The organism is Enterobacter sp. PL_is511, assembly GCF_055816065.1.
The window spans coordinates 229,423-287,093 of sequence record NZ_JBVPGP010000021.1 but is presented as its reverse complement, the minus strand read 5'-3'; the positions used below and the strand labels follow the sequence as shown (position 1 = coordinate 287,093).

Annotated in this window: 51 protein-coding genes (2 of these 51 only partly in view); 29 read left to right on the top strand and 22 right to left on the bottom strand. The window is 55.7% G+C overall.

Features of this window, described 5'->3' with window-relative positions; genetic code table 11:
• On the top strand, positions 1–192 hold the 3' portion of the coding sequence (locus tag AC0TN7_RS10695; RefSeq protein ID WP_148768817.1) for a zinc ribbon domain-containing protein. The gene continues 30 nt to the left of window position 1, outside the view; 192 of the gene's 222 nt are visible here — the last part of the coding sequence; its start codon lies beyond the left edge, outside the window; the stop codon is at positions 190–192.
• Here the strand turns inward: AC0TN7_RS10695 and AC0TN7_RS10690 are convergent.
• The 3 genes from AC0TN7_RS10690 to xseA are packed head-to-tail and all read right to left on the bottom strand — an operon-like array spanning position 189 to position 2,991.
• Positions 189–539 carry a protealysin inhibitor emfourin gene (locus AC0TN7_RS10690; protein ID WP_021241848.1) on the bottom strand — a complete coding sequence of 117 codons (351 nt, stop codon included), beginning with the start codon at positions 537–539 and terminating at the stop codon, positions 189–191. The genes AC0TN7_RS10695 and AC0TN7_RS10690 overlap by 4 nt on opposite strands.
• Entirely contained in the window at positions 540–1,559 is a 1,020-nt protein-coding gene (locus tag AC0TN7_RS10685) for a M4 family metallopeptidase (RefSeq protein WP_473702143.1), read from the bottom strand.
• A gap of 58 nt (positions 1,560–1,617) precedes the next feature.
• Positions 1,618–2,991: an exodeoxyribonuclease VII large subunit gene (gene xseA / locus AC0TN7_RS10680; RefSeq protein ID WP_473702142.1), complete on the bottom strand. Its 1,374-nt coding sequence runs from the start codon at positions 2,989–2,991 to the stop codon at positions 1,618–1,620.
• A 159-nt stretch (positions 2,992–3,150) separates the two neighbouring features.
• On the opposite strand from xseA, the gene guaB reads away from it, so the two are divergent.
• Positions 3,151–4,617: an IMP dehydrogenase gene (gene guaB / locus AC0TN7_RS10675; protein ID WP_008502128.1), complete on the top strand. Its 1,467-nt coding sequence runs from the start codon at positions 3,151–3,153 to the stop codon at positions 4,615–4,617.
• Between the two features lie 67 nt (positions 4,618–4,684).
• Positions 4,685–6,262, top strand: a complete 1,578-nt coding sequence (gene guaA, locus AC0TN7_RS10670; RefSeq protein WP_473702141.1) for a glutamine-hydrolyzing GMP synthase — start codon at positions 4,685–4,687, stop codon at positions 6,260–6,262.
• Positions 6,263–6,408: 146 nt separating this feature from the next.
• Here the strand turns inward: guaA and AC0TN7_RS10665 are convergent, their stop codons facing one another.
• Positions 6,409–6,627: a DUF7661 family protein gene (locus AC0TN7_RS10665; RefSeq protein ID WP_024908662.1), complete on the bottom strand. Its 219-nt coding sequence runs from the start codon at positions 6,625–6,627 to the stop codon at positions 6,409–6,411.
• Positions 6,628–6,867: 240 nt separating this feature from the next.
• On the opposite strand from AC0TN7_RS10665, the gene AC0TN7_RS10660 reads away from it, so the two are divergent.
• The 3 genes from AC0TN7_RS10660 to AC0TN7_RS10650 all read left to right on the top strand — a co-directional run bounded on the left by AC0TN7_RS10660 (position 6,868) and on the right by AC0TN7_RS10650 (position 11,956).
• Positions 6,868–7,521 carry a LysE family translocator gene (locus tag AC0TN7_RS10660; RefSeq protein WP_090420182.1) on the top strand — a complete coding sequence of 218 codons (654 nt, stop codon included), beginning with the start codon at positions 6,868–6,870 and terminating at the stop codon, positions 7,519–7,521.
• A 191-nt stretch (positions 7,522–7,712) separates the two neighbouring features.
• Positions 7,713–7,949 carry a hypothetical protein gene (locus AC0TN7_RS10655; protein ID WP_165556505.1) on the top strand — a complete coding sequence of 79 codons (237 nt, stop codon included), beginning with the start codon at positions 7,713–7,715 and terminating at the stop codon, positions 7,947–7,949.
• Positions 7,950–8,323: 374 nt separating this feature from the next.
• A complete protein-coding gene (locus tag AC0TN7_RS10650) occupies positions 8,324–11,956 on the top strand; it encodes a YobI family P-loop NTPase (RefSeq protein ID WP_473702140.1) in 3,633 nt (1,210 codons plus the stop codon).
• Positions 11,957–12,244: 288 nt separating this feature from the next.
• Here AC0TN7_RS10650 and AC0TN7_RS10645 read toward each other — a convergent pair whose 3' ends face one another.
• Positions 12,245–13,024 carry a hypothetical protein gene (locus tag AC0TN7_RS10645; protein ID WP_252072049.1) on the bottom strand — a complete coding sequence of 260 codons (780 nt, stop codon included), beginning with the start codon at positions 13,022–13,024 and terminating at the stop codon, positions 12,245–12,247.
• Between the two features lie 249 nt (positions 13,025–13,273).
• Between AC0TN7_RS10645 and AC0TN7_RS10640 the strand changes: the two genes are divergently transcribed.
• The gene (locus AC0TN7_RS10640; RefSeq protein WP_473702139.1) at positions 13,274–13,876 is read left to right on the top strand and encodes a tyrosine-type recombinase/integrase; all 603 of its coding nucleotides are present in this window, start codon (positions 13,274–13,276) and stop codon (positions 13,874–13,876) included.
• A 109-nt stretch (positions 13,877–13,985) separates the two neighbouring features.
• Here AC0TN7_RS10640 and AC0TN7_RS10635 read toward each other — a convergent pair whose 3' ends face one another.
• Positions 13,986–14,675 carry a Shedu anti-phage system protein SduA domain-containing protein gene (locus tag AC0TN7_RS10635; protein ID WP_063618450.1) on the bottom strand — a complete coding sequence of 230 codons (690 nt, stop codon included), beginning with the start codon at positions 14,673–14,675 and terminating at the stop codon, positions 13,986–13,988.
• A complete protein-coding gene (locus AC0TN7_RS10630) occupies positions 14,672–14,962 on the bottom strand; it encodes a type II toxin-antitoxin system RelE family toxin (protein WP_127913805.1) in 291 nt (96 codons plus the stop codon). The genes AC0TN7_RS10635 and AC0TN7_RS10630 overlap by 4 nt, the downstream gene beginning before the upstream one ends.
• A 415-nt stretch (positions 14,963–15,377) precedes the next feature.
• Here AC0TN7_RS10630 and AC0TN7_RS10625 point away from each other — a divergent pair, with 415 nt between their 5' ends.
• From AC0TN7_RS10625 to AC0TN7_RS10615, 3 genes are all read left to right on the top strand, one after another.
• Positions 15,378–15,740 carry a YcgJ family protein gene (locus AC0TN7_RS10625; protein ID WP_473702138.1) on the top strand — a complete coding sequence of 121 codons (363 nt, stop codon included), beginning with the start codon at positions 15,378–15,380 and terminating at the stop codon, positions 15,738–15,740.
• A gap of 217 nt (positions 15,741–15,957) precedes the next feature.
• Complete coding sequence (locus AC0TN7_RS10620) at positions 15,958–17,154, top strand: NAD(P)/FAD-dependent oxidoreductase (protein ID WP_473702137.1); 1,197 nt, start codon at positions 15,958–15,960, stop codon at positions 17,152–17,154.
• Entirely contained in the window at positions 17,154–17,534 is a 381-nt protein-coding gene (locus AC0TN7_RS10615) for a DUF1641 domain-containing protein (RefSeq protein WP_473702136.1), read from the top strand. Before AC0TN7_RS10620 ends, AC0TN7_RS10615 begins: the two co-directional genes overlap by 1 nt.
• Before the next feature lie 71 nt (positions 17,535–17,605).
• On the opposite strand, the gene AC0TN7_RS10610 is transcribed toward AC0TN7_RS10615, so the two are convergent.
• Positions 17,606–18,439 (bottom strand): MurR/RpiR family transcriptional regulator, encoded by an 834-nt coding sequence (locus tag AC0TN7_RS10610; protein WP_024908667.1) that lies wholly within the window; start codon positions 18,437–18,439, stop codon positions 17,606–17,608.
• Between the two features lie 292 nt (positions 18,440–18,731).
• On the opposite strand from AC0TN7_RS10610, the gene AC0TN7_RS10605 reads away from it, so the two are divergent.
• The 10 genes from AC0TN7_RS10605 (at position 18,732) to iolB (ending at position 31,855) form a co-directional block, all read left to right on the top strand.
• Positions 18,732–20,237, top strand: coding sequence for a CoA-acylating methylmalonate-semialdehyde dehydrogenase (locus AC0TN7_RS10605; RefSeq protein ID WP_234084892.1), 1,506 nt, complete (start codon positions 18,732–18,734; stop codon positions 20,235–20,237).
• An 11-nt stretch (positions 20,238–20,248) separates the two neighbouring features.
• Entirely contained in the window at positions 20,249–22,174 is a 1,926-nt protein-coding gene (iolD, locus tag AC0TN7_RS10600; RefSeq protein WP_473702135.1) for a 3D-(3,5/4)-trihydroxycyclohexane-1,2-dione acylhydrolase (decyclizing), read from the top strand.
• 302 nt (positions 22,175–22,476) lie between these two features.
• Positions 22,477–23,463, top strand: a complete 987-nt coding sequence (gene iolG / locus AC0TN7_RS10595; RefSeq protein WP_061714650.1) for an inositol 2-dehydrogenase — start codon at positions 22,477–22,479, stop codon at positions 23,461–23,463.
• A 31-nt stretch (positions 23,464–23,494) separates the two neighbouring features.
• Positions 23,495–24,424: a sugar ABC transporter substrate-binding protein gene (locus tag AC0TN7_RS10590; RefSeq protein WP_008502118.1), complete on the top strand. Its 930-nt coding sequence runs from the start codon at positions 23,495–23,497 to the stop codon at positions 24,422–24,424.
• A gap of 48 nt (positions 24,425–24,472) precedes the next feature.
• A complete protein-coding gene (locus AC0TN7_RS10585; RefSeq protein ID WP_025912800.1) occupies positions 24,473–26,020 on the top strand; it encodes a sugar ABC transporter ATP-binding protein in 1,548 nt (515 codons plus the stop codon).
• An 11-nt stretch (positions 26,021–26,031) separates the two neighbouring features.
• Positions 26,032–27,060, top strand: a complete 1,029-nt coding sequence (locus AC0TN7_RS10580; RefSeq protein ID WP_008502116.1) for an ABC transporter permease — start codon at positions 26,032–26,034, stop codon at positions 27,058–27,060.
• Between the two features lie 8 nt (positions 27,061–27,068).
• The gene (locus tag AC0TN7_RS10575) at positions 27,069–28,202 is read left to right on the top strand and encodes a Gfo/Idh/MocA family protein (RefSeq protein ID WP_032646810.1); all 1,134 of its coding nucleotides are present in this window, start codon (positions 27,069–27,071) and stop codon (positions 28,200–28,202) included.
• A 12-nt stretch (positions 28,203–28,214) separates the two neighbouring features.
• The gene (locus AC0TN7_RS10570) at positions 28,215–30,119 is read left to right on the top strand and encodes a bifunctional 5-dehydro-2-deoxygluconokinase/5-dehydro-2-deoxyphosphogluconate aldolase (protein ID WP_463727053.1); all 1,905 of its coding nucleotides are present in this window, start codon (positions 28,215–28,217) and stop codon (positions 30,117–30,119) included.
• 11 nt (positions 30,120–30,130) lie between these two features.
• Positions 30,131–31,021 (top strand): myo-inosose-2 dehydratase, encoded by an 891-nt coding sequence (gene iolE / locus AC0TN7_RS10565; protein WP_463727054.1) that lies wholly within the window; start codon positions 30,131–30,133, stop codon positions 31,019–31,021.
• Between the two features lie 9 nt (positions 31,022–31,030).
• On the top strand, positions 31,031–31,855 hold the full coding sequence (gene iolB / locus AC0TN7_RS10560) for a 5-deoxy-glucuronate isomerase (RefSeq protein WP_463727055.1): 825 nt from the start codon (positions 31,031–31,033) through the stop codon (positions 31,853–31,855).
• On the opposite strand, the gene AC0TN7_RS10555 is transcribed toward iolB, so the two are convergent.
• Complete coding sequence (locus AC0TN7_RS10555) at positions 31,821–33,035, bottom strand: MFS transporter (RefSeq protein ID WP_463727056.1); 1,215 nt, start codon at positions 33,033–33,035, stop codon at positions 31,821–31,823. The genes iolB and AC0TN7_RS10555 overlap by 35 nt on opposite strands.
• 116 nt (positions 33,036–33,151) lie before the next feature.
• Here AC0TN7_RS10555 and AC0TN7_RS10550 point away from each other — a divergent pair, with 116 nt between their 5' ends.
• On the top strand, positions 33,152–33,595 hold the full coding sequence (locus AC0TN7_RS10550; protein WP_032646804.1) for a winged helix-turn-helix transcriptional regulator: 444 nt from the start codon (positions 33,152–33,154) through the stop codon (positions 33,593–33,595).
• Positions 33,596–33,608: 13 nt separating this feature from the next.
• Here AC0TN7_RS10550 and AC0TN7_RS10545 read toward each other — a convergent pair whose 3' ends face one another.
• Genes AC0TN7_RS10545 through AC0TN7_RS10535 form a run of 3 tightly spaced genes read right to left on the bottom strand, consistent with a single transcriptional unit; the run spans position 33,609 to position 36,112 of the window.
• Entirely contained in the window at positions 33,609–34,352 is a 744-nt protein-coding gene (locus tag AC0TN7_RS10545) for an alpha/beta hydrolase (protein ID WP_048991295.1), read from the bottom strand.
• 11 nt (positions 34,353–34,363) lie between these two features.
• Complete coding sequence (locus tag AC0TN7_RS10540) at positions 34,364–34,831, bottom strand: DUF6130 family protein (protein WP_090420148.1); 468 nt, start codon at positions 34,829–34,831, stop codon at positions 34,364–34,366.
• Positions 34,832–34,882: 51 nt separating this feature from the next.
• Entirely contained in the window at positions 34,883–36,112 is a 1,230-nt protein-coding gene (locus tag AC0TN7_RS10535; RefSeq protein WP_473702134.1) for an MFS transporter, read from the bottom strand.
• A gap of 97 nt (positions 36,113–36,209) precedes the next feature.
• Between AC0TN7_RS10535 and AC0TN7_RS10530 the strand changes: the two genes are divergently transcribed.
• Positions 36,210–37,100 (top strand): LysR family transcriptional regulator, encoded by an 891-nt coding sequence (locus AC0TN7_RS10530; protein ID WP_473702133.1) that lies wholly within the window; start codon positions 36,210–36,212, stop codon positions 37,098–37,100.
• Here AC0TN7_RS10530 and AC0TN7_RS10525 read toward each other — a convergent pair.
• Positions 37,097–37,285, bottom strand: a complete 189-nt coding sequence (locus AC0TN7_RS10525; RefSeq protein WP_021241815.1) for a YfgG family protein — start codon at positions 37,283–37,285, stop codon at positions 37,097–37,099. The two genes, AC0TN7_RS10530 and AC0TN7_RS10525, sit on opposite strands and share 4 nt — an antisense overlap.
• Positions 37,286–37,636: 351 nt before the next feature.
• On the opposite strand from AC0TN7_RS10525, the gene AC0TN7_RS10520 reads away from it, so the two are divergent.
• Positions 37,637–39,877 carry an EAL domain-containing protein gene (locus AC0TN7_RS10520; protein WP_473702132.1) on the top strand — a complete coding sequence of 747 codons (2,241 nt, stop codon included), beginning with the start codon at positions 37,637–37,639 and terminating at the stop codon, positions 39,875–39,877.
• Between the two features lie 4 nt (positions 39,878–39,881).
• Here the strand turns inward: AC0TN7_RS10520 and ppx are convergent, their stop codons facing one another.
• From ppx to purM, 4 genes are all read right to left on the bottom strand, one after another.
• Positions 39,882–41,420 carry an exopolyphosphatase gene (gene ppx / locus AC0TN7_RS10515; protein ID WP_048991287.1) on the bottom strand — a complete coding sequence of 513 codons (1,539 nt, stop codon included), beginning with the start codon at positions 41,418–41,420 and terminating at the stop codon, positions 39,882–39,884.
• A 3-nt stretch (positions 41,421–41,423) separates the two neighbouring features.
• On the bottom strand, positions 41,424–43,484 hold the full coding sequence (gene ppk1, locus AC0TN7_RS10510; RefSeq protein ID WP_473702131.1) for a polyphosphate kinase 1: 2,061 nt from the start codon (positions 43,482–43,484) through the stop codon (positions 41,424–41,426).
• 207 nt (positions 43,485–43,691) lie between these two features.
• Complete coding sequence (gene purN, locus AC0TN7_RS10505) at positions 43,692–44,333, bottom strand: phosphoribosylglycinamide formyltransferase (protein ID WP_473702130.1); 642 nt, start codon at positions 44,331–44,333, stop codon at positions 43,692–43,694.
• A complete protein-coding gene (gene purM / locus AC0TN7_RS10500; RefSeq protein ID WP_473702129.1) occupies positions 44,330–45,367 on the bottom strand; it encodes a phosphoribosylformylglycinamidine cyclo-ligase in 1,038 nt (345 codons plus the stop codon). The genes purN and purM overlap by 4 nt, the downstream gene beginning before the upstream one ends.
• Before the next feature lie 266 nt (positions 45,368–45,633).
• On the opposite strand from purM, the gene AC0TN7_RS10495 reads away from it, so the two are divergent.
• The 4 genes from AC0TN7_RS10495 (at position 45,634) to AC0TN7_RS10480 (ending at position 50,079) form a co-directional block, all read left to right on the top strand.
• Positions 45,634–47,064, top strand: a complete 1,431-nt coding sequence (locus AC0TN7_RS10495) for a 6-phospho-beta-glucosidase (RefSeq protein WP_048991281.1) — start codon at positions 45,634–45,636, stop codon at positions 47,062–47,064.
• Between the two features lie 215 nt (positions 47,065–47,279).
• Entirely contained in the window at positions 47,280–47,906 is a 627-nt protein-coding gene (gene upp, locus AC0TN7_RS10490) for a uracil phosphoribosyltransferase (protein WP_008501641.1), read from the top strand.
• Between the two features lie 86 nt (positions 47,907–47,992).
• Positions 47,993–49,282, top strand: coding sequence for a uracil permease (uraA, locus tag AC0TN7_RS10485; protein ID WP_017692944.1), 1,290 nt, complete (start codon positions 47,993–47,995; stop codon positions 49,280–49,282).
• A 95-nt stretch (positions 49,283–49,377) separates the two neighbouring features.
• Complete coding sequence (locus AC0TN7_RS10480) at positions 49,378–50,079, top strand: DnaA inactivator Hda (protein WP_166792068.1); 702 nt, start codon at positions 49,378–49,380, stop codon at positions 50,077–50,079.
• An 88-nt stretch (positions 50,080–50,167) separates the two neighbouring features.
• On the opposite strand, the gene AC0TN7_RS10475 is transcribed toward AC0TN7_RS10480, so the two are convergent.
• The 3 genes from AC0TN7_RS10475 to celB are packed head-to-tail and all read right to left on the bottom strand — an operon-like array spanning position 50,168 to position 53,865.
• On the bottom strand, positions 50,168–51,586 hold the full coding sequence (locus AC0TN7_RS10475) for a leucyl aminopeptidase family protein (protein ID WP_473702157.1): 1,419 nt from the start codon (positions 51,584–51,586) through the stop codon (positions 50,168–50,170).
• The gene (locus tag AC0TN7_RS10470) at positions 51,586–52,542 is read right to left on the bottom strand and encodes a glycosylasparaginase (protein WP_024907561.1); all 957 of its coding nucleotides are present in this window, start codon (positions 52,540–52,542) and stop codon (positions 51,586–51,588) included. The genes AC0TN7_RS10475 and AC0TN7_RS10470 overlap by 1 nt, the downstream gene beginning before the upstream one ends.
• A 3-nt stretch (positions 52,543–52,545) precedes the next feature.
• Positions 52,546–53,865 (bottom strand): PTS cellobiose transporter subunit IIC, encoded by a 1,320-nt coding sequence (gene celB / locus AC0TN7_RS10465; RefSeq protein WP_024907562.1) that lies wholly within the window; start codon positions 53,863–53,865, stop codon positions 52,546–52,548.
• A gap of 146 nt (positions 53,866–54,011) precedes the next feature.
• Between celB and AC0TN7_RS10460 the strand changes: the two genes are divergently transcribed.
• Complete coding sequence (locus AC0TN7_RS10460; RefSeq protein WP_473702128.1) at positions 54,012–54,836, top strand: transposase family protein; 825 nt, start codon at positions 54,012–54,014, stop codon at positions 54,834–54,836.
• Here the strand turns inward: AC0TN7_RS10460 and arsC are convergent.
• Complete coding sequence (gene arsC, locus AC0TN7_RS10455; protein ID WP_473702127.1) at positions 54,833–55,189, bottom strand: arsenate reductase (glutaredoxin); 357 nt, start codon at positions 55,187–55,189, stop codon at positions 54,833–54,835. The genes AC0TN7_RS10460 and arsC overlap by 4 nt on opposite strands.
• An 18-nt stretch (positions 55,190–55,207) precedes the next feature.
• The gene (gene bepA / locus AC0TN7_RS10450) at positions 55,208–56,671 is read right to left on the bottom strand and encodes a beta-barrel assembly-enhancing protease (protein ID WP_473702126.1); all 1,464 of its coding nucleotides are present in this window, start codon (positions 56,669–56,671) and stop codon (positions 55,208–55,210) included.
• Between the two features lie 221 nt (positions 56,672–56,892).
• On the opposite strand from bepA, the gene AC0TN7_RS10445 reads away from it, so the two are divergent.
• Positions 56,893–57,671, top strand: the 5' portion of a protein-coding gene (locus AC0TN7_RS10445) for an AI-2E family transporter (RefSeq protein WP_061714661.1). 286 nt of this gene lie beyond the right edge of the window; only the first 779 of its 1,065 coding nucleotides appear in the window; its start codon is at positions 56,893–56,895; the stop codon falls past the right edge of the window.

Here is a 57,671-nt window from a genome sequence, read left to right as displayed (position 1 = left end):
CCGCTTGAGCCCGTGAACGGGGTGGCACACTGCGAGAGCTGTAATAAGGATATTGCGCTTGAAGCCCGCTGCCCGGAGTGTCATCAGCCACTCCAGGTCTTAAAAGCCTGCGGGGCGGTGGACTACTTCTGCCAGAACGGCCACGGTCTTATCTCTAAAAAACGCGTGGAGTTTGTTCGGGCCGAAGGTTAATCGCACACGCAGCCTTCGCCTTTCTTCCACAGCTCGACCAGCGACTCGGGCGCTTCCTGCTCCGGTACCAGCACGATGATATCGGCGTAGTGCGCCTGATTTTGCCCGGTCCAGATAATCTGGATGCGGAAATAGCGCTGGTCGCCGCTGCCGGGTGACGAGGCCTGTCCCGGCGGCTGACCGCGCGGAAAGGCCTGCTCCAGGATGCTCACCAGACGCTGGCGCTGGGCCTCATTGAGCGAGGAAAGCGCGATGGTGCGCTGGCCGCTCAGCTTAGGAATATAAGCGACGCCGCCTTCCCGGGCCAGCTCAACCACGGCGTCATCCGTCAGTTCCGGAACCTGCATTTACAACACTCCCACCTGTTCCCAGGCTTGTTTAATGGCCGCCCCAGCGTCGCCGCCGGAGCGTTTCTCTCCGTGCGCGATCGTCAGTTTTGCGAAGGCCTCAAAATCTGCATCCTGCGCCAGATTGCGATCGCAAACCGTGTCGTACCAGGCATAACCCGCTTTTTCCCAGGCGTAGCCGCCGATCGCCGTCGCGGCCAGATAAAATGCCCGGTTGGGGATGCCGGAGTTGAGATGAACGCCGCCGTTATCCTCGCGCGTTTTAATGAAATCTTTCATGTGCGCGGGCTGCGGGTCTTTGCCGAGCAGCGGATCGTTGTAGGCGGTGCCGGGTTCAGACATTGAGCGCAGCCCTTTACCGTTGATCCCTTTCGCCAGCAGCCCTTCACCAATCAGCCAGTCCGCTTTATCGGCGGTTTGCTTCAGATGGTACTGCTTCACCAGCGAGCCAAACACGTCCGACAGCGACTCATTCAGCGCGCCCGACTGCTCAAAATAGATAAGACCGGCTTCGGTCTCGGTCACGCCGTGGCTCAGCTCGTGCGCCACCACGTCGATGGCGATGGTAAAGCGGTTAAATATTTCCCCGTCGCCGTCGCCAAATACCATCTGCTGCCCATTCCAGAAGGCGTTCTGATATTCCCGACCGTAGTGAACGGTGCCGGTTAAAATAAGCCCTTTGTTATCGAGCGAATCGCGCTGATATTCCTTCCAGAAGAAATCATGGGTAATACCTAAATACTCGTAGGCTTCGTCTACCGCCACATCGCCGTTCGACGGCTGACCTTCATAACGCACCTGCGTACCCGGTAGCTCCTGAGTTTGCTTCGCGTCGTAGATATCCCGCTCCAGCTGTCCGGCTTTATTCACGTGCGGCGCGGCGGGTTTGCCCGGCATATGGGCCATCAGCGTCTGGACGTGGGTTAAGGTCTGGCGGGCACAGCGCTGCTGCGGTTCGGAACCGCTTTCGATAATACGACGAAGAATATACGGGGGAATCACGCTATAAAGATGGGACATGCTGCTCTCCTTATTAAAAAAGGGAATAGCAGCAGTATAGTCAGTAACCGGCGAAGAATTATCCGGTTTTACGCTGACGCGTCTTTTTCACCGGTTTTATTGATTTCACTTCGCTTTCTACCCAGCCGTCTGACAGACGCGTCTTCAGCACATCGCCGGTATTCACCTGTTTGGTTTGCTTCAGCACCTTGCCGTCCGTCGCCGTCGTCACGCTATAGCCGCGCGCCAGCGTGGAGAGAGGGCTGACCGCTTCAAGGTGGGTCACCGCATTGCCAAAGCGTTCGCGGGTGGTGCTCAGTCGCGCGTGGAGAGTTTCCGCCAGACGGTACTCCAGCTGCTGAATCCGCGTTTGCGCGCGATAAATTTTCGGCTGCGGGTTCTGCTGGTTCAGACGCTGCGTCACGCGCTGTTGGCGCGACACCGCGCGCTTGATCTGCGTGTCCATCGCCACGTTCATGCGCTGGCGCAGTCGCTCCAGTACGGTCTGCTGACGCGCCAGGCGCAGCTGCGGGTGCTGCTGCTGAAGACGGTGATGAAGCTGGGTAAAGCGCCGGGTTCGGTTGGCGAGGTAGTAGTCCATCGCCATCTCAAGACGCTGCTGGCCGCTCTGGATCTGACGCAGCAGTTCCAGCTGGTTGCGGCTGACCACCTCTGCCGCCGCGGACGGCGTCGGCGCGCGGAGATCCGCGACAAAATCGGCGATCGTCACGTCCGTTTCGTGGCCGACGGCGCTCACCACGGGGATAAGGCTGGCAAAGATTGCCCGCGCCACGCGCTCGTCGTTAAAGCTCCACAGATCTTCCAGCGAGCCACCGCCGCGCCCGACGATTAATACGTCGCACTCCTGACGGGCGTTTGCCAGCTCAATGGCGCGCACAATTTGGCCCGGCGCATCGTCACCCTGCACGGCGGTCGGGTAAATGATGACGGGCAGGGAAGGGTCGCGACGCTTGAGTACATGCAAAATATCGTGCAGTGCCGCACCGGTTTTCGAGGTGATGACACCTACGCAGTGGGCAGGCGAGGGCAGCTTCTTTTTGTACTGCTGATCGAACAGTCCCTCGGCAGAGAGCCTGGCTTTTAACTGCTCATACTTCTGCTGCAGCAGGCCTTCACCCGCAGGCTGCATGCTCTCGACGATAATCTGATAGTCGCCGCGCGGCTCATACAGGGTGATATTGGCACGCACCAGAACCTGCTGGCCGTGCTGAGGGCGGAACGTCACGCGGCGGTTGCTGTTGCGGAACATCGCGCAGCGCACCTGGGCGGTGTCGTCTTTTAAGGTAAAGTACCAGTGACCGGAGGAGGGCTGCGTGAAGTTAGAGATCTCACCGCTGATCCAGACCTGCCCCATTTCCTGCTCAAGCAGCAAACGCACCGTCTGATTCAGGCGGCTGACGGTATAAATTGAGGGGGATTGAGAGGATAACATGTGAGCGGGATCAAATTCTAAATCAGCAAGTTATTCAGTCGATAGTAACCTGCTGAGAGGTGAGCGCAAGCATTTTTTTTAAAAAAGTGTGGATGCAATCGGTTACGCTCTGTATAATGCCACGGCAATATTTAACCACCCAGGTCAGAGATATTGCCCATGCTACGTATCGCTAAAGAAGCACTGACGTTTGACGACGTCCTCCTCGTTCCCGCTCACTCCACCGTTCTGCCGAATACTGCCGATCTCAGCACGCAGTTGACGAAAACCATTCGCCTGAACATTCCTATGCTCTCTGCGGCAATGGACACCGTGACTGAAGCGCGCCTGGCTATTGCCCTGGCACAGGAAGGTGGCATTGGCTTTATTCACAAAAACATGTCTATCGAACGTCAGGCGGAAGAAGTTCGCCGCGTGAAGAAACATGAATCCGGCATCGTGTCCGATCCACAGACCGTTCTGCCAACCACCACCCTGCACGAAGTGAAGGCCCTGACCGAGCGTAACGGCTTCGCCGGTTACCCGGTGGTGACCGAAGAGAACGAACTGGTCGGTATTATTACCGGTCGTGACGTGCGTTTCGTGACTGACCTGAACCAGCCTGTCAGCGTCTACATGACGCCAAAAGAGCGTCTGGTCACCGTTCGCGAAGGTGAAACCCGCGACGTGGTGCTGGCAAAAATGCACGAAAAACGCGTTGAAAAAGCGCTGGTCGTCGACAGCAACTTCCACCTGCGCGGCATGATCACCGTTAAAGATTTCCAGAAAGCAGAACGTAAGCCTAACGCCTGTAAAGACGAGCATGGCCGTCTGCGCGTCGGTGCTGCGGTTGGCGCAGGTGCCGGCAACGAAGAGCGCGTTGACGCGCTGGTTGCTGCGGGCGTTGACGTCCTGCTGATTGACTCCTCTCACGGCCACTCCGAAGGCGTTCTGCAACGCATTCGTGATACCCGTGCTAAATATCCTGATCTGCAGATCATCGGCGGTAACGTAGCCACTGGCGCAGGCGCTCGCGCGCTGGCTGACGCCGGCTGCAGCGCGGTCAAAGTGGGTATCGGCCCTGGCTCTATCTGCACCACCCGTATCGTGACCGGCGTGGGCGTTCCACAGATCACCGCGGTGTCTGACGCGGTGGAAGCGCTGGAAGGCACCGGTATTCCGGTTATCGCTGACGGCGGTATCCGCTTCTCTGGCGACATCGCCAAAGCGATCGCCGCGGGCGCCGCTGCCGTGATGGTCGGCTCCATGCTGGCCGGTACCGAAGAATCCCCGGGTGAAATCGAACTCTACCAGGGCCGTTCTTACAAATCCTACCGCGGCATGGGCTCCCTGGGCGCGATGTCCAAAGGTTCCTCTGACCGTTACTTCCAGACCGATAACGCCGCTGACAAACTGGTGCCGGAAGGTATCGAAGGTCGCGTTGCCTATAAAGGCCGTCTGAAAGAGATCATTCACCAGCAGATGGGCGGCCTGCGCTCCTGTATGGGTCTGACCGGCTGTGGTACCATTGACCTGCTGCGTACTAAAGCGGAATTCGTACGCATCAGCGGTGCGGGTATCCAGGAGAGCCACGTTCACGACGTGACGATCACCAAAGAGTCCCCGAACTACCGTCTGGGCTCCTGATAAGTTTCCGCGCCCGGCTTCTGCCGGGCGCTCTGTTTTTGTTTCACTTGCCTCGGAATTAGCGTCAATGACGGAAAACATTCATAAACATCGCATTCTCATCCTGGACTTCGGTTCTCAGTATACTCAGCTGGTGGCGCGTCGCGTACGTGAACTGGGCGTTTACTGTGAGCTGTGGGCGTGGGATGTCACGGAAGCACAGATTCGCGAATTCAATCCAAGCGGCATCATCCTGTCCGGCGGCCCGGAAAGCACCACCGAAGAGAACAGCCCGCGCGCGCCGCAGTACGTGTTCGAAGCTGGCGTGCCGGTATTCGGCGTCTGCTACGGTATGCAGACCATGGCAATGCAGCTGGGCGGCCACGTAGAAGGCTCCAGCGAGCGCGAGTTCGGCTATGCGCAGGTAGAAGTGGTGACCGACAGCGCGCTGGTGCGCGGTATCGAAGACTCCCTGACCGCAGACGGCAAACCGCTGCTGGACGTGTGGATGAGCCACGGCGACAAAGTCACCGCTATCCCGTCTGACTTCGTGACCGTTGCCAGCACAGAGAGCTGCCCGTTTGCCATCATGGCGAACGAAGAAAAACGCTTCTACGGCGTGCAGTTCCACCCCGAAGTAACCCACACCCGTCAGGGTATGCGCATGCTGGAGCGCTTCGTGCGCGACATCTGCCAGTGTGAAGCGCTGTGGACCCCGGCAAAAATCATCGACGACGCCGTTGAGCGTATCCGCCAGCAGGTTGGCGATGACAAAGTGATCCTCGGCCTCTCCGGCGGCGTGGACTCCTCCGTGACCGCGATGCTGCTGCACCGCGCCATCGGCAAAAACCTGACCTGCGTCTTCGTGGACAACGGCCTGCTGCGCCTGAACGAAGCCCAGCAGGTTATGGACATGTTCGGCGACCACTTTGGTCTGAACATCGTTCACGTGGAAGGCGAGCAGCGCTTCCTGGACGCGCTGAAAGGCGAGAACGATCCGGAAGCGAAACGTAAGATCATCGGCCGCGTGTTCGTGGAAGTGTTCGACGAAGAAGCGCTGAAGCTGGACGACGTGAAGTGGCTGGCGCAGGGGACCATCTACCCTGACGTGATTGAATCTGCCGCATCCGCTACCGGTAAAGCACACGTCATCAAATCTCACCACAACGTGGGCGGCCTGCCGAAAGAGATGAAGATGGGTCTGGTTGAACCGCTGCGCGAGCTGTTCAAAGACGAAGTGCGTAAGATCGGTCTGGAACTGGGCCTGCCGTACGACATGCTCTACCGTCACCCGTTCCCGGGCCCGGGTCTGGGCGTGCGCGTGCTGGGCGAAGTGAAGAAAGAGTACTGCGACCTGCTGCGTCGCGCGGATGCTATCTTCATCGAAGAGCTGCACAAAGCTGACCTGTACAACAAGGTAAGCCAGGCGTTCACCGTGTTCCTGCCGGTTCGCTCCGTCGGCGTGATGGGCGATGGCCGCAAGTACGACTGGGTTGTTTCCCTGCGTGCGGTGGAAACCATCGACTTCATGACCGCGCACTGGGCGCACCTGCCGTATGACTTCTTAGGCCGCGTGTCTAACCGCATCATCAACGAAGTGAACGGTATTTCCCGCGTGGTGTATGACATCAGTGGTAAGCCACCGGCTACGATTGAGTGGGAATGATTTCCTAACAGGAAATGTCTGGTACTAACAGGTTCTAAATTATCTCTAAGCCCGCGGATTGCGGGCTTTTTTTTGGGCGGTGGCTGACAACACCATCTCAGGTGAGTGCCTGGAGCGGGCGCAACGTAATGCTATCCATTCAATCCTTATTCGATGCGTACCACATTTGGATGACGATCGGTTGCGGCTTCATGGAAAATGTCACCCAGCCAGTCGGCAATCTCGCCTTCAGTCATATCGTCTGGAATAGCGATGTCATAGAGTCGAGAAAACTTTCTCTCCGTCAGGTCAGCACGAAATACCAGCCACCGATCATGCTTACGTTGAACGCCAATATGCCGTCCAAAAACGTTATATATCAGCATATGCAATCTCCGATCATGCTAGTGAGTTACTGTATCTATGATACATACGTCAGATCAGGCCAGAGTGTAAATCGTACAAATATGAAAGGTCAGCGTTCGTACCTCGCTCACAGCGGACATCATGCTTCTGTATCTGCTCTGTCTGCTCTGTGCCTGCAGCAGACGCTGCAGTATATTCCACTTTCGGCTCGAATCGGACTGAGGTAACGTAGCAGAAATATTTATCCGGACTCAACCAAGATGCCTTCCATCGAAACGTTTATCACTTTTCTTCTCGCGCTGACGCTTCTGGAGATTTCTCCGGGGCCAGACATGATGCTAACTATCGCCAGAGGCGTCGGTCAGGGAAGACGTATTGCACTGTTTACGGTACTGGGTAATGTATTTGTAGCGGGTTTTGTGCAAGTTTCTTTTCTTGTCCTGGGGCTGGTAGCCGTTGTTCATGCCTGGCCGGTTGCACTAGATCTGTTAAGGTGGGCTGGTGCGGCTTATCTGATGTGGCTGGGCATAAAAATGATTGCGACTTCAGGCACAGATACGCGGCTGCGAAAAACGGCCAAAATTTCTGACTGGAGTGCCGTTAAGGAAGGCGCCCTGAACAGCCTGACTAACCCAAAATCCCTGCTGTTCATGTTTGCTTTTCTTCCTCAGTTTGTCGATCCTGCCGCGGGTCCTGTCTGGCTGCAATTGCTTGTTCTGGGTAGTATCCAGAAGCTGGCAGGAATTATTTCCCTGGGGTCAGTCGCGATGGCATCAGGGACATTTGGAAACTGGCTAAGTAAACACCCTGGCTTTATCAAATGGCAGGAACGATTTACAGGTGTTGTCATGATAGGCCTCGGTATCCGCATGTTGTTTGGCGGGTCTGGTGTCGTATCGAAATCTTCCAGTTAAGTTTTACCGAAAGGGTAAACCCAGTGTCCGCTCCGTGCCAAGAGCGGAAGTTGTTGAGTTATGACGAATTCAGTATTCTCCTTAGAATCGCTTATGTAGCGCAGTCTCTGGTGAAAAAATTATACCCTGACCAAATTGTTTTTGATCTCACTAACGCAAAATGTCTTTGTCTTTAAAAAAGGAATTCGTATATGTCTAAGATTAAGTTTGAACTGAGACGTGGAAGCGACGTGATACGTGATGGTATGTATCTGGAATTATCCATCAGCGGGACATCTCCATTACGGCAAGTTGCTGAAGTCTTCTACTCTGACATTACACATGAATTCTTTCTGACCTGCTACGAAGAGAAGATCCCTCTGGAAGCAGTGGAAAAATTGATTTCGGTGGCAAAAACATCTCTCCCGCCAGTGAGGTCAGAACAATAAACATCTACATAGCGCCAGTCTAAGCGCCACTTACATATCAGTGTCCGCTCTGTGCCAGGAGCGGAAGTTAGAAATTATCTGCGAACCGATAAGATGGCTGCCTAAGTCGTAGCGATTCAGCACTGTTTTTAGCGGCGCTAGATTGCAAAGTCATGCTTTGCTGACTTGCGATTGTGCTCTTTACGAGCAAAGCTTTCGGGTATAGCCAGTGCTAACTGTAGTGTAAAATTATAGGGATAGATGAAGAAAACAACGAGGCTTTAGCTAATCTTTGCCGTTGTGTCTGCTATGATATGGCGAAATTTTATCTGCATGATTTTGTTTGATTAACTCCGAAAGCCAGCTCTCTCGGTGAAGATTGGGAAGGGATATCAATGAGTGAAGATAGCTATAAATTTCAAAAGTTAACGCCGTTCAGCGATGTTGAGCTGGGTGTATATAAAAATGCGATAGATTTTGTTTTTGCCAATAACGATCTTAAAAATATTGCGATATCAGGGCAATATAGCGCAGGAAAAAGTAGTCTTGTCGAATCCTATAAGAAAAGTCATTCGAATATAAAGTTTGTTCATATCTCACTTGCTCATTTCAGAACGATTGAGGAAACTGAAACTAATGAACCAGGTAAAGATATAAATGAAACCGCGTTAGAAGGTAAAGTTCTTAACCAGTTAATTCACCAAATTAATGCTGATGATATTCCCCAGACACATTTTAAAGTAAAGAAAAAAATAAAAACTAACAGCATTGTGATAAATACCATCTTTACGGTGTTATTTCTCGCTATGATACTACATATCACTCTATTTAATAAGTGGGGGAAGTTTGTTTCACTTTTATCTGATGGTAATTTAAAGACACTACTTACATTATCAACTAAATACGATACGCTTTTAATTAGTGGGTTTATATGTACTATCCTATCTTGTGTTTTTATTTACAAATTAATAAAAACCCAAAAGAATCGTAATGTTCTTAAGAAAATAAATTTACAGGGTAATGAAATAGAGATTTTTGAAGAAAGTAATGAGTCTTATTTCGATAGATATTTAAATGAAGTATTGTACCTTTTCGAGAACGTTGATGCTGATGCTATTGTTTTTGAAGACATGGACCGTTTTAATAGTAATAACATCTTTGAACGTCTTCATGAGGTTAACAGACTGGTTAATATTCAACGGGACATAGCAGGGCACAAGAAATCGACGTTACGTTTTATTTACTTGCTTCGTGATGATATCTTCATTTCGAAGGATAGAACAAAATTCTTTGATTATATAATTCCAGTTATTCCTGTTGTTGATAGTTCTAACTCTTACGATCAGTTTATCTCACATTTTGAAGGTGGTGGTATTCTCAAGTTGTTCAATGAAAGATTTCTACAAGGGATGTCTTTATATATTGATGACATGAGAATATTGAAGAATATTTATAATGAATTTCAAGTTTATTATAATAAATTAAACACGACAGAGCTTGACTGTAATAAGATGCTGGCCATTATTGCCTATAAAAATATTTTTCCACGAGATTTTAGTGAGTTGCAACTTAATCAAGGTATGGTTTATTCCATATTTAGTGAAAAAGACAATCTTATTATTGAAGAAATAAAGAAAATAGAAAAAGATATTAGCGATAGAAAAAAAGAGATTGAGGCAATCAATGATGAAATTCTCAATTCTAGTCAGGAGGTTGATGCTATATACGATAAGGAATTATCTAGATATAACAACCATCCTCACTATAACCAGGCTGAGAAAGCTGATATAGAAAAGAGAAGAGCGGCTAGAAAAGAAAATGTTGAAAATAAATTCAATGGTAAAATAGAAGAAATTAATGAGCTTATATCAAGATCAAGAGAAAGTTTGGTTGACTCTAGAAATAAAAGGCTTAAAGAAGTAATAACTAGAGAGAACATTGATGAAATATTTAAACTCACCTATACCAATGAAATTGGAGAGGAAAGAGATTTTAATGAAATAAAAAGCAGTGAGTATTTTGACTTGCTTAAATACCTTATTCGTGATGGTTATATTGATGAAACCTATACCGACTATATGACCTATTTTTATGAAAATAGCTTGAGTCGAACTGATAAGATGTTTTTACGCAGCATTACCGATCAAAAAGGCAAAGAGTTCACTTATCAACTCAAGAACCCCAAACTGGTCGTTGCCCGCCTTCGAGAAGTGGATTTTGAACAGGAAGAGGCGCTTAATTTTGATTTATTAGCTTATCTTCTTCAAACGCCAGCCCAAGTAAACTTAATAAAACGTTTATTCAAACAACTAAAAAAAGATAGAAGAGTTGAGTTTATTCGTGGCTACTTTGAAACTGAGAGGGTTCAGCCTGTCTTTATTAATCGATTAAATACGCAGTGGCCTGAGTTTTTTTCTTATGCGCTGACAGAGAGTGAATTTTCTGCTGATTGGGTTAAACTCTACTCTATAGGCACGTTTTATTATTCTGCCAATAACGCCATCGAAGCCATTAATATTGATGATTGTCTGACTGATTACATCTCTGATTCGGTAGATTATTTAGCAATATCAGAACCGAAGGTTGACAAATTAATTAGTGGCTTTAAGTTGCTTAACGTCTCTTTTGTCAGTATTAAATTTGAAAACGCAAATAAAGTACTCTTTGATGCGGTTTACCAGCATTCACTTTATGATATTAATTTTGCCAACCTGACCTTAATGCTAAGTAAGGTTTACACGCTTGATAGTGAAGATGATATTCGTCATAAGAACTATACACTAGTGATGTCACAGCCTGATTCTCCCTTGGCTAGTTATGTTAATAACCATATTAGTGACTATCTAGATATGGTTTTATCTAGTTGTGATGGTTCAATCGTGGATGATGAAGTCATTGTTTTATCCGTTCTTAATAATGAGGGAATATCTGATGAACAAAAAGGCCAGTATATAAATGCTTTGAAAACTTTCGTGACATCTCTGAGTGAGGTTGAGAGCGAATCTTTATGGTCATCTTTGTTGGATAAAGATAGAATAGTGTGCTCTGAGGAAAATATTGTCTCCTATTTTGAACATGTTGATGGGCTGGATAAAACACTTATCGAATTCATCAATAGAACTGATACCGAGCTTGACTTTAAAAAAATTGACATTGAAAACGAGAAGAAAACAAAATTATTTAGATCGATTATTGTCTGTAATGATTTATCAAATGATAAATATGATGAATTAATTTGCTCGCTACATCGGATTTATAATACTTCCTTTGGCATTGCTAATATTACTGGTGATAAATTTAAAATATTAGTGGATAAGAAAATTATTCGCATGAGTATGAGTTCACTTGATTTCATACGAGATAATTATCCTGAACAAAATAACTACTACATTAAGAAAAACATCCAAACCTACGTTGAGTTAATGACAATAGAGAATTTTGTCTTAGATGAAGCCATATCGATACTTTCTTGGAAAGTTGATGATGATTTGAAAATTAAGCTACTTGAATTGATTAAAGTACCGCTGGCTATTTATAACAAAAACTACCCTCCGGTCGTTAATGATTGTATTTTAAGGAATAATTTTAAACCAGACGAACTATTAAATTTGACGTCATCCTATAAAACTTGGGGAACCTCTACTCAGTCACTCATTCTGAACCGAGCAATACAGGATATATCGACATTGATAGCAAACCCTGATGATGTTGCTGAGCTGTTACTAAAAGACCTGTTTGTCGCTGGGGACCTAAATATGCAGAATAAGATAGCATTGCTAATCGCTTTGTTGCCAAGTAAGGATTTGAGTAAGGCTCTCTGCAAAGAATATCTTGATCTGCTTGGTTTATCTGAGTTCAGTAAAATTTTGGGGCGAGGTAAGCCTAAAATTGAGGTTGATGAAACTAATCAAAGGTTATTAACAGCATTAAGAGATAACCACTTCTTCTCTGATTTTGAGGAAGATGATGAAAACCCCCCTTATTACAAAATAGTAAGGCGGAGTTCGATGTTTAGCTCAAATACATAGCATTATCTATTTTTTTTAAAGTTTGGGCACTTTTATAGTGCCCAATTATACGCTGAAACTTACGTAGCTAATCTGACCTGTTCACTGTTGACGAATACACTTAGGTGTTAGTGAGCCCCTCAGTATGTTGAGACAAATGCGAGCGTCCGCTCCTCGCTCACAGCGGATCTTCAGCTAAGTCAGATCGTTCGCTTCGTGCCAGAAGCGGATATTACCTAATACATTGGTAACCTTCTCAGATTAACACGTTCTACATAGTTAGCGTCGCATCTGATGAGTTATAATGTTTTAAAATATCCAACTGATAAATCCACCCGAATACTTCTCACTAATTTGGATTGCAAAAAGATCATGAAGACTTAGAAATAAATCATTATCTTCTTTAAAAATTAACTCCTCATATTCTGCCATTATCAAACTATGCTGCGTTGTTAGTTTAGATATGTTATCCATTTCACTGGCAAGCATGGATTTGTTTGCATTGGTGGATAGGTCCATAGCAATAAATTTCCGCATCAATGGCATTAGTTGATTAGGGTCTATGTTTTTTGTATTTTCCTTGGCTTTTTTTTGTCTTTCTGAATAGATAGTGTTAATCGTATTTGTATAATTTTTCGCTAAGCTCCTAAACTCTGGATATGAACCAGTAACTAATGCAAGTTCTTCGTACTTGAGGAATAAATCGGCCTTGCATTTTTTTACTGTCATTTCAAGCTCTTCAACTCCTTTTTTTAACTCTGCATTTGCTTTAATAATAGACATTGGGAGAGCTTCATAATGTTGGCCTAATTTTGAATCAGGAGTCATTGTCATATGTACTATTTCATTAGACATGAGCTGATAAGAACCAGATAACTCTCCATACTTTAGGAATAGTTCATTATGTGAAGATGAACAAGAACTTTGTAATTCCATCATTGGCCTGAAGTAATCCTTTATAAGTTCCTCCTGAAGACCTTGATCTTTTTTGTAACTCTCTAGAATCCCAGCAAAAAGAAATGACCCTAAAGATATAGAGATTATGGCAATTAGTAATTGACTAAGAAATGATTGTGCTCCATTACTCATGAATTATCCTTAAAACATAATACTGAAAAAAGTGGCGCCTGATAAGGGAAAACGACGGATCGGAAACAAACTTAACTGATGGGTTAGCCATAGTCCAGAACCTTATTTAAACACTTAGTATGACTGTATGCATCTTAGAAATTCGTGCCAGTAACATTTGAAGCCTCATAATTCATTTAAATCGAGGTCAGTTACTCGCTCATAAGGGACAACCATACTCAAATCTCCCACATTGCAGGAGATTTGAGTATGAACACGTCACCGTGGAACAAAGACCGTATCATAGGCCAAAAAAGACCACTTCAGATATCTCATATCTGGGGTATCCGAATCCGACTTGAACTGGAAGGTAAAACTCGCGATTTAGCTCTGTTCAACATGGCCCTGGACAGTAAGCTTCGAGGCTGTGATCTGGTCAAACTCAAAGTATCTGATGTTGCATATGGTAGCTCTGTTTCAAGCAGAGCAACGGTGTTGCAACAGAAAACCGATAGCCCTGTGCAATTTGAGATAACCAAAGGGACAAGAGAAGCTGTTGCTGCATTGATACAGCTTAGCAATTTGCACAGTAAAGACTTCTTGTTTCGGTCTAGGATCGGAACTAACCAGCACATTTCAACCCGGCAATACAACCGAATCTTTCATGGGTGGGTAGAAAAGCTTGGTCTCGAAGATTCGCTTTGCAGCACACATTCCATGAGAAGAACAAAACCTTACCTGATCTACAAGAAAACCAAGAATCTCCGGGTGATCCAACTTCTGTTGGGTCATAAGAAACTGGAAAGCACAGTCCGTTATCTGGGCATTGAAGTCGATGATGCGTTAGAGATTTCTGAATCGATTGAAGTCTAAGGTTGTCAGGGCTGCAACAGCAGCCCTGTGCCAAAAGCGGACATTACAAAAATAATTTCAAATATTGATAAGGCATCTAACAATGTTGGTTTTTTTATTGGTTTTATTCTCATTGGTTGTGTGTTGATGCCGCAACATTAGCTGCAACGGTATATGTTTCAAGCTCATACTTCCCTTCCTCAACTACTTGGTCAAAAGTTATACACCTAATCTTATAATCACCTGCTTTTAGATTTTTCGTTCTCCAAGTAAGACGTTCCTTTTGGGCGGAATCAAGATACTCATCACGCCCTATTACAAGGATGAATTCAGCTTCAAATCTATTCGCAGGCCCAAAATGAGCTCGAAAATCGTCAGTTTTCTCTGCATCGTGGAGTACACGTATCCAGTCAATTATTTGACTTGCACCATGCTCAAACCGTTCGGACCAGTCATAATAAGGCGCGCGCCCCATCAGTCCATTATATTGATCTGGCTTTCGTTCAACGAAAATGCTTCTCGGATTAGCATCCTCAATTTCAATAAAACAGAATTTCCTTCTTCTGGAATCGCAAACCGCAAAATCACAACGTAGCTTATCAAGGATCCAATATTCTGAAGCTATCAAGTCTGGTTTGTTTACCCCACAAAATGATGATGCAATTATAGAAACATGGTTAGGTGCTGCCTTTAAAGCAGGAGAAAGATGCTCATTTTCCTTTAATGAAATCCCTTCTCCTATTTTAAGTAAATCTATAAGGGCAGTGGATTCATTTGCTAATTCATTTGCATCAAATTTAAATTTGCTGAATCCTTTCATTTCCTTTCCTTACCGAATTTTGATAAAACATGTCTGGATACTATATCAATAAGTTCAATTTCATTTTTATCAGCTATTCTGAAAATCAAACGATAATCATTAGATATTCTAGTAATCCATAAATGGGTCTCTGAAAATCCGTTTAATTTTTCGGACTGTTCAAATATGGAACTTAGATTATCAGTCTCCAGTTTTTTCAATTTCTCAATAAAAAGATGTGATAATCGATTATCTAATAAGTCTATTTTTCTTTCAAACCTTGGGGTTGTGACAATGGTGTTTAACATTTTATTAGCCTAAAGTCATCGTTAAATAGAAATTGATGGAATAATATACAATGATGATAGCACGGATGCAAACCAACATCATATTCGCCCCCTTAATTCTCAACATATTTCCCAATATATGTAAGTTTTGGTGTATATCTCATGTCCACTCTTCGCTCAGAGCGGACCTAACCCGCCCCACAAACCCACTCCGTATACAGCATATTAGTTCAGCTCTTTAAAATCGCATGACTCACCGGGATAGGGCCCTTACAATTGCCTACGAGCTGAACTTTCGACGACGTTTCGGTCGACAAAAAGCCATACGGGGCGTTCCCTGCTGAAGCTTAAAACCCTCCAGGGTTTTTCACCCTCATGATGGTTCCACCGCGCCCGGCGTAAAGCCGACACTCATTAACCAACGGAGATTATCATCTTGAACAAATCAATACTCGCATGCTCTGTGGCCGCGCTGCTGGCCGTGTCCGCCATGTCCGCCCAGGCCAGGACCCCCGCCAGGCTCAAGTCGCCAGTATCGGGCGTGCTCTGCGACCGATATGTATGCGCCAATGACAAGGGATTATCCCGCGCGTTGACAGAGACCTATCTCGGTAAGAAGGCTGCTGCAAACGAGGTGTTCACGTCGAGCAATGTCGATCTGACTGAATTCACCTTTGCCAACGGTATTTTCTGCGATGTGAAGGATCGACTGTGCCGTGAAGATCGCTATTATGGCGCGAACGGACAGCGCTCCGGGGCGGTATCTAAAAAGTACACAACGCTGCTGTTTGGCGAATAATGGTGATGAAAAGAGACCACAGTAAAAGGCAACGTTCCGGAGATATAAGTTATATTTTGTAGTGTATATTATAAATGATGATCGGGTTGTCAAAATTAAATTTCTTATTAAGGGTTGTATTGCGGAATATTACTCTGTTACTACGCTTTAGCTGAGCGTAACAGTGAAGCGGTCTGGTTACGTGAATTCCCATTCACTACCATGAGCGAATAAAGGAATGAAAAACCGCATAATGATTGTCGGCGGCGGCACGGGAGGAACAATTGTCGCCAACCTGCTGGCCAGGAAATTACGACGTGAAATTGCCGCCGGTCAGGTAGAGCTGGTACTGATTTCCGAATCACCAGTGCACTACTACAAACCCGCCTTTATGTACGTCGCCTTTAACCTCTTCCATCATCATGAGCTGGCCCGGCCTGAACGGCAGTTACTGAGTCCTGAAATTCAATTTATTACAGACAGGATTGAATCTTTCGATTTTAAGCAGCGTCGGCTTTACGGTGCCAGTAAGCGACAATACGACTGGGACCTGCTGGTTATCGCAACCGGCTGCACGCCTTTTACACAAAAAATCCCCGGCCTTGCCGAAGCGGGCGATCATTTTTATCAATACGCGGCGGCCAGACAATTAGCGCATAAGCTCGCCACCATCAAAAAGGGGCGAATATTTATTACCGTCTCTTTTCCTGAAACGCCGAATGTTCCCCACCAGTGCGGCATTGCCCCTATTGAAACCACGCTGATGGTTGACGACTATCTGCGCCAGCGTGGGGTGCGTAATCAGGTTGAGATTGTTTATACCTATCCGACCGTCGCGCAGCTGCTGCGAAACTGTTTGTTCCTGCAGCGTCCGGTGGGGGAGGCGCTGGGCGATATTTTTGCTGCCAAAGGAATACAGCATCAGCGCGGTTTTACCTTAAGCCATGTCGATCCTGACAGCAAAATTGCCTATTCCGCCGAGGGCGATTCACAGAATTTCGACATCCTGATGGCAACGCCGCCCATCCGGGCAGTCGACGCGGTGCGTGATACCGGGCTTAGCGAGGTTCAGAACGGGGAAGGCTGGCTGCCGACGGATCACCAGACGCTCGGCGTCTACGGCTTAGAAGGCGTGTATGTGATCGGCGATACCGTTGACCTCCCGATCAGTAAAGCGGGAGGGTCGTGCCACAACCAGGCGCCCATCATTGCTGACAACATTGTGGCGGAGCTGTACGGCAGACCGCCCGGAAGCGGTAACCATTATGATGGACGGGTTCAGGCCGTCGCGCAGATGGGGCTCTGGGCCGGCATGCCGTTGGTATATGACTATCGCAATGACGTGACCCCCATGCCGGCGACAAAACTGGGCGGCATGCTGCGAAACGGTTTTAACCGTGGACTGTATTGGGGCGTCGTGAGGGGGATGTTCTGATGAGTGACCAGGAACAGTTACTAAAAAGCCTTGCCCCGCTTATGGCGGGCAATCGCCTGAATAATCTGGTTGATCTGCTCGCCGTCGTCGCAGACCTGCTGGACATGGCCGATAGCGCGATGGTCGAAAAACTGGCTGGCGTTTTTGAAGATGTCGTGACCGTCGGCTGGGAAGGGGGAACCGCGCTACGCATGGCGTGGGGAGAGCAAATTAACCGGGAAGGTGATATCTCGCTTCGGCAGGTGTTCACCATGCTTAACGACCCTGATACCCGCCGCGGCATTATGCTTTTACTGCGGGTGTTACAGATTACGGGGCAACGTCTGAATTCCCTCTCTTCCGTCAGTTATTCTGATTGCCCCGAGATAAGGAGTAGTTAATGTCTGGCTGATGCTTTTCAGGCGGTCGGGTATCGGCTATGCCTTACCCGGCCCACCAAACTGCACTGGGGCTATTTCTCCCCGCTCCCCAACCGATACGCCAGCGCCACCACCAGCGACTGCACCAGGCACAGCGTCGCCGACTGAGATCGAAACGCGTCCACCTGCGCCTCTTTCACCACAAAGCAGAGATCGCTGAACGTCGCCAGGGGGCTTATCTGGCTGTCCGTAATCACAATCTGCCGCGCGCCAACGCTGGCGGCGGTTTCGCTGACCATCACCGTCTCTTCCGCGTACGGCGAGAAGCTGATCGACACCACGATGTCGCGCGCCTTAATGCGGCTGATCTGCTCGCGCAGCATCCCGCCCATACCGTCGAGCAGGATAGGGCGACACTCCAGGTGGCTCAGGGCGTAGGTCAGATACGCGGCGACGCTAAAGGAGCGGCGCAGCCCGGCGATGTAGATGGTGTCGGCGTCGGCCAGCAGCTGTACCGCGCGCTCCAGCATCTCCGGCTCGGCGCGGGCGGCCAGCTGCTGCAGCGCCTGGGCGTTCGAGCGGGCGAACTCCTGCAGGATATCGAGCGGCGTTTCCGGCACGGCCTCGCTCTCCATTTCGCGGAACAACCGGGCGCGGTCGCTGTAGCTGGCGGTCTCCTCCACCAGGTTCATGCGAAACAGCTGTTTCATTTCGTTGAAGCCGGTGAAGTCAAAGGCGTTAGCAAAGCGGATCAGCGTCGAGGGCGGCACGTCGGCGCGCTCGGCAATGACGGCAACCGTATCAAACGCCACGCTGTTGGTGTTATCCAGCACGTAGCGGGAGACCTGCTGCAGCCTCTTGCTCAGGCTATCGTAGCGATCGCGGATTTGCTGCTGCAGTTCGTTCAGGCTGGTTGCTGTCGTCATCTTTTCCCCCAAATACAGTCTTATGATTCTAAACGCAAAACCGCGTCTTTTAAATGTCGGCCATCCATCTGGCAGCAAAAATGAAACAGAAGCTTCAGTCATTTCCTCGCCCGAAATTCCTTAATAGCGCACGCGGCGTCAGTGGTGATGGCTGTTAACATAAAAATCCATCCTTGATCACAATAATCATCATTTATTTTATTTCAACTTAAAATGGAATATTTGTTTCATATATAGTGTTCAGTACACAGTGTTCAGGTCACAGTCATGTATCAACAGCGAGAGGTTAAGGATGGAGACGGTAGCGAATTTTATTCACGGCGAATGTGTCACCGGTTCAGGCCAGCGCGTTCAGGCGATCTTCAACCCGGCCACCGGCGAGCAGATCCGCCAGGTGGTGATGAGTACGGCGCAGGAAACGGAGCAGGCGATCGCCGCCGCGCAGCAGGCGTTTCCGGCGTGGGCGCGTCATGCTCCGCTTAAGCGCGCGCGCGTGATGTTCCGCTTCAAGGCGCTGCTGGAAGAGAACATGGATCGCCTGGCCCGCCTCATCAGCGAAGAGCACGGCAAGGTCTTCTCCGACGCGGTGGGTGAACTGACCCGCGGCCTGGAAGTGGTGGAGTTTGCCTGCGGCATTCCGCATCTGCAAAAGGGCGAACACTCGGCGAACGTCGGGACCGGCGTCGACAGCCACTCGCTGATGCAGCCGCTCGGGGTCTGCGCGGGGATCACGCCGTTTAACTTCCCGGCGATGGTGCCGATGTGGATGTTCCCGATTGCGCTGGCGACCGGGAACACCTTTGTGCTGAAACCGTCGGAAAAAGACCCTTCTCTCGCGCTCGCGCTGGCGCAGCTGCTGAAAGAGGCCGGCCTGCCGGACGGCGTCTTCAACGTGGTGCAGGGCGATAAAGAGTCCGTTGACGTGCTCCTGACCGACCCTCGCGTGCAGGCGGTGAGCTTTGTCGGCTCCACGCCGATTGCGGAATACATTTACCAGACCGCCTCCGCCCACGGTAAACGCTGTCAGGCGCTGGGCGGGGCGAAAAACCACTGCATCCTGATGCCGGATGCGGACATGGAGATGGCGACCAACGCCATCATGGGCGCGGCCTACGGCGCGGCGGGGGAACGCTGCATGGCGCTCTCCGTGGTGCTGGCGGTAGGGGATAACACCGCCGATGACCTCTGCGCCCGGCTGGAAAAACAGATTGCCGCGCTGCGCGTCGGGCCGGGGCTCGACCAGACGCCGGAAAACGAAATGGGACCGCTTATCTCCTCCGCGCACCGCAGCAAGGTGCTGGGCTACATCGACAGTGGGGAAGCGCAGGGAGCCAAACTGCGCGTGGACGGCCGCGGCTTCAGCGTGAAGGGCCACGAGCAGGGCTATTTCGTCGGGCCGACGCTGTTCGATAACGTCACCCCGGAGATGACCATCTATAAAGAAGAAATTTTTGGTCCGGTGCTTTCTGTGGTGCGCGTAGCAGATTACGCCAGCGCGGTGGACCTGATTAACCGCCATGAATATGGTAATGGCTCGGCAATCTTCACCCGTGACGGCGGCTGCGCGCGTCGCTTCTGCGAAGAGGTGCAGGCGGGCATGGTGGGGGTCAACGTGCCAATCCCGGTGCCGATGGCATTCCACAGTTTCGGCGGCTGGAAGCGCTCCATCTTCGGGGCGCTCAACGTCCACGGCAACGACGGCGTGCGTTTCTACACCCGAATGAAAACCATCACCGCGCGCTGGCCGGAAATGCAGCAGGAGACAGGCGCTGCGTTCTCCATGCCGACGCTGGGCTGACAGGAGGCGTTATGCAAACCGAACGTATGACCATGGCCCAGGCACTGGTCCGGTTCCTGAATCAACAGTACGTCAGCGTGGACGGCAACGAAACGCCCTTCGTGGAGGGCGTCGCCACCATCTTTGGGCACGGCAACGTGCTGGGTATCGGCCAGGCGCTGGAGCAGGATCCCGGCCATCTGCAGGTGATGCAGGGCTGCAACGAGCAGGGCATCGCCCATATGGCGACGGGATTTGCCAAACAGCACCGTCGTCAGCGCATCTTTGCCGTCACCTCCTCCGTCGGGCCGGGCGCCGCCAATATGGTCACGGCGGCGGCAACCGCCACGGCGAACCGTATTCCGCTACTGCTGCTTCCGGGCGATATCTACGCCAGCCGCCAGCCGGACCCGGTGCTGCAGCAGATCGAGCAGTATCACGATCTCAGCATCAGCACCAACGACTGCTTCCGTCCGGTCTCCCGCTACTGGGACCGCATTAACCGTCCCGAGCAGCTGATGAGCGCGATGCTCAGCGCGATGCGAACGCTTACTGACCCGGCAGATACCGGTGCGGTGACGATTTGCCTGCCGCAGGACGTGCAGGGGGAAGCGTGGGATTACCCGCTGAGCTTCTTCGCGCGTCGCGTGTACCACATCGAGCGTCGTCCGCCCGATCCGCAGCGTCTGGCGCAGGCGCGGGCGCTGATCGCCTGCAAGCGTCGTCCGCTGGTGGTGTGCGGCGGCGGCGTGCGCTATTCCGGCGCGCATGAGGCGTTTCGCGACTTTGTCGAGACGCTGCGGCTGCCGTTTGCCGAAACCCAGGCCGGAAAGGGGGCGCTGGTGAGTGACCACCCACTTAACCTCGGTGGCGTAGGGGTGACGGGCGGGATGGCGGCCAACCAGCTCGCGCCGCAGGCTGACCTGGTGATTGGCATCGGCACGCGCCTGACCGACTTTACCACCGGCTCCAAGGCGCTCTTTTCCCATCCGGACGTCGAATTTCTGCTGCTGAACGTGGCCGAGTTTGACGCCCTGAAGCTGGACGCCACGGCGCTGATTGCCGATGCCCAAACCGGGCTCCAGGCATTGACCCACGCGCTCGGTGATTACCGCAGCGGCTGGGGAGAGGCGATCGCTGAGGCGAAGTCCGCCTGGCGCGACGAGTGCCGTCGCCTGTGGGATCGCCAGTGGCGTCCGGACGACGCGCCCGAAGTGGCGGGGCACCTGGACGCGCGGCTGGCGGAGTACGGCGAGACGCTCAACACCCGCCTGACCCAGACGCGGGTACTGGGGCTGATCAACCAGCATATTGAAGATAACGCCATCGTGGTGGGCGCGGCCGGTTCGCTGCCGGGGGATTTACAGCGCCTCTGGCAGGTCAAAACGCCGGACAGCTATCACCTGGAGTACGGCTACTCCTGCATGGGCTACGAGATTGCGGCAGCCATCGGCGCGAAGCTTGCCCGACCCGAGCAGCCGGTTTATGCCATGGTGGGGGATGGCTCCTACATGATGCTGCACTCCGAGCTGCAAACCGCGGTGCAGGAGGGGATTAAGATCACCGTTCTGCTGTTTGATAACGCCAGCTTCGGCTGCATTAACAACCTGCAGATGGGGCACGGCATGGGCAGCTTTGGCACGGAAAACCGCCATCGCAACCCGGAAACCGGACGGCTTGACGGACCGCTGGTGAAGGTCGATTTTGCGCAAAACGCGGAGAGCTATGGCTGCCGCGCGTGGCGGGTGCACGACGAGCAAAGCCTGCTGGCGGCGCTGGAAGCGTCACGCGCCCATCCGGGCCCGACGCTGCTGGACATCAAGGTGCTGCCGAAGACCATGACCCATGACTACGCCTCCTGGTGGCGAACCGGTGATGCGCAGGTGGCGGAATCGTCTGCCGTGCGTGAGGCCGCTGAGCAAACCCAGGCGCAGGTGAAAAAAGCCCGTCAGTATTGAGTTTTTCCGTCTTAACGAAATTTTCATTTCATTTTTATTTTTCCCCTCACCCCAGCCCTCTCCCCAAAGGGGAGAGGGAGAAAAGACCGCGCCGTACCGTCCCCTCTCCCCTTTGGGGAGAGGGTTAGGGTGAGGGGCACATCTCCCGTGATGTTGTGAGATTGATAACAAAATTTATCTCATTCATCTCAAAAGTGTTAACCCACACTCAAAAACATAATTTTCACTATTTATAAAAATGAAATAAATGTTTTATTTATAGAGTCGTTAGTTCACAGCATTCACCAACACCGGGAGCCGTTATGTTTAACATTGCTTTACTGGGCGCTGGCCGAATTGGCCAGGTACATGCAGCTAACATCGCCAGCCACGCCGCGACCACGCTCTGGTCCGTGGTTGACCCGAATCAGGAATTTGCCACCCGTCTCGCCGCGCAGTATCAGGCCCGCCAGCAGAGCCTGGAGGAGGCGATGACCGACCCTAACGTGCACGCGGTGCTGATCGCCTCCGCGACCGATACCCACGCCGATCTGATTGAAATGGCCGCCCGCCACGGCAAGGCCATCTTCTGCGAAAAGCCGGTCCACCTCGACCTCGCCCGCGTGCGCGACTGCCTGAAGGTGGTCAAAGAGTACGACGTGCCGCTGTTTATCGGCTTTAACCGCCGCTTTGACCCGCAGTTCCGCCGCGTGAAAACCGACGTGCAGGCCGGGCGCATCGGCAAGCCGGAATCGCTGCTGATCATCTCCCGCGACCCGTCTCCGCCGCCTGCGGAGTACGTGCGCGTTTCCGGCGGCATGTTCCGCGATATGACCATTCACGACTTTGACATGGCCCGCTTCATCATGGGCGAAGAGCCGGTGTCGGTGTATGCCCAGGGCAGCAACCTGGTCGATCCGGCGATTGGCGAGGCGGGCGACATCGATACCGCGTTTATCGTTCTGAAATACGCTTCCGGCGCGATGGCGACCATCGTCAACAGCCGCCGTTCATCTTACGGCTACGACCAGCGCCTGGAGCTGCACGGCTCCGAAGGACTGCTGTGCGCGGGCAACATCCTTGAAAACCAGGTGCAGCACTACGGCAAACAGGGCTGCACCAGCGCGCTGCCGGAACACTTCTTCCTGCAGCGCTACAAATCCGCTTACGCCGCGGAATGGGAACACTTTGTTGCGGTCCTGCGCGGCGAAGCGGTACCTGACTGCAGCGGCGATGATGGTGAACGTGCGCTGTACCTTGCGGATAAAGCGCTGGAGTCGCTGCGTACCCAGCGCGAGATCGTCCTCTAAACACAACAACCCTACACAGAGAGACATAATAATGAAAAAACTGATCGTAGCCGCCCTCATCGCCATGACGTCCGGGGCCGCCCTCGCCGAAAACGAGCAAATTGTTTTCAGTACGCCAAACCTGGCCATGCCGTTTGAAGTTCACATGCAGCGCACGGCGGTGAAAGCCGCAAAAGAGATGGGCGTGAAGCTTCAGGTGCTGGACGGGCAGGGCAGCTCGCCAAAACAGGTGGCTGACCTGGAAAACGCCATTACCCGCGGGGCGCAGGGCTTTATCGTCTCCCCGAACGACGTGAACGCGGTCTCCAGCGCGGTGGATGAAATTCAGGATGCGAAGCTGCCGGTCGTCACTCTTGACCGCTCCGTCGACAGCCAGAAAAAAGTGCCGCACTTCGGCGCCAACAACTACAAAGGCGGCCAGGCGATTGGCGACTTCGTCAAAACCAAATTCCCCGACGGGGCGGAGATCATTCTGCTGACCGGCCAGCCGGGCTCCTCCTCCAACATCGAACGCACTAAAGGGATCCGCGACAGCCTGAAGGCGGGCGGGGATAAGTACAAGATCGTCGCCGATCAGACCGGCAACTGGATGCGTTCTGAAGGGATGCGCATCGTGGAAAGCGTGCTGCCCTCTCTGCCGAAACGCCCGCAGGTAATCCTCTCCGCCAACGACGACATGGCGCTGGGGGCGATTGAAGCGCTGCAGAGCCAGGGCGTGAAGCCGGGCGAAATTCTGGTCACCGGCTTTGATGCGGTGCCGGAAGCGCTTGCCCGCGTGCGCGACGGCTGGCTGGCGGTGACGGCGGACCAGCGTCCGGGCTTTGCGGTGCAGACGGCGATGAGCCAGCTGGTGGCCAACGTGCGCGAGAAGAAAGCCATCACCGGTGCCGACTACCCGCCGACGCTGATCACCAAAGAGAACCTGCAGCAGGCTGAGCGTATCGGTGAGGCCGGTAACTAATATGTCCCGAGCCGCCTCTGGCGGCTCATCATGAGGAGGAGCAGACTGATGTCGCAACCCTTACTGAAAGTGACCGACCTGGCAAAAAGCTTTTCCGGCGTCTGGGCGTTAAGCAGCGCTCAGCTGACCGTCGGCGCGGGCGAGATCCACGCCCTGCTGGGGGAAAACGGGGCGGGTAAATCCACGCTGCTGAAGGCGCTCGCGGGGGCGCAGCCGCAAACCCGCGGGGATATCTGGTTCAACGGCGAAACGCTGCCGGTGGACGACTCCCCGGTGGAACGGCAGAACAAGGGCATTATCACCATCTATCAGGAATTCAACCTGCTGCCCAACATGACCGTCGCGGAAAACATGTTTCTCGGGCGCGAGCCGCGTAAACGTAACCTGATCGTCGACGAAAAGGCGGTCAATCAGGAGGCGCAGGTCATTCTCGACTATCTGCAGCTGAACGTTGCGCCGACCACCCCGGTCGCCCGCCTGAGCGTTGCCCAGCAGCAGATGGTGGAGATCGCCCGGGCGCTGACCCTCAACGCCAGGCTCATCATTATGGACGAACCCTCCGCCGCGCTGAGCGACAGCGAGGTGGAAAGTCTGCACCGCGTGGTGCGCGAGCTTAAAAACCGCGGCGTGAGCATTATTTACGTTACCCACCGTCTGCACGAAGTTTTCCAGCTCTGCGATCGCTTTACCGTTTTCCAGGACGGCCGTTTCACCGGCACCGGCGCGGTGGCGGAGACCAACGTCGAACAGCTCATCCGCCTGATGGTCGGACGCGACGTGGCCTTTAACCGTCGCCCCGCCAGCGAAACGCATCATGAAGACAAACCCGTCCGCCTGGCGGTGAAGGGGCTGAGCCGCGAAAAGCCGCCGCTGGATCCGCACGGCATCGCCCTGCACGACATCAGCTTCCACGTCCATGCCGGGGAGGTCTTAGGCATTGCCGGGCTGGTGGGCGCCGGGCGCACCGAGGTGGCACGCTGCCTGTTTGGCGCGGACGCGTTTACCTCGGGGAGCTTTGAGCTGGACGGCGTACCGTACCAGCCGCGCGACCCGCTCTATGCCCTCGACCAGGGCGTGGCGCTGGTGCCGGAAGATCGCAAAAAAGAGGGGGCGGTGCTGGGACTGTCGATTCGCGACAACCTGTCGCTCTCCTGCCTCTCCTCGCTGCTGCAGTGGCGCTGGTTCGTGAACACCCGCAAAGAGGACGATCTGATCGAGTCCTACCGCAAAGCGCTGCAGATCAAAATGGTCAACAGCGCGCAGGAGGTGCGCAAGCTCTCCGGCGGTAACCAGCAAAAGGTGATCCTCGCGCGCTGCATGGCGCTCAACCCGCGGGTGCTGATCGTCGATGAACCGACGCGCGGCATCGACGTGGGGACCAAATCAGAAGTGCACCAGGTGCTGTTTGACATGGCGAAAAAGGGCGTGGCGGTGATCGTGATCTCCTCCGATCTGCCTGAAGTGATGGCGGTGTCAGACCGGATCATCACTCTCAGCGAAGGCCGGGTGACCGGCGAGATCCACGGTGACGACGCTAACGAAGAACGGCTGATGACGATGATGGCCATCAACCACAACGCCCTGAACGCGGCATAACGGAGTTTCTCATGACGCAGATGATTTCTAAAACGCAGGCCCCGGTCAAACGCGCCGGACGCATCGATCCCATCGCCTTCTTCGAGCGCTTCGGGGTACTGATTTTCATGATCCTGCTGCTGATCTTCTTCCAGTCGCAGAACAGCAACTTTTTCTCTGAACGCAATATTTTCAACATCCTGACCGAAGTATCCATCTACGGGATCATGGCCGTGGGGATGACCTTTGTCATCCTGACCGCCGGGATTGACCTCTCCGTGGGCTCCATTCTGGCGGTCTGCGCCATGACCGCGGCGTACGTGATTAAGGGCGACAACTTCACCACCGTCGACCCGAACGCCTGGGGCGGCATGAGCTGGCTGATCGGGCTGGGGATTTGTCTGGCGATGGGCACGGCGATTGGCTTCCTGCACGGTCTGGGCGTCACCCGCCTGCGCCTGCCGCCGTTCATCGTGACCCTCGGCGGGATGACCATCTGGCGCGGACTGACGCTGGTGATCAACGACGGCGCGCCGATTGCCGGTTTCGATCAGGGCTACCGCTGGTGGGGGCGCGGAGAGCTGCTCGGCATCTCCATTCCGATCTGGATCTTCGCCATCGTCGCCCTCGGCGGCTATCTGGCGCTGCATAAAACCCGCTGGGGCCGCTTCGTCTACGCCATCGGCGGTAACCCGGAGGCAGCGCGCCTGGCGGGGGTGAACGTCAAGCGCGTGCTGGTTAGCGTCTACGTGCTGATTGGCTGCCTGGCGGGGCTGGCGGGCTTCATTCTGAGCGCGCGTCTGGGGAGCGCCGAGGCGGTGGCCGGGATCTCCTTTGAACTGCGCGTCATTGCCTCGGTGGTGATTGGCGGCACCTCGCTGATGGGCGGCTACGGGCGCATCGGCGGCACCATTATCGGCTCCATCATCATGGGGATTCTGATTAACGGCCTGGTGTTGATGAACGTCTCGGCCTACTACCAGCAGATTATCACCGGATTAATTATCGTTCTGGCGGTGGCGTTTGATACCTACGCCAAGAGCCGTCGCGGCGCACTGTGAGGATCACGATGAAAGAGGTTCGTATTGGATTGATTGGCACCGGGTATATCGGCAAGGCGCACGCTATCGCCTATGCCCAGGCCCCGACGGTGTTCAACCTGCGCGGCAGGCTGGTGCGCGAGATGGTGGCGGAAGTCACGCCGGAGCTGGCGGCAGCGCGCGCGCAGGCGTTTGGCTTCAACCGCTCCACCGGCGACTGGCGGGCGCTGGTGGCCGACCCGGCGATTGACGTGGTGGATATTTGCTCGCCCAACCATCTGCATAAAGAGATGGCGCTGGAGGCGATCCGCCACGGCAAGCACGTCTACTCGGAGAAGCCGCTGGCGCTGAACGCCCACGACGCACGGGAGATGGTCGACGCCGCGAAGCGGGCCGGGGTGAAAACGCTGGTGGGGTTCAACTACATGAAAAACCCGACGGCGCAGCTGGCGAAGGAGATTATCGCCCGCGGCGAGATTGGCGAGGTGATCCACTTCTACGGCACCCACAACGAAGACTATATGGCCGACCCGCGCTCGCCCATTCACTGGCACTGCTTTAAAGAGACCGCCGGGCTGGGGGCGCTGGGCGACCTCGCGGCGCATATCGTCAATATGGCCCAGTACCTGGTCGGGGAGATTGAGCAGGTCTGCGGCGACCTGAAGATCGTGGTCCCGGAACGCCCGGCGAAGGCCGGCTCGTCGGACATGGTTGCCGTCGAAAACGAGGATCAGGCCCACGCGATGGTGCGCTTCGCGGGCGGGGCGCAGGGCGTGATTGAAACCTCCCGCGTTGCCTGCGGCCGCAAGATGGGGCTGTCGTACGTCATTACCGGCACGAAAGGCGCCATCAGCTTCACCCAGGAGCGCATGGCCGAGCTGAAGCTCTATCTGCATGACGATCCGGTAAACCGTCAGGGGTTCCGCACGCTGCTCGTCGGCCCGGCGCACCCCGACTACGCCGCGTTCTGCATGGGCGCAGGCCACGGGATTGGCTTTAACGATCAAAAAACGGTGGAGGTGCGCGACCTGGTGGACGGGATTGCCGCCGACGCGCCAATGTGGCCGGACTTCGAAGAGGGCTGGAAGGTGTCGCGCGTGCTGGACGCGATCGCGCTCTCGCACCGGGAAGGCCGCTGGCTGAACGTGAACGACATTGTCTGATGAGGTATCAACGTGGAAAAGCAGTTTGATGTGATATGCATGGGCCGCGTGGCGGTAGACCTCTACAGCCAGCAGATTGGTGCCCGTCTGGAGGACGCGTCGAGCTTCGCCAAATATCTCGGCGGGTCGTCGGGCAACGTGGCGTACGGCACCGCGCGTCAGGGTTTACGTTCGTCGATGCTGGCGCGCGTCGGCGATGAACATATGGGCCGCTTCCTGCGCGAAGAGCTCAACCAGGTGGGCTGCGATACCAGCCATCTGATCACCGATAAAGACCGCCTCACGGCGCTGGTGCTACTCGGCATTAAAGACCGGGACACCTTTCCTCTGATTTTTTATCGCGATAACTGCGCGGATATGGCCATTACGGCCAGCGATGTGGACGAAAGCTACATTGCCTCCGCACGTTGTCTTGCCATCACCGGGACTCACCTTTCTCATCCTCAGACCCGCGATGCGGTGCTGACGGCGCTGGGCTATGCCCGCCGTCACGGCGTGCGCACGGTGCTGGACATCGACTACCGTCCGGTGCTGTGGGGGCTGACCTCCTTAGGCGACGGTGAAACGCGCTTTATCGCCGCCGATAAGGTCACCCGCGAGCTGCAGGAGGTGCTGCACCTCTTCGACGTCATTGTCGGCACCGAGGAGGAGTTTCACATTGCGGGCGGCAGCACGGAGACCCTGCAGGCGCTGGGGCAGGTGCGTGTCGTGAGTGACGCAACGCTGGTCTGCAAGCGCGGCGCCCTCGGCTGCTCTGTCTATACCGACGCCATTCCGCCCCGGCTGGACGACGGCCTGACGGTGACCGGCGTGCGCGTGGAGGTGCTGAATGTCCTCGGCGCGGGGGACGCGTTTATGTCTGGCCTGCTGCGCGGCTACCTGAACGACGAGGGCTGGGAGCAGGCGTGTCGCTATGCCAACGCCTGCGGCGCGCTGGTGGTCTCGCGCCACGGCTGCGCCCCGGCGATGCCGAGCAAAATCGAGCTGGATGACTATCTCTCCCGCGCTGCGGATGTGCCGCGCCCGGATCTCGACCCGCGTCTGAACCACCTCCACCGGGTGACCACCCGACGCCGCGAGTGGCCGGAGCTGTGCGTGATGGCCTTCGACCACCGCAGCCAGCTTGAGGATATGGCGCTGCAGTGCGGCGCGTCGATCGGGCGCATTCCGGTGCTGAAGCAGCTGATCCTGCAGGCCAGCCGCGAGGCGGCGAGCCGGGCCGGGCTGGAGGGCAAAGCCGGCCTGCTGTGCGACGGCACCTTTGGTCAGGACGCGCTGAACGCCATCACCGGCGAGGGGTGGTGGATTGGTCGCCCCATTGAGCTGCCGGGCTCGCGTCCGCTGGAGATGGAGCATGGCAACATCGGCACCCAGCTCATCAGTTGGCCGCAGGAGCACGTGGTGAAGTGTCTGGTCTTTTTCCATCCGGAAGACGCTCACGGCCTGCGCCTGGAGCAGGAGCAGAAAATTGCCGAGGTGTATCACGCCTGCTGTCAGTCCGGGCACGAGCTGCTGCTGGAGGTGATCCTACCCGCCAGCATGCCGCGCAGCGACGAGCTCTACCTGCGCGCCATCTCCCGCTTCTACAACCTCGGTATTTACCCCGACTGGTGGAAGCTGCCGCCGCTCTCCGCCGAGGGCTGGACGGCGCTGAGCGAGATTATCGAACGCCGGGACCCGCACTGCCGCGGGGTGGTGATCCTCGGCCTGGACGCCCCGGCGGAACAGCTGCGCGCCGACTTCAGGGCCGCAGCGGGGCAGACGGTAGTAAAAGGCTTCGCCGTGGGGCGCACGCTGTTTGGCGATGCCTCCCGCGCGTGGCTGAAGCACGATATTGACGATGCGCAGCTGGTGGCGCGCATACGGGACAACTACCTGCAGCTTATCGCCTGGTGGCGCGAGCGCGGACACGCATAATGGAGACGACAATGAGTGTACAACTGGGCATTAACCCGCTGACGTGGACGAACGACGATCTGCCTTCTCTCGGCGCGGAAACGTCGCTGGAGACCTGTCTGAGTGAAGGGAAAGAGGCCGGTTTCGCCGGTTTCGAGCTGGGCAATAAGTTCCCGCGCGAAGCGCGCCTGCTTGGGCCCATCCTGCAGCGCCACCACCTGCAGCTGGTCTCCGGCTGGTACTCCGGCCGCCTGCTGGAGCGCAGCGTGGAGGAGGAGATTGCCGCCGTGCAGTCTCACCTGACGCTGCTGCGCGAGCTGGGGGCGAAGGTGCTGGTCTTTGCGGAAGTGAGCGGCTGCATTCACGGCGAGCAGCAGACACCGGTGCACCTGCGCCCGCGCTTCCCGCAGGCGCGCTGGAAAGAGTACGGCGAGAAGCTCACCGAATTTGCCCGCTACACCCAGCAGCAGGGAGTCCAGATTGCCTACCATCACCATATGGGCACGGTGATTGAGTCCGCCGACGACGTGGACAACCTGATGACCCACACCGGCGACGCGGTGGGGCTACTGCTTGATACTGGCCATCTGACCTTTGCCGGGGCCGATCCGCTGGCGGTGGCGCAGCGCTGGGCGTCGCGCATCAACCACGTTCACTGCAAAGACGTGCGTGCCGACGTGCTGGCGGACGTGAAAAACCGTAAAACCAGCTTCCTTGACGCGGTGCTGAGCGGCGTGTTTACCGTGCCGGGCGACGGCTGCGTGGATTATCCGCCGATTATGCGGCTGCTGAAGACGCAGGACTATCACGGCTGGCTGGTGGTCGAGGCCGAGCAGGATCCGGCGATTGCCCATCCGCTGACCTACGCCCGTCTGGGATATAACAACCTGAACCGCCTGGCGCGCGAAGCCGGACTGATTTAAGGAGGTGACATGTCACGTCTGTTATCACGCTGGCAACAGCCGAACGCGGAGGGGCGCACCCAGTCCGTCACGCCGGAAAGCGCAGGGTGGGGATACGTCGGCTTTGAGGCGTATGAGCTGCAGGAGGGGCAGACGCTGACGCTGCCCGCCGTCCGCGAAGAGCGCTGTCTGGTGCTGATCGCCGGACGCGCCTCCATCAGCACGCCTTCCGCGCAGTTTAGCGACATCGGTGAGCGGATGAGCCCGTTCGAGCGCATCAAGCCGTGGGCGGTGTACGTCACCCCGCAGGAGACGGTGCAGGTGAAGGCGCTGACAACGCTGGAGCTGGCGGTCTGCGCCGCGCCGGGCAAGGGCACGCATCCGACGCGGCTGATTGCCCCGCAGGATATCGACGGCGAGGCGCGCGGCAAGGGCCACAACCAGCGCTATGTGCATAACATTCTGCCGGAAGGCAAGCCCGCCGACAGCCTGCTGGTGGTGGAGGTGTGGACCAACGAGGGCTGCACCAGCTCGTATCCGAGCCACAAGCACGACACGGATAACCCGCCCCAGGAGACGTATCTGGAGGAGACCTACTATCATCGCCTCAATCCGGAGCAGGGGTTCTGCATGCAGCGCGTCTACACCGACGACAGAGCGCTGGATGAGTGTATGGCGGTCTATAACCGTGACGTGGTCATGGTGCCGAAGGGCTACCATCCGGTGGCGACGATGGCCGGGTATGACAGCTACTACCTCAACGTGATGGCGGGGCCGGTGCGCAAATGGATGTTCACCTGGGAGGAGGACCACGCGTGGATTAATCGGGATTATCCCGCGGATGGTGGTAGCTAACGCGGGTTAGCCACCAGAACACCAGCGCCAGCAGGCTGACCGAGGCGCCAAGCAGGCAGACGCCCGGCCAGCCGGCAAAGGCATACGTCATCGTCGTGCCGAGTGCGCCGAGCCCGCTGCCGACGGCATAAAACAGCATGTAAAGCCCGACCAGCCGGCTGTGCGCCTCAGGACGGGTGCGAAAGATCATGCTCTGGTTGGTGACGTGCAGCGCCTGTCCCCCCAAATCGAGCAGTATGATGCCGATAAGCATGATCCCGAGTGAACGGTCCATCAGCGACAACGGCCACCATGCCAACAGCAGCATCACCAGCGCCGCGGCGCTGGTGCGTTGGGCATATCCCCGATCGGCCCAGCGTCCTGCCCGGCCAGCCGCCATCGCCCCCACCGCGCCTGCCAGTCCAAACGCGCCAATCACGGTATGCGAGAAGCTAAAGGGCGGGGTGCTCAGCGGCAGCACCAGCGCGCTCCAGAAAATGTTGAACGATGCAAACATCAGCAGCGCCAGCACGCCGCGTATCTGCAGCACTTTTTCCTGCCGCAACAGTGTAAGCATTGAGCCAATCAGCCGCGGGTAGCTCATCGTGGCAGTGACGGCTGGCAGAGTGGGGAGCCTCCACCACAGCGGTAACGCAATGATGAGCATCAGCGCGGCGGCACACAGATAAACCCCGCGCCAGCCCGCGATATCGCTGATGCCGCCAGCAAAGACGCGCGCGAGCAGCAGACCCATGAACACGCCGCCCTGCGCTGCGCCGACAACGCGGCCTTGTTCATGCGGCGACGCGGCGCTGGCGGCGTAGGCAATCAGCCCCTGTGTCATGGCCGTACCCAGCATACCGGTCGCAAGCATACCGAAAAGCAGCGCCGAGGGGGACTGTGCCAGGCTGACGGAAATCAGCGCAACCACCAGAGCAATCAGCTGTATTGCCATTAGCCCTCGACGATCCACTTTGTCACCCAGAGGAACCACAAGCAAAAGAGCCAGCGCGCAGCCAATTTGTGTCGCGGTCACCACGCCACCCACGGCCGCATGGCTGATGCCGAAATCGTTCGCCAGCGCGTCAAGCAAAGGCTGGGCGTAATAGACATTTGCCACGCTTAAGCCGCTGGCAGTGGCGAACAGCCAGACCATGCTGCGTGGCATGTCGGCTGAAAGAGGGGCTGATGTCACTGACATGTTTAACATTCCTCGCCTGATATAACCTGGTTTTAAAATGAAACTGGTTGAATGCTAGGCTATGTGGTTTTAAAATGCAACTGGTTGCGGGGTGGCCTTTGCGAGGAAAATACGAGATGTCCCAAAAGACGGTTAAAGCGGAATATTGTCCCGTTGCCCGCAGCGTCGAGGCGATCGGGGATCGCTGGTCGCTGCTTATCGTGCGCAATGCGTTTGACGGCATGACGCGCTTCGGGGATTTTCAGCGTAGCCTCGGGGTGGCGCGCAACATCCTTTCTGACCGGCTTCGCAAGCTTGTAGATGCGGACATCCTGACGTTACAGGGGGCATCAGACGGTACGGCGTATCAGGAATATGTCCTGACCGACAAAGGTGAGAGCCTTTTCCCCGTGGTCGTGGCGCTGCGTCAGTGGGGAGAACAGCATCTGTTTGCGCAGGGCGAGCGCCACTCGCTGTTGGTCGACAGGCGAACGGGCAAGCCGGTTCCCTTTATGGCGCCAGCAGCGCAGGACGGCACTGCGCTGCTGCCTGGGGATACGGAAGTGCAGAAAGTTGAATAAGCCGCCGCTGTTGTTAATTGCTCCTGATCGCCTGCTCAATCGTGCGGGCAACGATCTGCGGCTGGCTGACCATCGACACGTGGCTCGCGGCCACCTCTGCGGTTTTCGCATGGATCGTCTTCGCCATCGCCCGTTCAAGATCGGGGTTGATCATTCGGTCATTCTTGCTGACCACAAACCAGCTCGGTTTATCATGCCACGCCGCATGGGCGACCTTTTCACCAAACGCCTCGGCCTTAATCGGCCCCTGCGTCGCTGCAATCGTGTTTTGAATGTCTGGCGTCACATCCGGCGCGAAATCCTTCCTGACGGCGTCCGTTGGCAGATATAAATAGCCGTCCGCCGTTTTGGCAATGCCCGCGCTGCCCGGCGGCGCAGGGAATCTTTCTGCCAGATCCGCCGTCGACTGACCGGAATCCGGCGCGAACGCCGCCACATACACCAGTGATTTTACTCGCGCATCGTTGCCTGCTTCGCTAATCACGGTGCCGCCCCAGGAGTGACCCACCAGTACGACATCGCCCTGGGCGCGCTCGATGGCTCGTCGCGTGGCGGCAACGTCATCTTTTAGCGACGTGAGCGGTAGCTGGACGGCAATGACCTCTGCGTGCTGTTTCTGCAACAGGGTAATGACCTTATTCCAGCTGCTGCCGTCGGCAAATGCGCCGTGTACCAGCACGACGCTGGTTTTGCTCTGTGCAAAGGCGCTGGCGGAAAGCGCCAGCAGGCCTGCCGTCAGTACAAACAGTGCTTTCATTTTCAGATTCCTTAAAAATGGTGGACCGCCGCGTGGGGCGGTACGGTGAATTCAAGGGTTTTGTGATCGAGCGGCTTATGCGTCGGGTCGGCCAGAATAATGGTCACCTTGTGTTTCCCAGCGGGCAGCCCGACCAGGATCACCGGCTCTCCGCTGGCGTCAGCCCAGTGCCACGGCGCGTCGTCCACCACCACGTGAATGTGCCCGATGCGCGGGGTGACCTTGAGCGCGTCGGGGCCGAATACCGGCTCGATGCGCAGGTTTTCGGCGCGGTACTGAATAAACACCGCGCCTTTGCTCAGCGGCCCGGCAAGCGGCGGATCGACTATCAGCTTTGCGGGCGGCTGCGGCTGCGCCAGCGGCGCAACGGCGGCGGGGCCGTTAACGTCCGCGGCGCTCAGGTTGTCCAGCGGTGTGGCCTGGGCATGGGCTACAGATGCCAGGACAAGCAGGGGGATAAGTGCATAACGACGGATCATCGGTCTCTCTCCTCATCGGTTCTGAATGGCGACAGGGAAAGAAAACCATTTTTATGTATCGGAGATATTTGCCGGAGGGGGCGTTTTGTACCCGTTTGTCACCGTGGCCCGCGGGATACAGTGCGATACACTTTGCCTTCCGGGACGGCGCACAATGGCTATCGCCAGCCCGGCAATCACCAGCGTCAGCCCCGTTGAAACCCACATTGCACCCGCGATCCCCAGGGTTTTATTCAGCCACGCATAGGCAAACGGCGAGGCTGCCGCCATCAGCTGGCCGGGGATAAGCAGCGTGCCGGTGCGACGGGCATAGCTTTCCGCGCTGAACAGTTCCAGCGGCAGGGTAGCTTTCACGATGGTGATCAGCCCGTTGATGGCGCCATAGCCCAGCACAAACCCGGCCGCACACCACACAAACAGAGCGCTGCTCAACCCCAGAAGAAAGCAGAGCGGCATGGCGAGCGCGGTAAAAAGCGTGAGTTTGAAGGGGGTTAAACGGGCACCCGCCAGCACTTCCAGCGAGCGAGCAGCCGTCTGGCCGATCCCCCACAGCATGCCGATGGCGACCGGCAGGCCGAAGTGGGCAATAAACTCCGGCAGATGGGTGGAGGTGCCGTTAGAGACAAAGGTGATGAGGGCAATGAAGGCGGCATAAAGCCAGCCGTTTCGGCGCTCGTTGTTCAGGGGCGGCGCGGCGACCTTTGTCGTTACCGTCAGCCGCTGACGGGGGAGCGTTCTTATCAGCGCCGCGCTCAGCAGGCCGAAGAGAGCATAGACGCGCAGCGCCTCCTGCCAGCTCATCACCTGAAGCAGAGCATCGCCCAGCGGCCAGAAGACGGCGGAGGCCAGCCCGCCCGCCAGCGTGACGCGGGAGATTGTTCTGCGCGCCTGCTGCCCGTAAAGATTCACCAGCGCGGCGAATAGCGCATCGTACAGCGACAGGCGCATCCCTACACCGATGACCAGCCAGGCGCAGTACCAGCCAAATAGCGTCTGGGTATACGCCATACAGGCGCAGCTTGCGGCGATCAGCAGCGTGCCGCTCATCACCACCGTCTGACCGCCAAAGCGTGCCAGCAGGTGGGCCACAAAGGGCGAAACCGCCGCCATCACCAGCATCGCCAGCGTCAGGCCGAGGTAAATCTGCGGTGACGACCATCCCCGGTCGGCTGCAATGGCCAGCGCAAAGGTGCCGGGCATATAAAACGAGATCCCCCAGTTGATGAGTTGATTACATCCCGCCATGAGGGCGAGGCGGCGTGGCAGGGCAGGTGTTTCCATTATTTTTCATTCCGCTATGCAGTTGTCCTGAGCATAACGGGCGCGGTATTGTGCTGGCAGGGCCGTAACCTTATGCGCGGTATAAGAGAAACTTTGAATGACGACGCTTAATCTGGGCTATCTCGCCACCTTCCGTCTGGTGATCCAGCGCGGCAGCTTTTCAGCGGCAGCGGACGTACTGGGCATTTCACAGCCCGCCGTCAGTATGCAAATACGCCAGCTGGAGCAGTTTCTGCAAACGCGGCTGGTAGAGCGTACCGGGCGGGGGATTAAGGCGACGGCTGCCGGGCAGGCTTTGCTGACGCATGGGGAGCGTATTCAGCAGGCGGTGGATGACGCCATCCGGTCCGTGAGTGCGTTCAGTCACGACGTGAGCGGCACCATTACGCTTGGCACGGGGGCAACGGCCTGCATCCATCTTCTCCCGCCCCTGCTGGAGCAGCTGCGCCGCGACTATCCGCTCCTGAGCGTGGGGGTGACAACGGGCAACACCCTCGACATCGTCAGGGCCATCGAAGAGAACCGTCTCGATGTGGGGCTGGTCACGCTGCCGGTGAGCGGCAGAGCGCTGGACGTTATGCCGGTGATGGACGAAGAGTTTGTGTTTATCGCCTCGCGGGAGCAGCAGGATGTTTTCCGGGATTTCGCGCCGGAGGCGCTGCACGCTCATCCGCTGATTGCCTTTGAATCAGGCAGCGGGACCCGGGCGCTGATCGACGGCTGGTTTGCAGCCAGTGGATTAGCAATCGCGCCGGTGATGCAGCTTGGCAGCATCGAGGCGATCAAACGCATGGTTCGCGCGGGGCTGGGCTACAGTATTGTGCCGCGCATGGCGGTCGAACAGGATGTCGATCGTGAAGGGCTATGCGTGATGTCGCTGACGCCCATGCTGCAGCGGCAGTTGGCCGTTGTGATGCGACAGGACAAAATCCTCAGCAAAGGGATCGCGGCCCTTATTCGGCTCGTGCAATATCCTTCGGCGGTTTAGCGGTCAGCGGTGTCGACGGTCAGGCTGGATTGCTGTGACTGGGTTTTATCCTGATGGTGGTACCAGGCGCCAATCGAAGAGTAAACGAAGCGGCCAAAGAAAAACAGGAAGCTGATGAGCAGTATGATGCGGGTCATTCGGGTGTTAAATCGATGTCGTTTGCGCATACGCGTGACCTGACTCACTCTGTTTTTCCTGGGTAAGCCCTTTTGGGCGATAAGGATATTAAGGCACAGCGGGAAGATGGGGTCAATTCTGTGATGTGTAAATAACCGTCAATGTTTACATTAATTAATGTTATTGAGATTAATTAATACATTTACCATATTGATAATATGAAGAAAATAATTGTAGAAAAACGTCGCAAAACGTTATTTGCGTAAAGTAGTTTGATTTATGTCAACGGATTCCTGGCCCTGATATTTAAAATCCTTCCTCCACACTGTTCGCCCGGCACGCTGCCGGGCGGGACGTACGTCAGGTCGGATGCCTGTCTTTATTTCCCTCTGGAGCGATAGGGGTTTAACCGGGCATCTATGAACATTCTCGCTTTCCTGAAAAAAAATGAAAACCGCTGGTGGGCATTGCCGCTTATTTTACCGGTGGTTTTACTTCCCGTGCTGAGCATTGCAAATACGCTCACGCAGCTGGGCGACGGCATTGTGGCACTCTATTATTTACCCCTCTCATTTTTGCTTTCGCTGATAATGTTCTTTGGCCTGGAAGCGCTGCCCGGGATCGTATTGTCGCTGTTTATCCGCTATTACCCCTCGGTCGGGATGTTTGAAACCGTCGCCGGCGTACTCCATTTTATCGTCCCTTTAGTGCTCAGCTGGGGCGGCTACCGGGTGTTTGCGCCCAGACGGAATATGACCGCGTACGGCGACATCCGGCTGATGGCGCAGCGTATCTTCTGGCAGGCCTTCTGCCCCGCGACGCTGTTTCTGTTGCTGTTTCAGTTTGCGGTGTATTTAGGCGTGTATGAGAGCCGCCAGAGCCTGGCGGGATTAAACCCTCTTAATATTCGCACGCTCATCAACTACCAGGCACTGCTGGTCAGCGGACTGACGGGCGTACCGCTGAGCTATCTGCTGATCCGCCTGATTCGTCATCCGCGCTATCTTAAAAGCCTTATCTCGCAGGTCCGTTCCCAGATAGACAAAAAGGTGACGATCGTTGAGTTTCTGGTGTGGGCAATCGCGCTTGGCGGGCTGCTTTCGCTGCTGCTGCTCCCGATGAATGAAAACAGCTCCATTTTTACCACTAACTACACCCTGTCGCTGCTGATGCCGGTGATGCTCTGGGGCGCGATGCGTTTTGGCTATAAGCTGGTGTCGCTGATCTGGATACCGGTGCTGCTGGTGTCTATTCACTATTTTTACCACTATATCCCGGTGAACCAGGGGTATGACATTCAGCTGGCGATCACCTCTTCCAGTTACCTGGTCTTCTCGTTTGTGGTGATTTATATGTCGATGCTGGCGACCCGGCAGCGCGCGGTGAACAAACGCTCCCGCAGGCTGGCGCTACTCGACCCGGTCGTACATATGCCTAACCTGCGGGCGCTGTCGCGTGAACTGGCGAAAAACCCGTGGTCGGCGCTCTGCCTGCTGCGCATTCCGGAGCTGGAAATTCTGGGCCGAAATTACGGCGTGTTGCTGCGCATTCAGTACAAACAGCAGCTGGCGCAGTGGGTGAATGGCACGCTCCAGCCCAACGAGCAGGTGTATCACCTGACCGGGTACGATTTGGCGGTACGGCTCAATGCGGAATCACACCAGCAGCGGATTGAAGCCCTGGACGAGCATATCAAACAGTTTCGCTTTGTCTGGGACGGGATGCCGCTGCAGCCGCAGGTGGGCGTGAGCTATTGCTATGTCCGCTCCCCGGTTAACCATCTTTATCTGGTGCTGGGCGAACTGGGCGTGGTTGCCGATCTGTCGCTCTCCTCCAACCATCCGGAAAATCTTCAGCAGCGTGGGGCCATCCATTTGCAGCGCAGCCTGAAGGATAAAGTCGCGATGATGAGCCGCCTGCAAAAGGCACTCGATAACGACGAATTCGCCCTGCTGGTTCAACCCGTTCGCGGCCTGCGTGGCGATCGCTATCACGAAGTTCTGCTGCGGATGCCGGATATCAACGGGCTATTGATCTCCCCCGACCAATTCCTGCCCGTCGCGCAGGAGTTTGGTCTCTCCTCGCGGGTGGATTTGTGGGTGCTGGAGCATACCCTGCGCTTCCTTGCAGCGCATCGCGAAAAACTTCCCGGCCAGCGCTTTGCCATTAATCTGGCCCCGTCGACCGTGTGTCGGGTACAGTTCCCGCTTGAGGTAAGTCGCCTGCTGGCAAAATACGCCATTGAGCCGTGGCAGCTGATTTTTGAGGTGACGGAGTGCAGCACCTTCGGCAGCGGGGAGCAGGCGCTACATATTCTCCAGCAGCTGCAGAAAATGGGGGTACGCATTGCGATTGATGATTTTGGTACCGGGTATGCAAGCTATGCGCGGCTGAAAAGCGTGGATGCCGACATTCTCAAGATTGACGGCAGCTTTATCCGCAATATCGTCAATAACAGCCTGGATTATCAGATCGTAGCGTCTATCTGCCATCTGGCGCGCATGAAGAAGATGCTGGTGGTGGCTGAGTATGTCGAGACGGAAGAGATACGTAGCGCGGTTCACGCGCTAGGTATCGATTATGTGCAGGGCTATCTGATTGGCAGGCCGGCACCGCTTGAGTCACTGCTGGAAGCTGAGACGTCCTGCGCGGACGCCTGAGTCGTTACGCGGCGACGTCGGCGCTCTCTTCTTCAATTTTGAGCAGCCAGCCGGTGACCGCTTCCCAGTATTGCTGCTCTTTTTCCAGGTCCAGCAGGACCAGCGCGTTCTGGCTGAACCAGTCGTGTGGGAAGCTCAGCGTCCAGTGATGATCGTCAGTTTTAAGCTTCAGCGTGGGCGGCGTGGTGGTGGCCTGGCGCTGGTTATTGAGCAGCACGCCCAGGCGCAGCAGCTGAATAAGCGGCAGGAACTGCTTCTTCTTAAACAGCGTGAAGCGCGGCAGATCGTCGAGCTTGATGGCTTTTCGGTGATAACGCACCAGGGTCGCCATCATGGTTTGCTGCTCCTGGTTGAAGCCAGGCAGATCGCTGTTTTGCAGAATGTAGGCCGAATGGCGATGCATTCCGCTGTGGTTGATGTTCAGCCCCACCTCGTGCAGCATCGCGGCCCATTTTAACAGCGCGGCAAGCTGCGGGTGTGCGAGCTTCGGATTCTGTTCTTCCCACTGTTCGTACATCTGCACCGTGGTGTCCAGCACGCGCTTCGCCTGTTCGCGGTCGATGTTGTACTGGTTGGCCAGGCTTTGCGCGGTACGGCTGCGAATATCCTGATGGCGGAAGCGGCCTTCCATTTCGTACAGCACGCCTTCGCGCAGCGCGCCGTCGGAGAGACGCAGTTCCTTAATCGCCAGCGCATCAAACACGCCGCACAGGATCGCAAGCCCCGGTACGAAGACTGATTTACGCTCATCGGACAGGCCCGGCAGGCTCAGGGCGTCGAAGCTTTTATGCTTCAGCACCTCTTCGGTGAGCAGAGCCAGGCGTTCAGGGGTAATAATCCCGTCTTTTTCACCCATCGCCAGCAGCACCTCATGCGCCGCTTTGATGGTGCCTGACGCGCCCAGCGCCACGTTCCAGCCCTGAATTCGGTACTGCCAGGCCAGGTTTTCCAGCTTCTGGACGGCCGCCATACGCGCACGCTGGAAGTTCTCGCGGGTGATGGTGCCGCCCGGGAAATACATCTGCGCGAAGCTGACGCAGCCCATACGGCGGCTTTCCACTAGGCGTGGCTCAAAGTCTTCGCCGATCACCAGCTCCGTTGAGCCGCCGCCGATATCGATAACCAGCTTGCGCCCTTTTTCCGGCTGGGTGTGCTCAACGCCCATGAAAATCAGACGCGCTTCCTCGTTGCCGGAGATGATCTCAATCGGGTAGGGGATCACTTTTTCGGCCCGTTTGAGAAACTCCGGCGCGTTCAGTGCCTGGCGCAGTGTGTGGGTGCCCACAATGCACACGCTGGAGGGCGAGAAGCCCTGCAGGCGTTCAGCAAACAGCGACAGGCAGTTTAACCCACGCTCCATTGCCTCTTCGCTGAGCATGCTGCGTTCATCAAGGCCATCCGCCAGGTGCACGCGCTGCTTCAGACGACCGATGATCTGCAGCGCGCCATCCACCTCACGGGCGATGACCATGTGGAAACTGTTAGAGCCAAGATCGACCGCGGCGAATTCCTGCGGGCGTGGGGTCTTATCATTTATCGGCATAGGTTAATCGGGTTGCTCGAGTGATTTGATATAGTCGTAAATCGCCAGTTGCGACCGCACTTTGCGGCGGTTGCCGCGCGGTACATAGCGGTTACTGAGTTCTTTGTCGATATAGCGTGCTTTCACGGTATCGCTGAACAGAATCTCGCTGATGTCGAGGATCTGCTGCTTCAGGCGCGGATCCAGCAGCGGTGCCGCGACTTCAATTCGGTAGTCAATATTGCGCGTCATCCAGTCTGCCGAAGAGAGATAGACCTGTTTATCACCCGCATTATCGAAAATATAGACCCGATCGTGTTCCAGATAGCGGTCAACAATGCTGATCACGCGAATATTGTCGCTGATGCCTTCCAGTTCCGGGATCAACGAGCACATGCCGCGGATCAGCAGGTTAACCGGCACGCCGGAGCTGGACGCGGCGTACAGCCTGTCTACCAGCCCTTTGTCCACCAGGTTGTTGAGCTTCAGGGTGATGCCGGACGACAGCCCTTTCTGGGCATTGGCGATCTCTTTATCGATCATATCGTACAGCAGACGGCGCGAGTTCTGCGGCGAGACCAGCAGATAGTCGAAGCTTACCGGACGGTACGGGTTCTCAATAAAGTTAAAGACCCGGCGCACCTCGTTGGTGATGCGGGCATCGGCGGTCAGCAGCGAGTAGTCGGTATAGATTCGCGCCGTTTTCTCGTTAAAGTTCCCGGTACCGATGTGGGCGTAGCGTACCACCTCGTCGCCCTCTTTACGGGAGATGAGGAACAGCTTGGCGTGAATTTTCAGCCCCGGCGCGGAGAAGATGACGTGTACACCGGCTTCCGTCAGACGACGCGCCCAGTGAATGTTCGCCTCTTCGTCGAAGCGCGCCTGCAGCTCCACCACCACGGTCACTTTTTTGGCGTTGTGCGCCGCGTGGATCATCGCATCGATGATGCGGGAATCTTTTGCGACGCGGTAGATGTTTATTTTGATCGCCAGCACGCTCGGGTCGAACGAGGCCTGACGCAGCAGTTCCAGCACGTGTTCAAAGGTGTGATACGGATAGTAGAGCAGGACATCGCGTTCGCGGATGGCGTCAAAACCGTTGCGGAATTTATCGAACCAGAGATGGCGCAGGCGCGGCAGCGGCTTGTTCACCAGATTGGCTTTGCCGACGTTCGGGAAACCGATAAAGTCTTTAAAGTTGTGGTAACGGCCACCCGGCACGATGGAGTCATAGCGCGAAATGGTCAGCTTCTCGCGCAGCATCTCCACCATGGCGTCCGGCATATCGCGCTGATAGACAAAGCGCACCGGCTCGGCCGTCAGGCGCTGTTTCAGGCTGGACGACATCAGCTCCATCAGGCTGGCTTCCATCTCGTGCACCAGGTCATATTCGGCGTCACGGGTCATCTTCATCGAGTAGGCGTTTAACGCATCGTAATCGAAGAAGCCTTTGAAGATGTCGTCCAGACAGTAGCGCAGGATGTTATCGAGCAGGATCATCGGCTTGCGTCTGCGCGGGGTTTCCGGCGGCAGGTTCACGAAGCGCGGGACCTTGTCGGACGGGATCTCCAGCAGCGCGTAACGGATGGATTCACCGCGGATAATTTCCACGGCCAGATAGGTGTAGTCATCTTTCAGGAACTGCACCAGATCGGTTTCGCGGTTGATGAGAATCGGGGTAATGTGCTGGCGCAGGTACTGTTTAAAATAGTGGCGCAGCCAGTTTTGTTGGTTAACGGAAAGCTGACGTTCGTTAATCAGGAAGATTTGATTACGCGCCATCTCCAGCAGCAGTTCGTTATACAGGCCGTCAAATTCCTGATCGGCTTTCAACACGCGGGACTGGATTTTGCCCAGCAGGTGCCGCGAGTGCGAGTTTAGACCCTGTTCTTCGCTGATGATGATGCGTCTTTTCAGCTCGGCAAAGCGAACCTTGTAGAACTCATCCAGGTTGTTGGAATAGATGCCCAAAAAACGCATGCGCTCGATCAGCGGGTTACTTTTGTCTGCCGCTTCCTGGAGTACACGTTCGTTAAATGCTAACCAGCTTAGCTCTTTCTCGATATATAACTTTTCCTGACCCATTACAGCTCACACTCCAGTTCAATCACAGGACGTGGTAAATCCGTCTCGTCCTTATTATGGCGAGCATTTCCACGATATGTCCAACAGTGCCAGAAAAGTATGACAGTTATTTTTTTTGTGGGGGATTTTAGAAGGTTGGAGAAGGGGATATCGGGTAATGCAATGAACAGGTCGGGTAAGCGCAGCTGCGCTACCCGACATAACAAACTACTCTTCGGCAGCATGACCCTGCGGGGGTAACTTCACGCCGTCCAGCCAGGCTGCGCCGTCGCGCATTTCGAGACGCCCGTCGACAAACCAGCTTACCACCAGCGGGTAGATGGCATGCTCCTGGGTCTGCACGCGTTCGGTCACGTCTTCTTCGCTGTCGCCGTCAAAGACCGGGACTTTGGCCTGCAGGATCACCGGACCGCCGTCCAGCTCGCCGGTAACGAAATGCACGGAGGTGCCGTGCTCCTCATCGCCGTTTTCCAGGACCTGACGATGGGTGTGCAGGCCGGGATATTTCGGCAGAAGAGAAGGGTGGATATTCAGCAGACGTCCGGCGAAGTGTTCTACAAAAGCCGGGCTCAGAATACGCATATAGCCCGCCAGCACCACGACGTCCGGTGCGTAGGCATCAATCTCATGCACCAGCTCGCGGTCAAAGGCTTCACGCCCGGCGAACTGGCTGGCTTCCAGCGCGTGCGCAGGGATGTTCGCTTCCCGCGCGCGCTCAAGGCCGAACGCGTCGGCCTTGTTGCTGAAAACTGCCCGAATGGTGCCATTGATTTTCTTCTGTTTGCAGGCGTCAATTATCGCCTGCAAATTGCTTCCGTTGCCGGAAATGAGCACCACGATGTTTTTCATTCAATGACCACACGCTGTTCGGAATCGGAGGATTTAATCGTACCGATTTTCCACGCGTTTTCACCTTTTTCAGTCAGCAGCTTGACCGCTTTATCCGCTTCGCTTGCCGGCAGGGCGATAACCATGCCCACGCCGCAGTTAAAGGTGCGGTACATTTCGTGGGAGCTCACGTTGCCTGCGGTCTGCAGCCAGTTAAACACGGCTGGCCACTGCCATGAGGATTCGTCGATCACCGCCTGGGTGTTGTCCGGCAGGACGCGCGGGATGTTTTCCCAGAAGCCGCCGCCGGTCAGGTGAGCGATAGCGTGAACGTCGACGTTCTCGATAAGCTCAAGCACGTTTTTCACGTAGATGCGGGTCGGGGCCAGCAGATGGTCAGCCAGCGGTTTACCGTCAAGCTCGGTCGTCAGCGGGTCACAGCCGCTCACTTCGATGATTTTACGCACCAGGGAGTAGCCATTGGAGTGCGGGCCGCTGGAGGCCAGCGCGATCAGCACATCGCCATCGGCCACTTTGCTGCCGTCGATAATTTCTGATTTTTCTACTACACCGACGCAGAAGCCCGCGACGTCATAATCTTCGCCGTGATACATGCCCGGCATTTCCGCGGTTTCACCGCCAACCAGCGCACAGCCAGACTGCAGGCACCCTTCGGCGATACCGTTGATCACGCTTGCCGCGGTATCTACGTCCAGTTTGCCGGTCGCGTAGTAATCGAGGAAGAACAGCGGCTCTGCGCCCTGAACCACCAGGTCATTCACGCACATCGCGACCAGATCGATACCGATCGTGTCGTGACGCTTTAAATCCATCGCCAGGCGCAGTTTAGTGCCTACACCGTCAGTTCCCGAGACCAGAACAGGTTCACGATATTTTTGCGGCAGCGCGCACAGTGCGCCGAATCCACCCAGACCACCCATCACTTCCGGGCGGCGGGTTTTTTTCACCACACCTTTGATTCGGTCAACCAGCGCATTACCTGCGTCAATATCAACACCGGCATCTTTGTAGCTGAGAGAAGTTTTGTTGGTCACGGCTTAAATCCCCACGCGATTGCATAGCTAGTAAGAAAAATCGGCGCAATTCTAACAGTCCAGGCAAACGTTTGCGAGCCTATTCTGGACGTAGGGATCTTTTTTTACGCGCAGCCTGCCAGTGCGCCCAAACTTGCGTCTGTTCACGAAAATGAAACCGGTTTCGGTATTCTCCTTGCAACCCGAAACGGCTTTGCACATCATTCAACTGAAACCGGTTTCTGTAATTGTTTTTGCAGAAAATAACGCAGAATGAGGGAAAGTGAATGTCAGGATTTAAAGCAGATTTTCTGTGGGGCGGTGCGGTTGCGGCGCACCAGCTCGAAGGCGGCTGGAAAGAGGGCGGCAAGGGGGTGAGTGTGGCCGATGTGATGACCGCAGGCGCGCACGGCGTGCCGCGTGAAATCACCAACGGCGTGCTGGACGGGAAAAACTACCCTAACCATGAAGCCATCGATTTCTACCACCGCTATAAAGAAGACATCAAACTCTTTGCCGAGATGGGGTTCAAATGCTTCCGCACCTCTATTGCCTGGACGCGGATCTTCCCGAAAGGCGACGAGCTTGAGCCGAACGAGGCAGGCCTGAAATTCTATGACGACCTGTTCGACGAGTGTCTGAAGCACGGCATCGAACCGGTTATTACCCTGTCTCACTTCGAGATGCCGTTCCATCTGGTCACGGAATACGGCGGCTGGCGCAATCGTAAGCTGATCGACTTCTTCGTTCGTTTTGCAAAAGTGGTTTTCCAGCGCTATCAGCACAAGGTGAAGTACTGGATGACCTTTAACGAGATCAACAACCAGGCCAACTTCCACGAAGACTTTGCCCCATTCACCAACTCGGGGCTGAAGTACGCGCCGGGCGAAGATCGCGAGCCGGTAATGTTCCAGGCCGCGCACTATGAGCTGGTGGCCAGCGCGCTGGCGGTGAAGGCGGGGCGCGAGATTAACCCGTCCCTGCAGATCGGCTGCATGATTGCCATGTGTCCTATCTATCCACTGACCTGCGCGCCGGACGATATGATGATGGCGATGAATGCCATGCACCGCCGCTACTGGTTCACCGACGTGCACGTGCGCGGCAAGTACCCGCAGCATCTGCTCAACTACTTCGAACGTCGCGGCTTCGCGCTGGATATTACCGAAGAAGATAAAGCGGCGCTGACGCAGGGCTGCGTGGACTACATCGGGTTTAGCTATTATATGTCCTTCGCCACCAAGGCGACGGCGGACAACCCGCAGCTGGATTACGACGAGAGCAAGAGCCTGGTCTCTAACCCGTACGTGCAAAAATCCGACTGGGGCTGGCAGATTGACCCGGTGGGGCTGCGCTACTCCCTCAACTGGTTCTGGGATCACTACCAGCTGCCGCTGTTTATCGTTGAGAACGGCTTTGGCGCAATCGACGTGCAGGAGAGCGACGGCACGGTGAACGACCAGTACCGCATTGACTACCTGGCCGCTCACATCCGCGAGATGAAAAAAGCGGTGGTGGAAGATGGTGTAGACCTGATGGGCTATACCCCGTGGGGCTGTATCGACCTGGTGTCTGCCGGTACCGGTGAAATGAAAAAACGCTACGGCTTTATCTTTGTCGATAAAGACAACGAAGGCAACGGCACGCTGAACCGCAGCAAGAAGAAGTCGTTCGACTGGTATAAGCAGGTGATTGCGAGCAACGGGGATAACCTGTAATTGTCGGGTGGCGCTAACGCTTACCCGACCTACAATACACGTAGGCCCGCGTAAGCGCAGCGCCACCGGGCAGAACCCGCACCCAAGCCGGAACTCAGCCTCCGGCTTTTTTGTCTTTGCTTGATCCCTGTCAAGCAACATGGGTATGGCCTAATCCGAAAAAAGCGGTATAATCCCGCGATTTTTTTGCGGATGCCATTCAGAGGAGAAAGAGAATGAAGATTGTGGAAGTGAAACACCCACTCGTTAAACACAAGTTGGGCCTGATGCGTGAGCATGACATCAGCACGAAGCGTTTTCGCGAACTGGCCTCTGAAGTCGGCAGCCTGCTGACCTACGAAGCGACCTCCGATCTGGAAACGGAAAAAGTCACCATCGAAGGCTGGAACGGCCCGGTGCAGGTTGAGCAGATCAAAGGTAAGAAAATTACCGTTGTGCCAATCCTGCGTGCCGGTCTCGGCATGATGGAAGGCGTGCTGGAGCACGTGCCAAGCGCGCGCATCAGCGTGGTGGGGATCTACCGTAACGAAGAAACCCTCGAGCCGGTTCCTTACTTCCAGAAGCTGGTGTCCAACATCGACGAGCGTATGGCGCTGGTGGTTGACCCGATGCTGGCAACCGGCGGTTCAATGATTGCCACCATCGACCTGCTGAAAAAAGCGGGCTGCAGCAGCATTAAAGTGCTGGTGCTGGTTGCGGCACCGGAAGGGATCGCGGCGCTGGAAAAAGCGCACCCGGACGTTGAGCTGTATACCGCCTCTATCGACCAGGGCCTGAACGAGCACGGGTACATCATCCCGGGGCTCGGCGATGCCGGCGATAAGATCTTTGGTACGAAATAATCGAATAACGATAAATAAGCCGACTTTGATAGTCGGCTTTTTTTTGAATAAAACACCAACAACGATACTACTCAGAGGAAAACACTATGACGCGCCGTGCTATCGGGGTGAGTGAAAGACCGCCGCTTTTACAGACTATCCCGCTTAGTTTGCAGCACCTGTTCGCCATGTTTGGCGCAACCGTGCTGGTGCCAATCCTGTTCCACATTAACCCGGCTACCGTGCTGCTGTTCAACGGCATCGGTACGCTGCTGTACCTCTTCATCTGTAAAGGCAAAATTCCGGCGTATCTCGGGTCGAGCTTCGCCTTTATCTCGCCGGTGTTGCTGTTGCTGCCGCTGGGTTATGAGGTCGCGCTGGGCGGCTTTATCATGTGTGGCGTGCTGTTCTGCCTGGTCTCCTTCATTGTGAAGAAAGCCGGTACCGGCTGGCTGGACGTGATGTTCCCCCCTGCAGCGATGGGCGCCATCGTGGCCGTCATCGGTCTCGAACTGGCGGGCGTCGCGGCGAATATGGCCGGTCTGCTGCCTGCTGACGGCCAGTCACCGGATTCCAAAACCATTATCATCTCGCTGGTGACCCTGGGCGTAACGGTGTTTGGTTCCGTGCTGTTCCGCGGTTTCATGGCGATTATCCCGATCCTGATCGGCGTGCTGGCGGGCTACGCGCTCTCCTTTGTAATGGGCGTGGTGGACACCACTCCGATTGCCGAGGCGCACTGGTTTGCCCTGCCAACCTTCTATACGCCACGCTTCGAATGGTTTGCGATTTTCACCATTCTGCCTGCGGCGCTGGTGGTGATTGCGGAGCACGTCGGCCACCTGGTGGTAACGGCGAACATCGTTAAGCGCGATTTAATCCGCGACCCGGGTCTGCACCGCTCCATGTTTGCGAACGGTTTCTCCACCATCATCTCCGGTTTCTTTGGTTCTACGCCAAACACCACCTACGGTGAAAACATCGGCGTGATGGCGATTACCCGCGTCTACAGCACCTGGGTTATCGGCGGCGCGGCGATCATCGCCATTCTGCTCTCCTGCGTCGGTAAGCTGGCGGCAGCGATTCAGATCATCCCCGTTCCGGTGATGGGCGGCGTTTCTCTGCTGCTGTACGGCGTGATCGGTGCCTCCGGTATTCGCGTGCTGATTGAATCCAAAGTGGATTACAGCAAGGCGCAGAACCTGATCCTGACCTCCGTGATCCTGATTATCGGCGTGAGCGGCGCGAAGGTGCACATCGGCGCGGCCGAGCTGAAAGGCATGGCGCTGGCAACCATCGTCGGCGTGGGCCTGAGCCTGATTTTCAAGCTGATCTCCGTGATCCGTCCGGAAGAGGTGGTGCTGGACGCTGACGAAAGCGAAAAAGCACCACATTGATCCTTTAACCGGGTGGACGATCCGCCCGGTTCTCTCCTTGCAGGTTCCGTGCTAAACTCCGTTCCGATTTTATGTAAGATCTGGTTGAGGTACTTCTGAACGGACCGGCACAGCTCTCTCTGCCACTCTATCTCCCTGACGACGAAACTTTCGCGAGTTTCTGGCCGGGTGATAACCCCTCTTTACTGGCTGCACTGCAAAACGTGCTGCGCCAGGAACACAGCGGATACATCTATATCTGGTCACGCGAAGGCGCGGGGCGCAGCCACCTGCTGCATGCCGCCTGCGCGGAGCTTTCGGCGCGCGGCGATGCGGTAGGCTACGTGCCGCTGGATAAACGTACCTGGTTCGTGCCTGAGGTGCTTGAGGGAATGGAACATCTTTCGCTGGTGTGCATTGATAATATCGAATGCGTGGCGGGGGATGAGCCGTGGGAAATGGCGATCTTTAACCTCTACAACCGCATTCTGGAATCGGGGAAAACCCGGCTGCTGATTACCGGCGATCGTCCGCCTCGCCAGCTGAATCTGGGACTGCCGGATCTGGCGTCTCGCCTGGACTGGGGGCAAATCTACAAGCTTCAGCCACTGTCGGATGAAGATAAGCTTCAGGCGTTACAGCTGCGTGCAAAGCAGCGCGGGTTTGAGCTGCCGGAAGACGTGGGCCGTTTCCTGCTTAAACGACTGGATCGCGAAATGCGCACGCTGTTTGATACGCTCGATCAGCTCGATCGCGCCTCCATTACCGCCCAGCGCAAGCTGACTATCCCGTTTGTGAAAGATATTCTCAAGCTTTGAGCTTTTTGCCCGGTGTCGGCTGCGCCTTACCGGGCCTACGAAAACCTGCCGCACTTTGTAGGCCGGGTAAGGCGCAGCCGCCACCCGGCTAAAGATCTCCCATTAGATGCTCAACCAGCAGTGGAATCGGTCTTCCCGACGCCACGCTTCGTCCGTTTTCGCGCCACAGCGCCGTACCGCTGATGTCCAGATGCGCCCACGGAATAGTTGGCGGGCAGAAGTGATGCAGCAGCCACGCCGCCGAGGCGCTGATCGCCGCATTGTTGGTCGGCGTGTTGCACAGATCGGCAATCGCGCTGTCGGTCTGCTTTTTCAGCCGCGCATCCAGCGGCAGGGACCACACTTCATCGCCGCTCTGCTTACCCGCCAGCGTCAGCGCCGCGCGCAGCGGTTCATCCTGCGTCATCAGCCCGCTCAGCTCATACCCCAGCGCCTTCACGACCGCACCGGTTAAGGTGGCCATATCAATGATATAGCGCGCCTGCGGATGCCGCTGGCTGGCCCAGGCGATGGCGTCCGCCAGCACCAGTCGGCCTTCGGCATCGGTGTTGTTGATTTCAACGGTGATCCCGTTGCAGGCCGTTGCTACCGTGCCGGGCTGCATGGCGTCCGGGCCGATGGCGTTTTCCGCCAGCGCCAGCACGCCCATGATGTGTACGGGCAGCGCCAGCTCTGCGACGGTCAGCATCAGGCCCAGCACGTTAGCCGCACCGCACATGTCGTATTTCATGGTGTACATGCCCGCGCCTTCCTTCAGCCACAGGCCGCCGGTATCAAAGGTAATGCCTTTACCCACATAGCAGCGCACCGGGCCGTCGTTGACACCGTCATAATGAATCGCCAGCAGGCGCGGCGGACAGGTCGCCCCTTTGCCGACGGCGTGCAGCAGCCCCAGACCGTCCTCAACGATTTGCTTTTCATTCAGCACTTCGCACCGCAGGGCAGGGAAGGCGGCACACCGTTTTTGCGCCTCTTCCACCACAAACTGCGGCGTGCAGCGGTCGGACGGGGTATCCGCCAGACGTCGCGCCGCGACCATGCCGTGGGCGATGGCCTGCTGCTGGCGGAAAATAACCGCCAGTCGGTCCTGCTGTTCGGGTAAGCAGAGCGCGGCGATGCGCTCAAGACGGACGCTGTCGCTGGTTTCCTTCAACTGCAAATCGCTAAGCCTGTGCGCCTGATTAAAGAGAAAACGCAGCACCTGCGCCAGCACCACATCGTCGATATCAGTCACGTCCAGTATCAGCTCGGGACTGACGGGCGAGGCCAGCAGCGGGCGCAGCGCCGTCAGTAATCCTTCGGTCAGGCTATCCTGCCAGAGCGCATCGGGCAGCAGGGTGATCCGGGCAAACGGGGCGCAGCCAAAGCGGGTGTCAGCGATGCTGGCAGACTCGCGCATTTCCGCGACAAGCGCCGTTTCGGGCAAAAGCGTACAGGAGGCGGAGGCAATCAAATGGCTCTGCGGCTTCGCGTCGGAAAGCGCGGTGATAAACTGATACGTAATCATCATGACTCCTCAATCGGCGCGCGGATCCGCGCGGCATAGGCCTGCATCCACTCATCGTCTACCGCGTGATAATGCGTTTTCTCCCGCAGGCGTTCGGTACGAAAAACGGTGAGGGGCTGGCGAGCCGTCGCCACCACGAACGAAAAGGTTTTGATGTTGGTAGCGGCACCAAATTCGCCCCTGTTATTCATGCACACCACGGAGAGATCGCCCACGCGGCCAAAGCGCGACATCAGCTTGTCCTCCAGTTCGAACACCACCGAATCCGCCGCCTGCTGCGGCGTCATACCCTGCGCCATGCGGCGAACGATTTCGTAACTGGTGCAGCCTTTCATCAGATCTTCACCGACGCCCGTGGCGGTTGCGGCGCCGGTTTCGCTGTCACAGTAAAAGCCGGAGCCGATGATCGGCGAATCGCCGAGTCGACCGCGTTTTTTCATGAACAGGCCGCTGGTGGAGGTAGCGACGCTCATTGAGCCCTGTTTATCGAGGCCGATAATGCCGACGGTGTCATGTCCGTCGTAAGGGCTTAAGCCCTTATCCAGCGTTTCGCGGCAGCGTTTGCGGTAGTGCTGCATGGCGCGGTCGGTGAGCATGGTTTTGTCGGCAAAGCCCTGGCTCAGCGCCCATTCCCGCGCGCCCTGGCCGACCAGCAGGCTGTTGTAGCGCTGGCGGCTTAACGCATGCGCCACGCGCACCGGGTTGGCGATATCCACCAGGTTGCCCACGGCACCAAACGCCAGCGTGTCGCCGTCCATGTAGGCGGCGTCCAGCTCCACCTCACCATTTTCGGTGGGCAGCCCGCCGTAGCCGACGGATTTATAAAACGGAAAGTCTTCGACAGCGGCGACGGCATCCACCACCGCTGCCGAGACCGGTTTCCCCGCAGCCAGCGCAGATGCAGACTCGGTGACGCCTTCAAGCGCCATTCGCCAGGTCGCGATAATTCCCCACATGCGTTACTCCTGTTTTGCAAGGGTGGTGTCGGTTTGCGTAACGGTGGCCATTTCCGCCGCGCGGTACTGTTTGTCCACGATACGCATAAAAGGCAGATACAGCATGGCGCCAATCAGCAGGTTGATCAGCTGCATCACGCTGCCGCTCAGGTGACCGGTGACGATAAAACCGCTGATGACCGGCGGCAGCGTCCAGGGAATAAACACCCCGGTGGTGACGGCAACCGCGCCAATCTTCATCGCCGCATACTGCACGGTGACCAGCACCAGCGGCACCAGGTTGAACGGGATAAGCATGATCGGGTTCATGATCACCGGCAGGCCAAACAGGATCGGTTCGTTGATGTTAAACACCGATGCCCCGGCGCCGAGGCGCGCCACTTCACGCATGTTTTTGCTGCGGGCGAAAATCAGCATTGCAATCACCAGCGACAGCGTGGCCCCCGCGCCGCCCATCCAGATCATGTCAAAAAACTGTTCGGTGATAATGTGCGGCGGCGTCGTGCCTGCCTGAATCGCGGCGATGTTGTCGGTCTGGTTCTCCATCCACAGCGGTCGAATGATGCCGTTGATCATCGAGCCGGAGTTAATGCCCACGGACCACAGAATGGTGATGCTGAACACCGTCATCAGCGCGCCAAAGTATGAGGTGCCATAGTGGCGCACCGGCGTGGCAACCACTTCGTAAATAAACTGGTGGATGGTGTTGTAGTGGGTGTTTTCAAACACGATGCGGATACCCAGCACCAGAATCATCACCAGCAGGGCCGGGATCAGCGCGGCGAACGACTCCTGCACCGCCGGAGGCACGCCGTCCGGCATTTTGATCACCAGTTTTTTGCGCTTGAGCCAGCAGAACAGCTCCGTCCAGAGCAGGGAACCAATCATCGCCACGAACAGCCCTTTGCTGCCAATCCATTCCACCGGAATGACGGTAATACCGCCGTTCTCCGCCACTTTGATAAAGGGCGTCAGGATGAGAAAGGCGACCAGCGCCAGGATGCCGCAGGAGATGCGATCCTCGCCATAGTGTTCCGCCAGGCGGAAGGCGACCAGGAAGCTGATGAACAGCGACATGGTGGAGAACACCGCGTTGAACGGGATTTCGATAATGGCGCTCCAGCTCTCACCAAAGGCCTGAGACATAAACTGTTGATAGGCTTGATTCGGGAACGACGAGATCACCAGCAGAATAGAGCCGACGATGATAAACGGCATGAAGGAGACGTAGGCGCCGCGAATGGCCCCGAGATGCCGCTGCTGGGCCGTTTTGGCCGCCAGCGGCATCAGTTTTGCTTCAAGAAATCCCAGAACATTGTTCATTGTGAACTCCGTACAAGATTGAGGGGTGTTGTTTGTGTTATGTCTGAGGATTATCAGTGAAGCGTGGCGAGCGAAAGGTGAAATCGGTCACAAAGCAATCGCTGGTATAGTATAAATCTCACAAGATTGGTTCTGAGGATCCTGCGATGGAAATTAAACTGCATGCTAATGCCACCACGACGCCGCGCATCCGTCGCTATCTTCAGCAATCAGATAAAAGCGACAGAGAGCTGGCCGTTGAGCTGGGGATCTCGATCACTACAGTCAGGCGCTGGCGTAACCGCGACCAGGTTTCGGATAACCACACGACGCCAAAAGTGATACACAAAGCATTGAGACAGGAGCAGGTTGCGCTGGTCAATGCCCTGCGGGATATCACGGGTGCCCCGCTGGACGAACTGCTGCAGATGGTCAATAACGGACTCGGGATCGCCGTATCCCGCGCGACCCTGAACCGCTACCTCAAACCGGCTTCGGTAAAGCAGAAGGGCGCGACGTTGCAGGGGAAAAAGGCGCTGAGGGCAGGTATCGTGCCGCAAAAACTCCTGTTACATCATCAGCCTCTGTCTCTGCATATGGACGATGGCGGTGAACAGCATCTGCTCTGGGCGCGTGAACCCGTGAGCGGCTGGTGCTCCGCCCGGCTGTACGCGGGCATTTCTCCACAGCTGCTGGTCCACTGGGTGAACGACGTGCTGGAAGCCTGTCCGGCTGATATTCAATCTATTGAGACTTTTGGTTTCGAGGTGAAGCTTGAGAAACGCAATAACGCCGTGACAGTGCATCCACAGCAATTCCCCGCCGTTCAGGTTGCTCCGCCGCTATGCGACATCATTCCACGTCTGAACAGTGAACCGGCAGGCGAGCTGCTGATCCAGCTGTGCGAATTTTACAACCGGGAGAAAGCCCAGAAAAAGTTGGGAGAGAGTACGCCGCAGGCCTTTCTGGAAGCGCTGCGGCATAAGGACTAGAGGATCTCGAGCACGTCTTCCGGCGGGCGTCCAATGCGCGCCTGGCCGTTCGCCACCACAATCGGGCGCTCAATCAGCTTTGGATTTTCAACCATCGCCTGGACCAGCTCAGCCTCGGTGAGACGGCTGTCATCCAGGTTAAGCGACTTATACAGATCTTCTTTCTGGCGCATCAGTTCTCTTGCACTGCCCATTCCCAGCATGTGCAGCAGCTGGCGGAGGGTTTGCGCGTCAGGTGGGGTGTCAAGATACAGCACCACCTCCGGCTCAGCGCCGTTAGACTTTAACAGGCTCAGGGTATCGCGGCTCTTGGAGCAGCGAGGGTTATGATAGATTTTTACGGCGTCTGTCATGACGTGAATTCTCCTTTATTACATCTTCTCGTACGGCTTAAAGCGCTGCTGCAGGCCACGTAGCTGATCGATACGCGCGTCGTAGCGAGCCTGCTGGAGGCTGCCGAGTTTGACCTGCGAGCTGGCGCTGCTGAGCGCGGAAATCGCCTGATCGAGACGGCCCACCAGGGCAAAACCTTCGGCACGCGCTGCCAGCTCCTGATCGCGGTTGCCGAGCTGGGCTTCCGCCTGAGCGAGCAGATCCCAGCCGTTTTGATCGTCTTTATTATTAAAGGTGTAGCGGTTGAGGATGGTCGCCGCCTCGCCGGGCTGGCCGCCCTGCAAGTAAGCGTTCGCCAGGTTAAGCTGCAGCACCGGGTTGGTACGGACATCTTTCGCCCCTTTCAGGCGGTTAATCGCATCGGCAGGCTTCTTCTGCCCCAGATCGATATCCGTCGACAGATCGAGGTACCACGGGTTGTTCGGATCGGCTGCCAGAAGCGGCTGCAGCGCCTTACGCGCCTCGTCGTATTTGCTGGCTTCCATCGCCTGGAGCGCCTGACCATACTGCGCGGCGTTCTTCTCGCGCACGTTGCCTTTTGCCAGGGAATCCAGCAGGTCGCTGGTGAGCTGGTTACGCCCGGAATTGTACATCCCCAGGGTTCTCACCTTCGCCATGTAAAAATCCTGCGAAGACTGGACCACGACCGGACGCATCTGGTTGGCACGGTTACGCGCGTCTGACAGACGGCTCTCCGGCAGCGGGTGGGTCAACAGAATTTCCGGCGGACGGGAAGAGTAACGCGCCTGATCGAGCAGTTTTTCGAGGAAGCTCGGCATGGCCTGCGGGTCAAAGCCCGAACGCTGTAACACCTGAATGCCGATGCGGTCCGCTTCCTGCTCGTTCTGCTGGGTGAAGCTGATCATCCCCTGACGCGTTCCCGCCAGCGTACCGGTCAGGGCCGCCATCCCGGCCTGCGGGCTGGCCATCGCCAGCAGAATAGAGCCCAGTGCACCCACCCAGGTGAGGGGGGCGTTACGTTTCTGGTCTTCCATCGCACGCGCCAGATGACGCTGGGTGACGTGCGAAATTTCGTGCGCCATTACCGAGGCCAGCTGGCTTTCGTTGTCAGAGTAACGGAATAACGCCGAATGCAGCACCACGTTACCGCCAAAGAAGGCGAAGGCGTTGATTTCGTCGTTATTGATTAAATAGAAATGGAAGGGGGTTTTTACCGAGTCGGCGTGCGAAACCAGACGCATCCCCAGCCCGTTAATGTACTGTACCAGCAAAGGGTCGTTAATCAGCGGGGCGCTGCCGCGCAGCTGGCGAACATAGTAATCCCCCATTTGCATCTCTTGCCCAATAGAGAGCGTGCTTCCTGCTGTGGTGCCCATGTCCGGCAATGTATCGGACGAGTCAGCAAAAGCGGGCAACACCTGACCGACCGTCACCGCGGCAATCAGTGTCGCAACCAGTGTTTTTCTCAACTGCCTGAACATAACCACTGTCCTGTATGTTGGATGTGCTAATTTGACCGATGAACCGGTATATCGTTCATCTCTGCTGCTTTGGGAGTGTAGCCGTGTTGTAGCATGAAGAAAATCCCATTCATCAGGCTTTTGCGGATTGTGATCGGGATACAAAAAGCGAAAGTCTTTTTTGTGACAGTTAGATACAATTCATCGTCTCACTCCCGCCATTCGATTCAGGGAAGGGTTGTATGCTAGAAATGTTAATGCAGTGGTACCGGCGTCGGTTCAGCGACCCGGAAGCCATTGCTTTGTTGGTTATTCTGGTTGCCGGGTTCGGTATTCTGTTCTTCTTCAGCGGCCTGCTCGCGCCCCTGCTGGTGGCGATTGTGCTGGCGTACCTGCTGGAGTGGCCAACGGTGCGCCTGGAGCACATCGGCTGTTCCCGTCGCTGGGCGACCAGCATCGTGCTGGTGCTGTTTGTCGGCATCCTGCTGTTAATGGCCTTTGTAGTGATGCCGGTTGCCTGGCAGCAGGGGATCTACCTTATTCGCGATATGCCCGGCATGCTGAACAAGCTTTCTGATTTTGCCGCCACGCTGCCGCGCCGTTACCCAGCCCTGATGGATGCCGGGATTATCGACGCGATGGCGGAAAATATGCGCGCCCGCATCATGACGATGGGCGATTCGGTGGTGAAATACTCTCTGGCCTCGCTGGTCGGACTGCTGACGCTGGCGGTTTACCTTGTGCTCGTGCCGCTGATGGTCTTCTTCCTGGTGAAAGATAAAGACCAGATGCTCAACGCCGTGCGCCGTATTCTGCCGCGCAACCGCGGGCTGGCGGGGCAGGTCTGGGAAGAGATGAACCAGCAGATCACCAACTACATTCGCGGCAAGGTGCTGGAGATGATTGTCGTGGGGGTCGCCACCTGGATTGGCTTCCTGATTTTCGGCCTGAACTACTCGCTGCTGCTGGCGGTGCTGGTGGGGCTGTCTGTCCTGATTCCGTATATCGGCGCGTTTGTGGT

Excerpts from the sequence above, each read along its gene's own strand:
- AC0TN7_RS10690 (WP_021241848.1), bottom strand. The coding sequence starts at position 539 with ATGCAGGTTCCGGAACTGACGGATGACGCCGTGGTTGAGCTGGCCCGG.
- AC0TN7_RS10685 (WP_473702143.1), bottom strand. The coding sequence starts at position 1,559 with ATGTCCCATCTTTATAGCGTGATTCCCCCGTATATTCTTCGTCGTATT.
- xseA (WP_473702142.1), bottom strand. The coding sequence starts at position 2,991 with ATGTTATCCTCTCAATCCCCCTCAATTTATACCGTCAGCCGCCTGAAT.
- guaB (WP_008502128.1), top strand. The coding sequence starts at position 3,151 with ATGCTACGTATCGCTAAAGAAGCACTGACGTTTGACGACGTCCTCCTC.
- guaA (WP_473702141.1), top strand. The coding sequence starts at position 4,685 with ATGACGGAAAACATTCATAAACATCGCATTCTCATCCTGGACTTCGGT.
- AC0TN7_RS10665 (WP_024908662.1), bottom strand. The coding sequence starts at position 6,627 with ATGCTGATATATAACGTTTTTGGACGGCATATTGGCGTTCAACGTAAG.
- AC0TN7_RS10660 (WP_090420182.1), top strand. The coding sequence starts at position 6,868 with ATGCCTTCCATCGAAACGTTTATCACTTTTCTTCTCGCGCTGACGCTT.
- AC0TN7_RS10655 (WP_165556505.1), top strand. The coding sequence starts at position 7,713 with ATGTCTAAGATTAAGTTTGAACTGAGACGTGGAAGCGACGTGATACGT.
- AC0TN7_RS10650 (WP_473702140.1), top strand. The coding sequence starts at position 8,324 with ATGAGTGAAGATAGCTATAAATTTCAAAAGTTAACGCCGTTCAGCGAT.
- AC0TN7_RS10645 (WP_252072049.1), bottom strand. The coding sequence starts at position 13,024 with ATGAGTAATGGAGCACAATCATTTCTTAGTCAATTACTAATTGCCATA.
- AC0TN7_RS10640 (WP_473702139.1), top strand. The coding sequence starts at position 13,274 with ATGAACACGTCACCGTGGAACAAAGACCGTATCATAGGCCAAAAAAGA.
- AC0TN7_RS10635 (WP_063618450.1), bottom strand. The coding sequence starts at position 14,675 with ATGAAAGGATTCAGCAAATTTAAATTTGATGCAAATGAATTAGCAAAT.
- AC0TN7_RS10630 (WP_127913805.1), bottom strand. The coding sequence starts at position 14,962 with ATGTTAAACACCATTGTCACAACCCCAAGGTTTGAAAGAAAAATAGAC.
- AC0TN7_RS10620 (WP_473702137.1), top strand. The coding sequence starts at position 15,958 with ATGAAAAACCGCATAATGATTGTCGGCGGCGGCACGGGAGGAACAATT.
- AC0TN7_RS10615 (WP_473702136.1), top strand. The coding sequence starts at position 17,154 with ATGAGTGACCAGGAACAGTTACTAAAAAGCCTTGCCCCGCTTATGGCG.
- AC0TN7_RS10610 (WP_024908667.1), bottom strand. The coding sequence starts at position 18,439 with ATGACGACAGCAACCAGCCTGAACGAACTGCAGCAGCAAATCCGCGAT.
- AC0TN7_RS10605 (WP_234084892.1), top strand. The coding sequence starts at position 18,732 with ATGGAGACGGTAGCGAATTTTATTCACGGCGAATGTGTCACCGGTTCA.
- iolD (WP_473702135.1), top strand. The coding sequence starts at position 20,249 with ATGCAAACCGAACGTATGACCATGGCCCAGGCACTGGTCCGGTTCCTG.
- iolG (WP_061714650.1), top strand. The coding sequence starts at position 22,477 with ATGTTTAACATTGCTTTACTGGGCGCTGGCCGAATTGGCCAGGTACAT.
- AC0TN7_RS10590 (WP_008502118.1), top strand. The coding sequence starts at position 23,495 with ATGAAAAAACTGATCGTAGCCGCCCTCATCGCCATGACGTCCGGGGCC.
- AC0TN7_RS10585 (WP_025912800.1), top strand. The coding sequence starts at position 24,473 with ATGTCGCAACCCTTACTGAAAGTGACCGACCTGGCAAAAAGCTTTTCC.
- AC0TN7_RS10580 (WP_008502116.1), top strand. The coding sequence starts at position 26,032 with ATGACGCAGATGATTTCTAAAACGCAGGCCCCGGTCAAACGCGCCGGA.
- AC0TN7_RS10575 (WP_032646810.1), top strand. The coding sequence starts at position 27,069 with ATGAAAGAGGTTCGTATTGGATTGATTGGCACCGGGTATATCGGCAAG.
- iolE (WP_463727054.1), top strand. The coding sequence starts at position 30,131 with ATGAGTGTACAACTGGGCATTAACCCGCTGACGTGGACGAACGACGAT.
- iolB (WP_463727055.1), top strand. The coding sequence starts at position 31,031 with ATGTCACGTCTGTTATCACGCTGGCAACAGCCGAACGCGGAGGGGCGC.
- AC0TN7_RS10555 (WP_463727056.1), bottom strand. The coding sequence starts at position 33,035 with ATGTCAGTGACATCAGCCCCTCTTTCAGCCGACATGCCACGCAGCATG.
- AC0TN7_RS10550 (WP_032646804.1), top strand. The coding sequence starts at position 33,152 with ATGTCCCAAAAGACGGTTAAAGCGGAATATTGTCCCGTTGCCCGCAGC.
- AC0TN7_RS10545 (WP_048991295.1), bottom strand. The coding sequence starts at position 34,352 with ATGAAAGCACTGTTTGTACTGACGGCAGGCCTGCTGGCGCTTTCCGCC.
- AC0TN7_RS10540 (WP_090420148.1), bottom strand. The coding sequence starts at position 34,831 with ATGATCCGTCGTTATGCACTTATCCCCCTGCTTGTCCTGGCATCTGTA.
- AC0TN7_RS10535 (WP_473702134.1), bottom strand. The coding sequence starts at position 36,112 with ATGGAAACACCTGCCCTGCCACGCCGCCTCGCCCTCATGGCGGGATGT.
- AC0TN7_RS10530 (WP_473702133.1), top strand. The coding sequence starts at position 36,210 with ATGACGACGCTTAATCTGGGCTATCTCGCCACCTTCCGTCTGGTGATC.
- AC0TN7_RS10520 (WP_473702132.1), top strand. The coding sequence starts at position 37,637 with ATGAACATTCTCGCTTTCCTGAAAAAAAATGAAAACCGCTGGTGGGCA.
- ppx (WP_048991287.1), bottom strand. The coding sequence starts at position 41,420 with ATGCCGATAAATGATAAGACCCCACGCCCGCAGGAATTCGCCGCGGTC.
- ppk1 (WP_473702131.1), bottom strand. The coding sequence starts at position 43,484 with ATGGGTCAGGAAAAGTTATATATCGAGAAAGAGCTAAGCTGGTTAGCA.
- purN (WP_473702130.1), bottom strand. The coding sequence starts at position 44,333 with ATGAAAAACATCGTGGTGCTCATTTCCGGCAACGGAAGCAATTTGCAG.
- AC0TN7_RS10495 (WP_048991281.1), top strand. The coding sequence starts at position 45,634 with ATGTCAGGATTTAAAGCAGATTTTCTGTGGGGCGGTGCGGTTGCGGCG.
- upp (WP_008501641.1), top strand. The coding sequence starts at position 47,280 with ATGAAGATTGTGGAAGTGAAACACCCACTCGTTAAACACAAGTTGGGC.
- uraA (WP_017692944.1), top strand. The coding sequence starts at position 47,993 with ATGACGCGCCGTGCTATCGGGGTGAGTGAAAGACCGCCGCTTTTACAG.
- AC0TN7_RS10475 (WP_473702157.1), bottom strand. The coding sequence starts at position 51,586 with ATGATTACGTATCAGTTTATCACCGCGCTTTCCGACGCGAAGCCGCAG.
- AC0TN7_RS10470 (WP_024907561.1), bottom strand. The coding sequence starts at position 52,542 with ATGTGGGGAATTATCGCGACCTGGCGAATGGCGCTTGAAGGCGTCACC.
- celB (WP_024907562.1), bottom strand. The coding sequence starts at position 53,865 with ATGAACAATGTTCTGGGATTTCTTGAAGCAAAACTGATGCCGCTGGCG.
- AC0TN7_RS10460 (WP_473702128.1), top strand. The coding sequence starts at position 54,012 with ATGGAAATTAAACTGCATGCTAATGCCACCACGACGCCGCGCATCCGT.
- arsC (WP_473702127.1), bottom strand. The coding sequence starts at position 55,189 with ATGACAGACGCCGTAAAAATCTATCATAACCCTCGCTGCTCCAAGAGC.
- bepA (WP_473702126.1), bottom strand. The coding sequence starts at position 56,671 with ATGTTCAGGCAGTTGAGAAAAACACTGGTTGCGACACTGATTGCCGCG.